This is a genomic window from Burkholderia sp. Ac-20344 (genome assembly GCF_017104975.1).
GTDB lineage: Bacteria > Pseudomonadota > Gammaproteobacteria > Burkholderiales > Burkholderiaceae > Burkholderia.
The window spans coordinates 1-43,537 of sequence record NZ_JAAGPP010000072.1 but is presented as its reverse complement, the minus strand read 5'-3'; the positions used below and the strand labels follow the sequence as shown (position 1 = coordinate 43,537).

The window sequence follows — 43,537 nt, the reverse complement described above, 5'->3', positions numbered from 1 at the left end:
CGAAGGATATCCCAGCTCGCGAATAGTTGCCGCTGCGCTCCTGCCGTACTTGATGTAGAGCTGAACCGCTCGAACGCGGTCTTCGTATGAATACATGAACTACCTCCAAGGTAGTCCAAGATTTTGTTCGCACCCCCAAAGCGGACATTTCAATCTAGCTACTACAAGGTCGAAATGCGATCATACATATTATGTTAAATGAGATTAATGTCGTAACAAACAATAGCTGCCGGCTCATAGCCACATCGGTACAAACGCCATAATCCCGAACCCCGCCCGTTACCCGTGCGACCGCCAGCCTCATCTCGCACCTTGGCGCCAGCAACTCGTTATATTCTCGTCAAAGGTAGCGCACAGCACGTCGTATGTGCAGAAGACGTCCGCCATCCCCGCATTTCCCGACGCGCTTTTTCACCCGGAGAGAACGAGAAAAATGGACCACGCGCAGTACTTCAACCAAAGCTCGATTCAGGCCGCAAATCTTCGTTTGCACTATCTGTCGCAGTTGCTGCGTGAGCAGACTGGCTCGGTTGTCCAATACGGCATCCTTCGCGGGTATCCCGTCGGCGTCAGTCAATGGGCAGAGGTCGCGGTCGGCGGCTATCTGCTCGGCACCTACGAGATCGCCATTTGCGCGATTCTCGAAGCACTCGGATCACCCGAAAAGGTGCTGGTCGACCTGGGTGCGGCCGACGGGATTTTCGGCATTGGCCTGGTCCGGAACAACGTCTTCGCGCGCAGCCTGTGTTTCGAAATGGACGAGCAGCGGCGCCAGGCGATCCAGCATCGGGCCGCGGAAATGGGGCTGGCGGACCGGGTTACCGTCTACGGCCAGGCCGATCGCAACCTGCCGGCGGTCCTGTCGGAGCACGGCGGAGATCCGGCGGAACGGGTCATCCTGTGCGATATCGAAGGCGCGGAGTTCGAGCTGTTCGACAATGCGCTGCTGGAACAGCTCTCCGGCAGCCACGTCATCATCGAAATTCACGATTTCCTGCATCCCGACCCGGAGCAAGCCGCACGCGCGTTCGATGAATTGAGCCAGCGCGCCGGCGAGCATTTCCACGTGTACGAGATTCGCGACGGGTTGCGGGACATTCGCAACATCCCGTTGCTGCGCCACTGGTCGGACTGGGACGCATGGCTGATGTGCGTCGAGGCGCGTTACCGGATGATGCGATGGCTCTGGCTCGAGCCGAAGAGCCAGCCGCGACGCTCCAGCCACGACATCGATCGCCTGATCCTCGACTACCAGCGCCGGATCTTCGCCTCCTGACGAACCCGGGCCGGCGTGCGCCGGCCCACTGCGCGCCCGGTTGGCGCAACGTCACACACCCCGGACGACGATATCCCACGCGGTATGACACGCCTGCCCCGGCAGCGTGAGCGCGCTGAGCGTGATCCGGTCGCCCTGTTGTGTCGCAACGCTGAGTTTGTGAGGCGCCTGGAGCGACACGCTTTCGCCGTTGCGCGCCAGTCGGGCGCAGGGTGCCGACGGCTGGCCGCTCAGGTAGGACAGCGAGACGTCCAGCACCATGCGTTCGCGTGTCACCTCGAATTCGACCTTGTGCGACGCCCAGGCATTGAGCGCACTGCCCTGTGGATTTCGGAACGACGTCCCCGCGGCAAGACGCGGGACGTTCGGCAGCACGTCCTCGTGCGCGGCAACGAGTGACAGCCCGCTGGCGGCGAGGCGTTCGAGCTGAAGCGTGTCGAGGTCGGCCGGCTGTTCCCGCATGCCGGGTTCGGGTGCCAGCGCGAACGCCTGCCCGTGTCCGATCGCATGCTCGACATCACGAGCCAGATATCGCCAGTGATTCAGGAATCGCACGTCGCCTGTCATGTGCAGGCCACGGATCGGTTTACCCCGATGCTCGAGCAGGATCCGGACCGCATCGAAATCGTGCCGCTCGTGAAGCCCCCATTTCGTGACGAAGTTCTGTTCACAGCCGACGAGTCGAACCTGTCCCAGGCCGCCCCACAAATGCAGGAACGTGGTATCGAGTCCGTGGACCGCGGCAAAGTCCTGGCCGACCCGTCCAGCCTGCTCGCGGACGTACTGCGCAAACCGCGCCCAAGGCGCACGGCCGCCCACGACGAGCCCCGCCTGAAGCGGATGCCCGACCCGATCCAGCACGTCCTGGACGCACTGACGGATCAGCGCGTCCTTCCGCTCGCCGATGATCGGGGACATCACGAATGCGCAGAAATGGGCGTCGGGCGCGACGTGAAGGAGCCCGTCGTCCGGTACGACGTCGAAGATATCGAACTGCGGCCCGGGGAACCAGATATCGGCGTCGTAGAGGGCGAGCGTCTGCAATTCCGGATCGGTGTCGAAGACCGCGGCCGCGGAGATGTAGCGATCCCAGGCAAGGTCGCCGACGCCTGCCCCGACGTAGACTTCGATGCCGTTGTCACGCAGCCGCTGCTGCTTTTCTTCAGACAAGCCATAGCCGATGACGCCGATGCGCCCCCGGTAGTCCGTCGCGCGCAGCGATACGATGAACGGAATGACCATCTCGTACCAGGCTTGCCTGTTGTCGTCGATCGCGAAGGCGACGAGATGGCGGCGGTTGGTCTCGTTGTTGTCGGACGTGCTCATGCGTGTGGGAGGAATGGGTAGTCCGCGTTTGGTATAGATCAGGCTGCAGTCTTTTACGCGCGAGGCCGATTGTCGGGAAGCAATCGGGTGTCTATTTCCGCCATGCGAGAGCGGGAAGAATCAATTCAATGGCTTTTGTATCAGAGCATCGGTTCGTTGAGAAATCGACGCCCGATTGTAATTCAATGAATTCCGGCAGGCCAACCGGGGGCCGTAACGTTCTGTTCGCTCATGTTCGAGTGGATGGGTGACGCTTCGCCATTGTCATCGGTTCAATCCATCCGGTGCCCCGTTCCGGAGCAAGCCCCGTAGATTTGGAACCGACTATGGTCATATTTCGCGCCGGCACGGCAATGCTGTACGCGCTGCCTCCACGCATGCCAACACCGACAAGGTGCCCGATTATTACCACGGCACAATACCCCGCTGCAGCATCAAAATGCGTCGTTACGCCGGACATTTGTCAAATAGCTTGAATGACCGCCAACAGGCCGATGATTTGCCGTACTATCATTCGCCACTCACACGGGCGTCTTCTCATTGCCCTAGATCACGTCGACGCCACAAGCGCATTGAACGACGTATCCCAAAGCGGCGCGACATTGGCCGGCCCATCCAGCACACCGATCCGCGCGAACACATCCGCGACCTGCTGATGCTGCGCCACCACGTCGGGCGTCACCGGCAGCAGCGCATAGTCCTCGCTGCGCTGGTCGAACATCGCGACGAGATCGGCAACCGGCACGCGCGTCTCGCGGTTCTGCACGAGCGCATAGTCGCGGAAATGCCCGTTCGCCCACGCATACGCGCGTCGAAATCGCAGCAGCAGATCGCCCGTCGCCGCACGGCGACGCGCATCGTCGAGCGTGCGCGGGTTCGCATAGACCGGGAAATTGCCCGACAGATAGCCCTTCCCCGTCTTCAACACGCGCGCACCGTAGCGATTGCGCGCGAGCTGGCCGTTGTAGCCGTAGATCGCCCATGCGTCGATGTCGCCGCGGTCGTATGCGGACAATCCGTCGGTCGGCGACAGGTTGATCGGCTGGATGTCGTCGAAGCTCAGGCCCGCCTCCGCGAGCTGGCGATACAGGAAGTAGTGCGACGTCGTCGCACGCACGTACCCGACGCGCTTGCCCTTGAGATCCGCGATGCTGCGGATCGACGTGTCCTTGCGCGCGAGCGTGACCTGGTTGTTCAGGTCTTCGCGCACACGGGTGATGAGCCGCACGTTGGCCTTCTGGCGCGCGGCGAACACGGCCGGAATTTCGCTACCCGAACCAATGTCGAGCGCATCCGCATTGAGCGCCTCGATGTGCAGCACGCCGTTGTTCAGCTCGCGCCAGTCGATCCGGTATGGCGTGTCGGCGAGCCCGGCCGCCTGCAGCAGCGCGGGCCAGCCGCCCTTGTAGGTCGCGACACGCAACGTGGTGCCGGCGAGATCGGCGTTGACGTCGGGCGCCGCGAACGCCGCCTTCGCGGCCCATGGGGCGGCCACGACCGCGGCGCCGGCAAGCAGCAAACGGCGGCGTGCCGCCGAAATTGACGACATCGGATGCTCCTGTGGGTCGATCAAATGGGATGTGAAAACCGCTGCGTCAATGCAGCACCGGAAATCCGTGGCGTTCGGCCAGCAGTTCGAGGATGCGGCGCGCGTCGGTGACGAAACGCACGTCGCCGAGCGTCTGCGCGTCGTCCGGCGCCGGCTGGTCGCGGCCGAGCACGAGGACCGGCAGCCCCTGGTGCGCATCGTCGAGCGCGTCGATTACCGCGTGCCGCGGCCGCTCGAAGCCGACGCGTTTCACGTCGATTCGCTCCGCGCGATCGGGCGCGCTCGCCAGCAGCCCCTCGATCGACAGTCCATGCGGACAGACGAAGCGCCGGCCCGGATGCTTCGGATCGGCAAAGCCCGGTTCAAGCAGAAACAGTACATCGCGACTCATGTCAAACGGCTCCCGTGTTCGTGATTCAGCCGGGACGAACGCGCGCTTGCGCGCCCTTCCGTTCCCGGAGCAGGCCGGCCCGAAGGCGGATGCCCGACTCTACCGTCACCCGTCGCACGGCCCTACCAACGTTTTGCGGAATCGATATGCGGGCGCACGTAGCGCATCGACCGTCCGCTGCACAGCGGACGTTGCGTAAAAACATCGCATGCCGGGATGCATGTCATGCGCACATCGAACGATTTCATCGATCGATATGATGCCGCCCGCCCGTTTCCAGTCCGCGACGTTCGCCGTTCGCGCGATGCGTTCGCCGCAGCATGGGTATCGGACGCGATCGCGACGCAGATGGCTGGTTTGCGGCAACGCACATTGCAAATCGGCCGCGCAGCGATTTGCAAACCACGGATCGACCGTTCGCCGGCGCGACCGTCGTCAATAGCATCGTGATCCTCGCAGAGGTACTCATAAAAACAGAGGATAGTCATGATCAAAAAATCGGTAGTCCTGGGTTTGGTTTCGATCGGTTCGGTCAGCGCGCATGCGCAGAGTTCGGTCACGTTGTACGGTGTCGTCGATGCTGGTTTCGCTTATACGAACAACCAGGGCGGCGCGAGCAACATCCAGCAGACGAGCGGCAAGCTGAGCGGCAGCCGCTGGGGCCTGAAAGGCGTGGAAGATCTCGGCGGCGGCCTGCAGGCGGTCTTCACGCTCGAAAGCGGGTTCCGGCCGAGCGACGGCGGGCTCGGCCAGGGCGGCCGCCTGTTCGGCCGCTCCGCGTACGTGGGCCTCGCCAGCAAGGGGCTCGGCACGCTGACCTTCGGCCGTCAGTACGAACCGATCACCGACCTCGTCGCGCAGTACTCGGGATCCGGCTTCTGGTCGCCGGCCACGCACGTGGGCGACAACGACAACATGAACCAGAGCTTCCGGCTGAACAATGCGGTGAAGCTCCGCAGCGACACGATCGCCGGTTTCACGGCCGACCTGCTCTATGCGTTCAGCAACCAGGCCAACGGCGGCGCAGGCACCGGGTTCTCGAACAACAACGCATGGGGCGCGTCGGCGAACTACGTGAATGGACCGTTGTCGGTGGGCGCCGGCTATGTGCGCTTCAATCATCCGAATGCGACGTCGAATACGAGCGGTGCGGTAGGCGGCGCGACCTCGACCACCGGCAACGACTACAGCGGTGCGTTCTTCTACGGTCTGAACGGCGGCGTGCTCAAGCAGCAGATCGGCGTGGTGGGCGCGAACTACGCGCTCGGCCGTGCGACACTCGGCTTCGCGTGGAGCCACACGCAGCTCGACTATCTCGACGGCTCGTCGCGCAAGTTCAACAACTACGACGTGAATGCGCGTTACCAGATCACGCCGGCGGCCACGCTGATCGGTGTCTATACGTTCACCGACGGCCGTGCGAGCGGCCTGCCGGGCACCAGCGGCCAGACGCTGAAGCCGCGCTGGCACCAGTTCACGCTCGGGTTCGACTACGCGCTGTCGAAGCGCACCGACCTCTACCTGTCCGGCATCTACCAGCTCGCGGCCGGCGACGCGAGTACGGCAACGTCGGGCGGCTATCGCAAGATCGCGGCGATCTCGAACATCGGCAGCGCGTCGTCGACGAACCGCCAGGTCGCGCTCGTCAGCGGGCTGCGCGTGAAGTTCTGACGGCACGCGCATCGGGCGCGGCGCAACGGGGTGCGATAAGCAAAGCGGGAATCGTTGTTTGCCGCACCGTGCCCGGTTGCCGAGAATGTGCGTTTCCCCGCGCGCTGCCCCGGCGCGCGATACGCGTTCGACCATGACCGACTCCCGTTTCCCTCCCCGTCCACCGCGCAGCGGCCGGCGCGCGGCACTGCGCCAGCTCGCCGGCGGATGGGCGGCAGCGATGCTGCCTGCCGGCGGCGCGCTGGCGAGCCAGCCGCTCTCCCCGCTCGACGTGCCGCCGTGGACACGTGCGCCGGGCGCGCCGCTGCTGTCGCCACCCTACGGCGTGCCGGGGCCGCACGAACGCGACGTGATCCGCCGCAGCGCCCGCACACCGGCATTGCCCGGCTCCGGCTCGTCGATGACGCCGCTCGCCGACCTGTTCGGCGACATCACGCCGAACGGCCTCGTCTACGAGCGTCATCACGCCGGCGTGCCCGAGATCGATGCGCAGCGTCATCGCGTCGTCGTGCACGGCCTCGTGCGCGAGCCGCGCGTGTTCACGATCGACGACCTGCTGCGCTTTCCGTCCGAATCGCGGATCCACTTCCTCGAATGCTCGGGCAACACCGGCAGCGAATGGAACGGCCCGAGCGGGCTGCCCGTTCAGTTCACGCACGGGCTGCTGTCGTGCTGCGAATGGACGGGCGTGCGGCTGTCGACGCTGCTCGACGAATCCGGCATCGCTCCGGACGCACGCTGGCTGCTCGCCGAAGGCGCCGACGGCGCGGCGATGACGCGCAGCCTGCCGCTCGACCGGATCCTCGAGCGCGCGCTCGTCGTCTATGCGCAGAACGGCGAACGGCTGCGCCCCGAGAACGGCTATCCGGTGCGGCTGATCGTGCCGGGTTTCGAAGGCAACACGAACATCAAGTGGCTGCGGCGGCTGAAGCTGGTGCGCGCGCCGGAGATGACGCGCGAGGAGACGTCGAAATACACGAACCTGCTGCCCGGCGGCTGCGCGCGCCAATTCGTGTTCGAGATGGATGCGAAGTCGGTCATCACGCGGCCGTCGGCCGGCCATCGGCTCGCCGCGCACGGCTATCACCCGATCAGCGGCTACGCGTGGTCGGGGCGCGGCCGGATTCGCGCGGTCGACGTCTCGACCGACGCCGGCCGCACGTGGCGGCCTGCGCGACTCGCGGGCGACGTGCGCGATCGCGCGCTGACGCGCTTCGAAGCCGACTGGATCTGGAACGGCGAGCCGGCCGACCTGCAAAGCCGCGCCACCGACGACACCGGCTATGTGCAGCCCACCCGCGAGGCGCTCGTCGCCGCGCGCGGCGTCAACTCGCAGTACCACTACAACGGCATCCAGAACTGGCGCGTCGGCGTGGACGGCGAGGTGCGCAATGCGTAAACCGCTTGCCTGCCTGCTCGCCGCATCCGTGATCGTCCCGAGCGCGTTCGGCGCAGGCTACGGTCTCGGCCAGCCGGTCGACCGTGCGGCGCTGGCCGCGTGGGACATCGACGTCGCGCCCGACGGCAGCGGCCTGCCGCCTGGCGCGGGCACGGTCGCGCGCGGTGCTCACGTGTTCGCGGACAAATGCGCGATGTGCCACGGCCAAGGCGGCGAAGGCGGCGTCGGCGATCCGCTCGTCGGCGGCATCGGCTCGCTCGCGAGCGCCAAACCGAAAAAGACGGTCGGCAGCTACTGGCCGTACGCGACGACGCTGTTCGACTACATTCGCCGCGCGATGCCGTACAACGCACCGCAATCGCTGAGCGCGGACGAAGTCTATGCGGTCACCGCGTATGTCCTCCATCTGAACGGCATCGTGCCCGGCGATGCACGGCTCGACGCGCGCACGCTGCCACGCGTGCGGATGCCGAACCGCGAAGGCTTCGTGCCCGATCCGAGGCCCGGCAAGCTATGACTCGGCCTGATCCGGGCGCCGGCGCATCGGGCACCGCAACCGGGCGATTCGCCGCCGCACGTGCCTGCCGTTGTCGTCCGGTACGTGCCCAACTCGCAAGGAAGCCATCATGAGCGACACCTCCCTCGCCACGCCGGTCGCGCCGTCGCCTTTCGTCGACGTTCGCTCGCCGGCGGATTTCCCCGACAGCCCGGTGTCGCGCGTCCTCGCGCAGCCGCTGATGCTCGGGCTGTTCCTGCCGATCCAGGCCGGCGGCTGGAGCGCGTCGACGCTGCCGCGCACGACCGACTGGACCTTCGACTACAACGCCGACCTGGTCGCGCGCGCGGAGGCGCTTGGCTTCGATCTCGTGTTCGCGTTGTCGCAGTGGCTGCCGAAAGGCGGCTACGGCGGCGTGTTCGACGGCCACGCGCTCGACTCGTTCATGACGCTGGCCGCGCTGACCGCGCGTACCGAGCGAATCATCCTCGTCGCGACGAGCCACGTGCTCTACGGGCCCTGGCATCCGCTGCATTTCGCGAAGTTCACCGCGACGCTCGATCACATTTCGCGCGGGCGCTGGGGCATCAACGTCGTGACCGGCCACCGCGCGATCGAGCACGAGATGTTCGGCTGGAACCGGATCGAACACGACCGGCGCTACGAAATGGCCGCCGAGTTCCTCGATGCAGTCCAGCAATTGTGGGCGCAGCCGGACAATTTCAGCTACACGCCCGCGCTGTCGAGCTGGCGGCTGGGCGGCGCATTCGTGACGCCGAAGCCGCGCTATGGCCGCCCGCTGCTGATCAACGCGACAGGCTCCGATGCGGGCATCGACTTCGCGGCACGCTATTCGGACATCGTGTTCGTCACGAGCCCGGCCGGCCCGGATGCCGAACGCGCGATCGGTGCACTGCCCGCGCATATCGCGCGCGTGAAGGCGGCTGCCGCGGCGCGCGGCCGGACGATCCGCACGCTGCTCAACCCGCTCGTGATCTGCCGCGAAACGGCGGCTGAAGCGCGCGCGTACCGCGACGCGATCGTCGCGCATGCGGACGAAGGCAGCTTCCACCGTTTCGACAGCGACGCACATGCGTGGCGCGGCGGTTTCGAACAGCGCTCGCAGGCGGCCGCGCGCGCGATCGGCGGGAATATTTCGATCACGGGTTCGCCGGACGAAGTCGCCGATACCATCGTGCGGCTCCACCGCGCGGGCATCGACGGCATCCAGCTGAGCTTCTATGACTTCAAGCCTGACCTCGACTTCTTCGGCGAGCGCGTGCTGCCGCTGCTGCGCGACGCCGGCTTGCGGCGCTGACGCCAGGCGGCGGATGCCGCGTGTGCCGCGTCACGCGCCGATTCGCCACGTCCGGGTCAGAACACGCGGCCTTCGGTCAGATGCGTCGTCACGCCGTTCAGCGCGTAGTCGCCGATCACACGTGCCTTGTGCAGCAACGGGTTGTGGCTGAAGATCGTGCGCAGGTTGCGCCAGTGCCGGTCGAGGTTGTGTTCGCGCGCCGTCGCCGATGCCCCGCCGACTTCGAACAACCGCTCCGCCGCGTGCAGCGCGAGCTTGCTGACGATGAGCTGCGTGCGTGCCGTTGCGAGCGCGCTGTCGAGTACAAGTGCATGCGCATCGGCGTCGCCGGCTTCGATCGCTTCGGCGGAACGGTCGAGCGCCCGCGCGTTTTCACGGACGAGCGCATCGATTGCATGGCTGTGCGCGGACAGATCGCCGACGACCTGCTGGATGAAATGATCGTCGCGGGCGGTCGGTGCCGGGCTGTGCAGCACCGGGCGGCCGTGCGCGAGCACGTAGCGGCGCGCATCGGCAACCACGTTGCGCACGATGCCCGCGCCTGTTGCGACGAGATGCAGCTGCCGCAGCGCGCCGCAATGGCGGCCGACGAGCGTCGAGCCGTCGCGCGCGGCCACTTCATCCGCGAATACCTGCACGTCGTTCAGCAGCAGGCTGCCGCTCGCGGTCATGCGCTGGCCCATGCCGTCCCAGTCGTCGAGCACCTGCACGCCGTCGCGCGCGACGGGAATGATCACGGCGACTGCGTCGCCCTCCTCGTTCTCCACATTGATACGTGCGAAATCGGCAAACGCGGTGCCGGTCGAATAGTATTTGCGGCCCGTCACGCGGTAGTGATCACCGTCCCGGCGCAGCACGGTGGTGTTCTCGCCGGGCCGCGACGTGCCGCGCTCGGTCGACGCGCCGCCGAAGATCGCGCCGGCCCGCACACGTTCGAGCTGCACGTCGTTGAACGCGGTGCGCGGCGACAGCCGCAGCGTTTCGGTCTGGTCGTAGTGGATCCGCAGCGCGTGCGCGAGATTCGAATCGGCGGCGGCCAGCGTCGCGATCGTGTCGAACAGATCGACCAGCGTGCCGCCAAGGCCGCCGCGCGCTACCGGAATCCGCAGCACGCCCAGCGCCGAACGACGGAAGATCGCGAAACCCTCGAACGGCAATTCGCGACGCGCTTCGCGTTGCGCGGCATCCTGCCCGATGGCATTCGCGAGATCGGGTAGCGCGGCAAGCGCGTCGCGCAACGCGTCGCGCGGATCGACGGCATCACGGGTAGTCATTCGGCAGGTCCTTGTTCGAGAAGATCAGGCGCTGCGTCGTGCGATCGCGGCATTTGCGAACCGCCACATGCGCAGCATCGCAAAGTATAGGGACGCACCCGGCGCGCGTGAAAAACCGATTTCGGCTTACGTTATGCCCGCGCCGGGATTGATCGCGTGCGGGTATCTCAATGCTGGATGCCCCAGCGCCGCACGGTCACGCGTTCGAGCGTGTCGAACACGAGGTTCTCGACGAGCAGGCCGATCACGATGACGGCCGCGAGGCCCGCGAACACGCGATCCGTATACAGCTCGTTGCGGTTCTGGAAGATGTACCAGCCGAGCCCGCCCTGGCCCGCGCTCGCGCCGAACACGAGCTCGGCCGCGATCAGCGTGCGCCACGCGAATGCCCAGCCGACGCGCAGGCCAGACAGGATCGACGGCAATGCCGCCGGCACGAGGATCAGCGCGATCTGGCGCAAGCCCGTGAGGCCGTAGTTGCGCCCGGCCATCTTCAGCGTGGCCGGCACGCCCGCAAAGCCCGTGTACATGCTGAGCGCGAGCGGCCACAGCACCGCGTGCACGAGCACGAACAGCAGGCTGCCGGTGCCGAGCCCGAACCACAGCAGTGCAATCGGCAGCAACGCGATCGACGGCAGCGGATTGAACATCGACGTCAGCATCGTCAGCAGGTCGCGGCCGATGCGCGTCGATACCGCAAGCGACGTCAGCGCAAAAGCGAAGAACACGCCCAGCGCATAACCGCGCAGCAGCACCGACATCGAGATGCCCGTCTTCACCAGCAGTTCGCCCGACTCGATGCCCTGCACGAACGCAGCCAGTGTCGCGCCGAAGGTCGGCACGAGCAGATCGTTCGCGACGATACGCGCGACGATCTCCCATGCGGCGATCAACACGAGCGCAATGACGCTGCGCCGAAACCATCCGGCGCCGACGACGCGGCGCCACAGCGGGGCCGGCGCCGCGCGTTCGGCATCAGGCGGCGTGTCGAGCGTGCGCTCGTACTCGGCGCGCACGGGCGGCAGCGGCGGCAGGACCGGATCGATCGTGCTCATGATGCGGCTTCCTCCGTATCCGGTACGTTCGTCGCATCCGTGTCGAACAGCAGGCGATGGATCCGCGCGACGTTGTCGCGGAAGTCGCCGGTGTCGACGCTGTCGAGCGAATGTTCGTGGCTGTTGAGTTCCGCCCGCACGCGGCCCGGATGGGGCGACAGCAGCAGAATCCGGTTGCCGACCACCAGCGCTTCCTCGATCGAATGCGTGACGAACAGCAGCGTGAAGCGGAACTCGTCCCACAGGCGCAGCAGTTCCTCCTGCATCTTGCGGCGCGTCAGCGCGTCGAGTGCGGCGAACGGTTCGTCCATCAGCAGCACGCGCGGCTGCATCGCCAGTGCGCGCGCGATCGCGACGCGCTGCTTCATGCCGCCCGACAGCGTGTGCGGATAGGCGTCCGCGAACGCGCTCAGCCCGACCTTGTCGAGATAATGCAGCGCGCGCTCACGTGCTTCGGCGCGCGACAGCTTCGCGGCGGCGCGCAACGGAAACGCGACGTTCTCGACGACCGTCTTCCACGGCGGCAACTGGTCGAATTCCTGGAACACCACGACACGATCGGGCCCCGGCCCGCGCACCGGCTGGCCGTCGAGCGCGATCGAACCCGATACGGGCTCGATGAAGCCGGCAATCGCCTTCAGCAGCGTCGACTTTCCGCACCCCGACGGGCCCAGCAGCACGAAGCGGTCGCTGCCATACACGTCGAAGCTCACCTGGTGGGTGGCGCGCACGATCCGCGCGCCGCTCCGGTATTCGAGGCTGACGCGGTCGATGGCCAGCAGGCGTTCGCTGTGCGCGCCGGCCTGCGCGGCATGAACCGCAGGCCGACCGGCCGCACGTGTGTCGGACGCGGCAGGCGACGCGCCGCCGCGTGCCGCATACGGCGGCAGCCAGGTTCGGGGAGAAGTGGCGTTCACGATCGAGTCTCTTGCGGATAAAGCGTCAGCATGCGGCCGGACTCCGTGCCGACCAACCATCGATTCCACATATCGAAACCGCGCCGACGCATAAGCGTCGATCGCGGCGTCGAAACGGCGGCGCCGCTCAACTGCCGCCGGCCGTCGCGGGATCGTCGAAGAAGTAGTCGCGCCACGACTTCGGTTCATTGCGGATCGCACCGGTGCGATGCATGAACTGCGCGAGCGCGAGCGTGTTCTGCGGCGCGGTCTTGAACTGCACCTGCGGATTGCGCAGGATCTTCAGCAGCAGCGCGCGATCGATCTTCGATGCGTTCACGCGGATATAGGTATCGGCCGCGCGCTCGGGATCGGCCGCGATCTGCCGCGCGGCATCGGCCAGCGCGGCAACGAATGCGCGGTAGGTCTTCGGGTTGTCGTCGCGGAATTTCTCGGTGGCATACAGCACCGTCGCGGAGCTCGGGCCGCCGAGCACGTCATAGGAATTCAGCACGATGTGCGCATTCGGGTTGCCGGCGAGTTCCTGCTCCTGGAACGGCGGATTACCGAAGTGGCCGGTAATCACGCTGCTGTTCGCGAGCATCGCGGCCGTCGCATCCGGATGCGGAATCGCCTGCGTGAACGCGTCGAGCTTGTCGAACTGCTTGTCGCCCCACTGCTTCGCGGCCGCGTACTGCAGCACGCGCGACTGCACCGACACGCCGACTGCCGGCACCGCGATGCGGTCCTTCGCGCTCAGGTCGGCGATCGTCTTCACGTTCGGGTTGCTGCTGACGAGGTAGTACGGGAAATTGCCGAGCGATGCGACGCCCTTCACGTTCTGCCGGCCGCGCGTGCGATCCCACACGGTCAGCAGCGGCCCGACACCTGCGCCGGCGATATCCACCGCGCCGGACAGCAGCGCGTCGTTCACGGCTGCGCCGCCCGACAGCCGCACCCAGTCGACCTTGATGTCGAGGCCGGCCTTGCGCCCTTCCTTTTCGATCAGTTGCTGGTCGCGCGCGACGTTCAGCATCAGGTAGACGACGCCGAACTGCTCGGCGATGCGGATGCGGCCTTCCGCGTGCGCGGCTTGCGGGGCGAGCGCGCCCGCAAAAGCGAGCGCGGCGGTGAGCGTGGCCGCCAGCGCGCGGCGCGCCGGCAAAAACGAAAGCGACATCGGAACTCCGGTCAGGATGGGGCAAGGAAATGACGCGGCACGCGGCTCAGAAAGGCGCGTCGCCTTCGATCGTCGTGCGATACAGCTTGCGGCGCAGGTGGTCGGGCGTGCCGGCCGCGAGATGCATCAGCGAACGGTTGTCCCAGAACACGAGATCGTGCTCGCGCCAGTGGTGCCGGTACAGGTGCTCGGCGCGCACGCTGTGCGCGAATAGCGCGTCGAGCAGCGCGCGGCTTTCGTCGTCGGGCAGCCCGACGACGCGCGTCGTGAAATGCTCGCTGACGAACAGCGCCTTGCGGCCCGTTTCCGGATGCGTGCGCACGACCGGCTGCTCGACTGCGTCGACCTGCGCGATCTGCTCGGGCGACAGGTTCGGCCGCCACGGGCTGCGCGCCTGCAGTTCCGCATAGCGCGCGAGGTACGTGTGCTCGGCGCGACGCCCTTCGACCGCACGGCGCAGGTGCGCCGGCAGCGTGTCCCACGCGAGATGCATGTTCGCGAACAGCGTGTCGCCACCCTCCGCCGGCAGCTCCTGCGCGTGCAGCAACGAACCGAGGCTCGGCTTTGCCTTGTACGACAGGTCGGAGTGCCAGAAATGGCCCGCGTCGCCGAGCCCGATCGGCTTGCCGTTCTCGACGATGTTCGACACGATCAGCACCTCCGGGTGGCCGGCAAGCGCGAACTGGTGCAGCACGTGGATTTGAAGCGGGCCGAAGCGGCGGCTGAACGCGATGTGCTCGTCCGGCGTGATGCGCTGGTCGCGAAACACCAGTACGTGATGATCGAGATGCGCGCGATGGATGCGAGCGAAGTCGCTGGCATCGAGCGGTTGCGACAGGTCGAGGCCGACCACTTCGGCACCGAGCGGCGCATCGAACGGCACGATGTCGAAGTGCTGCGCCCCACGGCCCGGCCGCGATGCGAGCGGATGCCCGGCGAAAAGCGATGCGGCGTCGCGGATGGCGGTAGTCGTCACGGTGCAGCCCCCGATTCGGTCAAAACGCGAATCTACGAGTGCGTGCCGGACGGCGTCAACGAAGCAATTCGGATACGTTTATCTGCTGCGGTCATAAAGATCGCTGCTCGGGCATACGGTGCGACGGCAGGCGGTTGCGCGGGGCGCAAAGCCTGCCGATTACGGCCGATCACTGCCGCCGCGGTTCCGTCGACGGGGCGGCGATATGCACGGCGCCTTGCGGAAATGGACGGCCGTGCCGCGTTCGTTCCAGCCACGTCGACGCGCGCCGCAGGCACCGGACGCACTCGCCAGCATCTCGGCGCGCGACGCCGAGGACTCCATCTGCGGCCCGTTCCGTTCGCGCGAATCCGGCACGATGCGCTCAACGGAGATGAACAAGTCCCGCCGGGTCAAGCCGCAAGCAACAAACGCCGGGTTACTCGCGACCTCTCCGATTACGCCGCGCTTAAACGTCCGCGACTCGATATCGAACAGACGCGATTGTTTGCGCGGATCAAACCGATCGAGTTATGCATTTCCGCCGGAGCGCTCCGCCTCGACCAGCGCGATCAACGTATCCGCGCTAATAGCGAGGTGAGCCGTGTTCCCGTCGACACGAGCAACAAGCTCAGCATCAATTTCATGATGGTGCTTTTTATGTTTTCCGAATCCTGCAGAACTGGCCAACTTGATCCGAGTTCCCTCTACACGGTCGATGGTACCGACAAGGACGCCGTCCGAACCGACCACATTCATACCTTCATGTACACGATAAGATGACATATTTTTCATGCTCCACACGAAATGACGACTCAATTGCGCAATAATAAATAGGCAATAAGTTTAATATTAGCAATCTGAAACTTGATTGGATTATCAGATTGATCACTTTGCTCGGGGAGCAAACTCTCTAACGTGGTTTCCCGCTCCCTTTTCTAGCATGCTGGTGGGCTCGCGAGTTCTTGATCAATTAATGCTCACTGACCTCCAACGTCAATATAAATCTGAGCAGCGCAAATTTCTTGCGCCCTACCCACTCAAACAGACACGCTCGGCAACGTGCGATCCATACAGAACATTCTACGGCGTCGCGATCGTCCAAAGTAGCAGCACAGAGTGCCAAATTTTCGCATGCTGATGGATGCGTCGAGAAAAGAGAGCACAATTTACATCCGGCAAGACAAGTACAGAATCGACAGTGCTGCAACAGTTGTGTGGGGATCGGTCAGAAGGTCGATTCTTATTGCTACTATGCGACACAGGTGTACGGCGTTTCACCATGAAAATTTCGCGAATCGAGTAATAATCGAGCAACTCCTGAGTGCGCCCATCGACGAAAGCCGAAAGTTTCGATTTAAGCAAACAACGCTTTATATTTTTATGACTATCTTTGTGGCTTACCGAGACCATACGCCACCGAGCCGAACCACACCGCATCCTGGTCGATGCGCGGTGGTGAAAATATGGATTTCGACTTAAGTTGTTCAATGTGAATTGATTGGAATTCCGGCACCCATACGCGCATATTGTGCGACCCACTGGTCTCCATGCATTGCCGGCGTGCAGGAATACGTGGCGAGCTAGCTTCTGAAAGTGCACGGCAACCTCTCTCGGAGTCTTCATGCCCCAAAGCACATGCCCCATTACTGCCTCGGAACGCGCTCTCGATATCGCTCCCCAGGACATTAGCGCACCGATGTCGGCCGCTGCCGCATTCCTCGTCCTCGTTGTCAAGGACGACAGCAAGTCAATCTCGACAGCACGCTCTGTAGTCGCAAATACCGCAGACCTCATCAAAAACGTTCAGGTCCGAGCCAACCGAAGCCTGTTTACCTGCAACGTCGGAATATCGCATCGAATCTGGGGGCCGTTGACGCAAAAACCTCTACCGCATGAACTCGCGCCATTCAAGGAAGTTCGTGGGGCAAAGCATATTGCCGTTTCCACGGCAGGCGACCTTCTTTATCACATTCGTGCCGAGTCAAGAGATATGATCGTCGAGTTTGAAAAGATCCTTCTCGCCGCCTTTGGCGACTCCGTAACAGCAGTAGATGATGTGGCGGGGTTCCGCTACCTCGATGGGAGGGATCTGTTGGGATTTGTCGACGGCACCGCGAACCCTTGCGGTCTCGACTTGCCCGTCGCGACGATTGTTGGCAATGAAGATGCCGCGTATGCCGGCGGAAGCTACGTTGTGATTCAAAAGTATTTACACGACCTGTCGGGATGGAGTGCGCAATCGGTGGAAGCCCAGGAGGCGATTATCGGCCGAACCAAATTCGACAACGTCGAGCTGCCGGATGCAACGGAAGGACAACAATCGCATAAGACGCTCTGTACGATTCAAGACGCCGAGGGCGAGCATGACATCTTGCGAGACAACATGCCTTTTGCCTCACCGGGCCGTGGTGAGTACGGGACCTATTTCATTGGCTATTCACGTCACCTTTGGGTCATCGAGAAGATGCTGGAACGAATGTTCATCGGTAACCCACCCCCACTTCATGACCGAATTCTGGATTTTTCCAAAGCTGTTGCGGGTGTTACGTTCTTCGCGCCGGCACGCAATTTCCTGAGCAGCTTGGCAGATTGATTGTGCAGGGGTATACGCGATAACCTTGTTGCTTCAGTCCGTCCGTTCCGTGCCACGCGGCCGTTCGATCCCGTATGCCTCCATCCGGCGATAGAACATCGCTCGCGATATACCAAGTTCACGTGCAGCCGCATTCACACGCCAACACGTACGCAGCAGTGCGTGCTCGATCGCTTCGCGTTCGATCGATTGACGAATCTCCGTGACGGACGCAGGCGCCAGTTCGATGTCCTTGCCTCGCGAGCGCAGCGGCGGTTGGTCGACGCTTATCACGCAGAGCCGGTGAAACAGGTCCGTACGAAAACGCCCCCTTTTCCATCGCGTTGGCCAGATCAACGTGCGTCGCCGACACGATTCGCGCGTCGACCAACAGCAGCGTGCTGCTGCCAAGCCTCCGGATCGCACGTTCCTGCGGGAACCGCAGCAGGCTCGCCTGGCTCTCATGGGGCATGTCGCCGATCTCGTCGACCCACCTGGACAGCGGCGAGATACAGCGCGCTCGGCATCCGGGAAGCGCGTATCCGACCGGATACGAACAAGCGACCGATCATGATTTCGCCACATTTCGTTTCCGGGCGGGAACGAGATCGCCATTTCATGGTCGGCACGGCATTTTCGTTTCCATACGGATACGAACAGATGCTCGCGCCCGCGAGTTGTGCAATACTGTTCCCGCTCAGATACGAAGCATGGAGAACGTCATGCCGGAGACCCGGTCCGTCGACACGATCGGCGCCCTCGCCAACCTGATCCGCGCAGCTCGGCTCCAGCAGGGGTTCACGCGGGACGAGCTCGCGAACGCGACGGGGCTTTCGCCGAAGTTCATCAGCCAGGTGGAAGCCGGGAAGCCGACCGCGCAAATCGGCAAGGTGCTGCTGCTGCTCGGCGAACTGGGACTCAGCCTGTTCGCGCAATCGTCGATCGAGATATCGGCGGAAAACGTGCTGAAGGCCGCGCAACGCCGCAGGAGCCGCTATGGCGAATAGAACGCTGATTGCGTCCGCGAACGGGCTGCGCATGGGGACGCTGGCCGACGACAAAGGCGTCTGGTCGTTCACGTACGACGCGCAGTGGCTGGCATCGCCACGCGCGTACCCGCTGTCGCCCGCTTTCCCGCTGCGTGCCGACACCTTCACCGACAGCTCGACCGATCGCCCGGTCCAGTGGTTCTTCGACAACCTGCTGCCCGAAGAAGGCATGCGGACGTCGCTTGCGCGCGAGGCCAGGGTCGACGCCGCCGACGCCTGGGGCCTGCTGGCCTACTTCGGGCGCGAATCGGCCGGCGCGCTCACGCTGCTGGCGGAAGGTGAACGGGAAGCAGCGGGCAGCATGCAGCCGCTCCCGCTCGATGAACTCGAACGCCGCATCCAGGCGATGCCCGAGCGCGCGCTGACGGCGACCGCACCCAAGCGCATGTCGGCGGCCGGCGCGCAGCAGAAACTGCTGCTGATCCTGCGCGGCGACGCGCCGGACTACACGCTGTTCGAACCGGTCGGCAGCGAACCGTCGATGCATCTGCTGAAGCCGGACATGCGCGCCGCCGGCTATCCGCATTCGGCGATCAACGAGTTCTTCTGCATGACGCTCGCGAAGCGGATGGGCCTCGACGTTCCCGGCGTGCACTTCCTGCGCGCGCCGTCCGCGTGCTACGTGATCGACCGTTTCGACCGCGATACCGCGGCGGAGCCGGCCGGACGCCTGCATACGATCGATGCGATGCAGTTGCTGAACTACGATCGCGGCTTCAAGTACCAGCGCGCGAACGCGGAGGAACTCGGCCGCGCGATCGGGCAGACCAGCACGCGCGCGCTGGCACGCCTGTCGGTGTTTCGCTGGACGATCTTCAACGTCGTGGTGGGCAATGCCGACGCGCACCTGAAAAACCTGTCGTTCTTCGTCGACGCGCGCGGCTACCGGCTTGCGCCGTTCTACGACATCGTCAGCACGGTCGTGTATCACACGCCCACGCACCGGCCCGACCATCGCGGCGACCATTGGCCTCACTGCGAGCTGACGATGCCGCTCGGCACGGCGACGCGCTTCTCCGACATCGACACGGGCGCGCTGATCGCATTCGGCACCGCGCTCGGGTTCAGGGAGAAGGCAGCCGAAAGCGAGCTTCAGCGCTTTCTCGAACCGCTCGAGCGCAGCGTCGCGCAGACGCTCGATGAAGTGCACGAGGTTGCGCATCCCGATGCCGGGGAAATCCGCCTGCTGAACTCGATTGCCGCGATGCCGATCGCGGAGATGAGCCGCGCGCTTCGCGCGACGCGCTGATAAGCGGCCGCGCGCGGATCTCGCACCGCCCGGCATGCCCCTCCCTGTCTCCACCGGTGCCCGTGCGTTCCGCCGTGAGCGCTCGAACGTCAGCGGTGCGTCGCGAAGGCATCGATTCCGGTCAGCTGCGCGGACCACGCCCACAGACGCGCCGCCTCCTCCGGATCGATCGCATGCGGCCGCACGCCCGATTCCTCGTTTCCCTGCGTGACGACCGCGACGTCGCAATCCTCGCAATAGACACCGCCGATCCGTGCGAGGCGCGGCGATGTTGCCGCCCATACCTGGGTTGCCGCGCCCTGGGCAGGCGTCTTGAAGGTCGGATCGACCGGCACGCCGTGCGCGTCCACCCAGCCCTGCGCCATCATCTCTTCGCGTGTCAGATGACGCTGCAGCGGCGTCGCGATCTTGCCCGGATGCAGCGAATAGGCGCGCACGCCAAACGGAGCGCCGAGCAGGTCGAGCTGCACCGCGAACAGCGCGTTGGCGGTCTTCGACTGCCCGTACGCCAGCCATTTGTCGTAGCCGTGTGCGAACTGGACGTCATCCCAGCGAATCGGCGACAGCCGGTGCCCGAGCGACGACACCGCGACCACGCGGGCGCCGCCGCCATGCACGAGCACGGGCCACAGCCCGTTGACGAGCGCGTAATGGCCGAGATGATTGACGGCCATCTGCGCTTCCCGGCCGTCGCCGACGCGCGTCTCCGGACACGCCATGATGCCCGCGCTGTTGATGACGATGCCCACGTCGCGCCGCGCATCGACGAATCGCGCCGCGAATGCGGCCACGCTCGCGAGATCGGCGAGGTCGAGCGCCGCAATCTCCACACCGTCGATGCCGCGCGTTGCTTCGCGCGCGGCGTCGACGCTCCGTGCACCGACGACGACGGTCGCACCGGCCTGCGCCAGCGCGCGCGTCGTTTCCAGCCCGAGACCCGAATGGCCGCCCGTGACGATGGCAGTCTTGCCGCGAAGGTCGAGGTCGGCCAGTACGTCGCTCGCCGTCGATGCGGCGCCGAATCCGGAATGAAGGGGGTGTTGCCTGCTCGTCATCGAAAGCTCCTGGAACGATGCGTGAAGCACGCGCCCGCCTGTCGGCCGCGTCACTGCACGAGGTCATTCTCCGGCGACGCCCCCGGACTGTGAATGCAATAGAATCCGGCTTTTCGTCGAGATCGTCCGGAGCTTGAGCATGGATCCCCTATCGGAAGTGCTGTCGCTGCTGGAAACGCGCGACTCGTATTTCACCGGCCTGAGAGCAGGCGGCGAGTGGGCGGTTGCCATTCCACCGCCCGAGGGAATCAAGTTCAATGCGGTCGTCGAAGGAAGTTGCTGGCTGACCGTCGACGGCGCCGGTCCGCCCATCCGGCTGCGCACGGGAGACTGCTTCCTGCTCGCATCGCCGCGGGCATTTTCGCTGGCGAGCGATCCGTCGGTCACGCCGGTGCCTGCCGCCGACGTGTACCGGAACATCGAACGCGGTATCGCGCACTATGGCGAACCGGTGAACTGCTTTCTGATCGGCGGCCGCTTCTCGTACGAGGAAGGCATGCCGCTGCTGCTGGGCAGCCTGCCACCCGTGGTCGTCGTGAGCGGCGACTCCGAGCAGGCGGCGGTGTTGCGCTGGGCGCTGCAGCGGCTCGCGCATGAATTCGGCAAGCCGTCGCCGGGGGCGTCGTTGATGGTTCGGCATCTCGGCCACATGATGCTGGTCGAGATCCTGCGGCGCTACGTGGACGACGGCGCGAACAGCGATGTCGGATGGCTCGCCGGGTTCGCGGATTCGCGGGTGAGCACGGCGCTCGTCGCCATTCATGCGGAGCCCGCGCGACGCTGGACGGTCGACGAACTCGCGACCTGCTGCCACGTATCGCGTTCGACGTTCGCACTGCATTTCAAGCGACGGCTGGGATTCGGGCCGCTCGAGTACGTACTGCGCTGGCGCGTGCAGCTCGCGATGCGGGAATTGCGGCGCTCGAACGCATCGATATCGGCGATTGCGCAGATGCTCGGCTACGACTCGGATAGCGCGTTCGGACATGCATTCAAGCGCATCGCGGGTTGCTCTCCCCGCGCCTATCGCCATGACATCGCGAGCGGACCGGGCGGTTAGCAGGCCGTTAAATACCTCTCGGTCGGATGCATGCCCGATCCCGCGTTTCGCGACGATCACCGCGAGACTCTCGATTTCAGTTCGATTGCCGCATTCGGGCACGTATCAATGGCGTTGGGCGTCTGAGGGCGCCCATTTCAATGCATTACGCGCCCGGCGGACGCAATGCGGCCAACGATCTCAAACCAGTAAAGGAAATTATCTCGGCGGAGCCCGCAATAACATCGACGTCGACGCGTCGTAAAAACGAGCTTCAACGCGCCGGTCGGAAATTTACGGATCGCTTGTCGCCGCAGATTTCGTGAAGCGTGATGACAACATCAGATCGAGAATCGATCGATATTGGGAGCAGGTGCAGACCGTTGGTCAACGGTCTGCACTGAACGGATGTGCCGTCTAATGGAAAAGTGGGCGGCCCTCGGAATATGGCGCTATTGGAACAAAAGTCCGTGCCGTTGATAACTGTCAATATTGACAGGGATGGCTCCAATTTGAGTTGCTACCAAGTCGACGACAGCACCGCCTAGCCTATCTTTTCCGTTTGGAGATAGGCGGATGATCTCTTACGCGTGACGCCATTTTGCCAACGTGGTCAGTTCGCGCTCGGTGGCCGTATCATCCAGACGGCTCCAGCTATAAGACGTGCCGTGCCATCCCGGAACGGGTAGCGGGGCCGCGCAGCGAATGTCCGCGAGGCCCGGCCGATAGGCCTGAAATGGCCAGAATAGCGGCATGATGCGGCGCGCTTCCATGCCTTGGCACAATTCGGCCGGCCCGCCCGCGTCGGACACGATATCGCAGTGGAACGACCAGTCCTGTTCGTTCCAGGCGAGAAATACACTTGGCGCGCCGACGGCATCGAACATCAGCACCGCGTCCTGAATGGGGCGCCAGTAGTATTCGACGATGCCTTCCCGCGCGGCCACCTCATCGATCAGTTTGACGATCCGTGGATCCCGGTAGGTCGCCCCCGCTTCATGCAGGCTGATGTGCCCGCGGGCCGCGCAGCACTTGCGTTTCGCGTTGTCCAGCGCGGTTGCCAGCTTGCGCGCCATCTCGACGTCGGTTTTCTTCAGATAGCAATCGATCAGTCCCGCGTTGAACGCGGCCACCGCCTCGCGCTCATCGGCGACGCCGGTGAGCAGGATTTTCATGCAGTTCGCGTTGCGGATGGAGGTCAGAAACTGGACGCCGTCGACCCCCGGCATCGAATAGTCCACGACCACCGCACCCACCGCCTCGAATCGGGCGGGATCGGCAAGCGCATCCTCGCCGATCGCATTCCCGCCTGTTTTCTCCGCACCGAAATAGTCCGCAGCCATGGGTGGCATCTCCGCGTCTCGCGACGACACGAAGTCGAGCGCCGCCTGGGGCTGCGTAAAAAAGCGGTTCAGGCGTTCGTCCGGAAATGCGCCCCGCAGCGCCAACAGGAAATCCGGATTGTCGTCGACAAACACCACGGACACGGGATAGAGCACCGGCTGCCTAACGAAGGGTTGCATACGAGTCTCGATAAATCAGCAGAAGAAGATGCGGTACCGGAGACGCATTACCGCGAATAACGATCGCGCTGCACGACCGCGGCAATTATCCGGCGAAAGTGGGACGCACATCAACTGCTCCTCATTCGTGAATTCGGCACGTTTCGACTGCGCCGTTCAGCAGAATTGCACAGGGAGAATCGGGCCATTCCTTCTCGTTGAAGGAATGCGCAGCTACCGCCAGTAGCGACTCAAGGAGTTATCCATGTTGACGCGAGACGCGATTCTTCACGTCCTTTCCAACGAAACGGCACATCTGTCCGAGAAAACCTTCCACCACGTGGTCGACATTTACCTAAAGGATTCCAATGCCTTCATGAACACCTATTTCGCACGCTACTTCGAATGGCAGGGCGTGTGCCGTGAACGCTGGTTTCACGAATGCATCCACAACAACCTGTTGGGGGCCGGCGGTGCGTTCGTGACGAAGCGTGCGCATCAGGAATACGTCCATGAGACGTTTCCGTTCCAACGTGTCGATTGCTTTCTCAATACGTTCGAGGTTCGGCAATGTTCGGCCTATCTGCTGTTTCGCTTCTACGTTGACGGACGACAGGTGTCGCTGGGGTATCAGCAGATCGTGTTTGCCGGTTCCGACAAGCGGATCCGCCGGTTTCCGCCGGGCATCATCGAGCGGGTCAAGGCGTATGAACTGATCCTGCCGTCCGCCGCGAACTGAATGTGAGACCGCCTTACCCGATGCGATAGCGCCGGGGGGCCGCCGGCGGATCGCGCAACGCTTGGTCCGCCGGCGAACCGGGCTCCGGCAGCCGAATCGTGAACGTGGTCCGGACGCCGGGGACGGATTCACACGTGATGGTGCCACCGAGCGCTTCGCATACGCGGCGGCAAAAACTCAAGCCCATGCCGGCGCCGCGACCGTGCGACTTGGTTGAGAAGAAGGCGTCGAAGATTTGAGGAAGCACATCGGGGGCGATACCCGGGCCCGTATCGCTGAAACGCACCACGCAGTCACCGTTGCTGCGATGAGCCTCGATCTCGATCTGCCCACGGCCGCTTGCGTGGATCGCGTACAGGGCGTTTTTCAGCAGATTGAAGATGACGAAGATCACGAGCGAGTCGGATCCGGAAAACTGAATGTCCGTATCGATCGCGTCGACCGATACGCGGTCTCGCTCCCCCGGTCGGAAGGGAAAGCGATCCACTGCGGCGTCGACACAGGCCCGTATCGGATAGGCCGCGAAGCTGTGGCGATCGAGTCGGTCGAGCGTAAAGGACGCCAGGGACATCTCGACCACAGTACTCGTAGTGTCGACCTGACGCCGGATCGACGACGCGAGCGCCGGCAACCGCTCCAGCTGCCCAGGATACAAACCGTCGGCGCACAACCGGTGCTCCACCGCTAGCCGATACCCGCGCAGCAGCACCGGCAGGACGTTGCGCAGCTCGTCCGCGTGCAGGCCGATCGCCGCCAGCGGCGTGGCCACTTCGTGCGCGACCGTCGCGGCCAGGAGATAGGGGCCCATCAGCCCATAGCGGACGATCGACGTCGCGAGAATCCCGAGACTGATCGCGATAAACAGCGCCCCCACCGGATAGAACTCGGCTCCGTAGTTCACCGCATAGTCGGTCGCCGCGAGCGAGTAGAGGCCCAGGCTGACGAGACATTGAGTGAGCAGCTGCCGGACATCTCGCGCTCGCTCCTGCCGTCTAGCCTCGATCAGGAGCCAACCGCTGCGGCCGACCAGGAATACCGTTTGCACGACGTGCAACGGGTGCAGTGGGCCCGCCTTGGGATACGGGCCAAAGAAATGCAGGCGGCATCCATCGACGACCACATCGCTCGTGACCAGCAGCCCAGCCAGCAGGGCGCAGAGTCCATAGGATGCGAATATGATCGGCCGCTCGTCCCGACGCGACACGATCTCCGTCACGAAATGATAGAAGGTCGTCGGCAGAAAAAGGATGAACAAATAGCCTGCCTTGACCAACAAGTTGGCGACGTCCGCCTCGGTCGTCTGGAACAGGAAGGCCCACGTTCCCTGCCAGACGAAGGTCGTCGCGCACATCAAGGCGAACGGGACGGATACCCGCGTGAAACCCTTGGTGGCCAGCACGTAGAGGCCAAACCCGAGAAACAACGCAGATACAAACGCGGGCAAGATCGAGTACATATGCGTGAATCCACAATGTTCACTGGTCGCGCACCACTGAACTGTCTTGGCCGGTGCCGTTTGCGAGAGTAGCACGCCGCGGTAGGCGAGCGAGCACGGCGGGGTTGTCCACGGGGCCTCCGCGCATCACGATTGTCGATTGCGCAGTGCTGGGCAGCGTAGACCGAAATGAACTTGTCACAGTTTGCGAAGCAAGGTTGTCACTTCGCCGGTCGATGCTGGCCGGAAGGTGCGAAATCCTCGTGAATTCTTGAGGTTGCACGTCGCGAATGCAGGTTGTCACGGGCCGCGGCCTTGCGAAGACCCGTGTCAACTCCCCTGCGGTGCCGTTGCAGCGTTGGCAGTCTCTGTCGCGCGTTGTGCGAAACCTGATTTTGAATCACGCAATCATTCCATAACGATAAGTTTTCTTATCACAATAGCTCGATTAGAAACCAAAACTTGCATTTGCGCGAACGCCCCGCATGCAACGGGGCGTCCGTCGTTCAGCGCCCGATCGGCAGCCCCGTCGGTTCGATCCAGCCCAGCTTGTAAGCGATCAGCAGCGACAGGAACAGCGTGACCGACAGCCCGACGCGTGCCGCGAGCGACCATGCCATCCGCTTGGACTTGCCGCGATCGTGATTCATGAAATACAGCGCGAAGATCAGGCTTGCGATGATCATCGCGAATGCCACGGAAACCAGCAGAGTTTTCATTGGTGATGCCCTTGAAGATCGGAATCGGCCTGAATCAGTTCGGCCAGTTTTTGTCGCTCGTCGGCGAGCTCGCCGACGCCCGACGCCGGCCAGTCCAGCGCGACGCCATTGCCCAGCGAATCGCGCACGAGCGCCTGGTAGCGCCGGTCGTTGATCCGGCCGTGGTCCATCGTTTCCGAGATCTCGCGCCGGAACGGCAGCGGGAAACTCGCGTACGCGCGCGACAGCGCCGCATATTGTCTCGCATCGATCTCTTTCGACGATGGTATGACAGTCCAGATCACCACGGCCACGATGGCCGTGAACGGGATCGCCGTATAGCGAAGAATGAACTTGATCGGGGTCATGAAACGGTAGGCAGAAGTGATCGCGAATGCGCGCGGTGCGGCCCTGCGGCAGCGAAGCAGTAGTCAGGCCGCGCCGCATGACATTGTACTGAAAGCCCCATGCTGCTAACAGAGTATGATAATGTCATTATCATGTTCGTCACATAATTAGAGAAGCCCGGTGCGTGCGCGCAGGCGGCGTGCCCGCCCTGCCGTCCGGCGCCGGTCTTCAGGTCCGTGCCCGCGATCCGCGGCGATTGAGCGAAACCCTTATGCCAGCGCAGTACTTTCGAAACCTGACGGGAAAACACCGCAGCGCGACCGCGAACCGTCAGCTCGGGTTTTCGCTGGCGTTCGTCGCCGGCGCGGCCAATGCCGGCGGCTTCCTCGCGGTCAAGCAATACACGTCGCACATGAGCGGCATCGTGTCGGCGATCGCCGACCAGACGGCGCTCGGCGACGTGCGGCTCGCGCTGGCCGGCATTAGCTCGCTGGGCTCGTTCCTGATCGGCGCCAGCTGCTCGGCGATCCTCGTCAACTGGGGCCGCCGCCGCGGCCTGCACAGCCAGTTCATGCTGCCGCTGCTGGTCGAGGCCGCGCTGCTGCTCCTGTTCGGGCTGCTCGGCAGCCACCTCGCGCTGTGGGAAACCTTCTTCGTGCCGGTGACCGTGACGCTGCTGTGCTTCATCATGGGGCTGCAGAACGCGACGATCACGAAGCTGTCGGGCGCGGAGATCCGCACGACGCACATGACCGGCATCGTGACCGACCTCGGCATCGAGCTCGGCAAGCTGTTCTACTGGAACCGGTCGGCGATCGACGTCGACGCGCATGCAGTCGTCGCCAACCGCTCGAAGCTGCGGATTCACGCAACGATGCTCGCGTCGTTCTTCATCGGCGGCCTGGCCGGCGCGATCGGCTTCAAGCACGTCGGCTACGTATCGACCGTGCCGCTCGCCGCGGTGCTCGTCACGCTCGCGATCGTGCCGGTCATCGACGACCTGCTCGCGCTGGTCCGCAGCAGGCGCTGATTGCACACCCGCGCAGCATTTCCGGCGGCGGGGCCGAAAGCGGATCGATTATAATTTGATTAACATACTGACCACCCTCGCTGCGCAATGGAAACGAAAACCGCCCGCCTGACCGTCCTGATCGACCCCGCGAAGAAGGAAGCCTTCGAGATGCTCTGCGCCGAGCAGGATCTCACGCCTTCGCAAGTCGTGCGGCAACTGATCCGCGAGTATCTCGACCGCCACGGCGTGACGTACAAGACCAAGAGCGCGCTCGGCAAGCGCGTGAAGTAAGCGCGGCCGTACAGGCCGCACCCGCGGCGCCGGTTGCGTACCGTCTACGTGCGGGCTACGTGCCGATTTCCCATCGTCCGTGCGGCTGTGCACGCAGCATCAGCCGCTGCGGGTCGACATTCTCCCCGGCCTTCATGCGCCTCGCCGTGGCCGCCAGCTTGAGCTCGCCGGCCCGTTCGCATGCGAGTGCGCGTTCGAGCAGGATGCGCAGCGACGGCAGCCGGTTGTCGCCCTTCCACGCGAACGCGATGAAGTTGTTGTCGTCGCCGCACGGCACCAGCGCATACGACGCACCGAACACCGCTCGCAGCTGCCCGAGATGCTGCGGCAGCGCCGGATCGTCGTCCATGAAGTTGATCGCCAGCACGCCGGTTTCGCTCAGGCGCTCGCGGCATGCAGCGAGGAATCCGGCACCCGTACACCGGCCCCGCATGCCGTCGGCGACGAACGCGTCGTGCAGGATCACGTCCGTCCTGACATCCGCCCGTTCCAGATGATCCGCGCCGTCGGCGCATACCACCGCGAACCGGCCGTCATCAGCAGGAATCCTGAATACGTCTCGCAGCGCGATCACGTCCGGGTTGATCTCGACCGCGTCGATCGCCGTGCCAGGCAGGTGCCGGTAGCAGTACTTCGCCAGCGAACCGCCGCCGAGCCCGAGCATGCAGATGTGCGCGGGCTCGGGCTGCAGCAGCAGAAAGCCCATCATCACGCGCGTATAGCCGAGCTCGAGACGGCCGGGATCCCGGAGCGACATGAAGCTCTGCGTGCCGAAATGGTCGAAGTGCAGCGAAAGCGTGTGCTTCGTCTCCAGCACGAACGGCCGGCCGTCGTTCAGCGGCGTCGCCAGGAATCTGACGAACGCGTCGTAGGAAAATCGATCCTCGGCCATGAGCGGGCTGTCGATTGCAATCGGTCGATTGGCGCGGGTGCGCTCAGACTTTCTTCAGGTAGCAGGCCTTCAGCATGAAGCCGCCCATGTCGGTCTTGCAGTCGACCTCGTGATCGCCGCCGACGAGCCGGATGCTCTTGACCTTGGTGCCCATCTTCAGCGTGATCGACGAGCCCTTCACGCGCAAGTCCTTGATCAGCACGACCGAGTCGCCATCCGACAGCACGTTGCCGTTCGCGTCCTTGACGACGTCGCCCGCGGGTTCGTCGCCCGCTTCGGCGCCGGCGCCGGCCGACCATTCATGGCCGCAGTCCGCGCATACGGTCAGCGTGCCGTCGGGGTAAGTGTTTTCCATCGCGCATTGCGGGCAGGCGGGGGCGGCGTTCATTGCAGCTTCCATTCAGGGGGAGTCGGGTCGTCAAAAAAATGCCGGGCGACACGCGCCGACGGATCGGCGGGCCGCCGTCGGCGCACACGGCATTATAATGCAATACACATATCTTGACCGCTGTATTATAATCGCTGCTTTCGCGCCATTCGCCGGACTTGCGACCTGTTTCACCGAGAATGCCGGCACATCCAAGCAGGATGTGCACACCCCGGCTGCGCTGCCGGCTTCCCTGAGTCGTGCGGGAAAGCGCGTTTCACGCGTGCCTTGCACACTACCGGCCCGGCGCCGCACACCGATTCCGACGTTCCTGTCCAGAGGCTTTCCGACATCGTGGCAACCGTTGTGTACGTTGAAATCGGCCCCGCGTGGAACCGCAGCCGCGGCGGCGCCGCACGAGAAGCCGCCGTCGACGCGGCGCGCGGCTTCGAAAGCAACATCCTGCTGATCGCGAACGGGATCAGCAGCAACGCGAAAGACCGTGCTGCCGTCGCAGCGCTGCAGGTGCACGGCGGCACGTCCGCACAAGTACTGGCCACCGGCCCCGACGAAGAGGCGGCGCTGCAGGCATTGCTGCCCTTGCTTCAAGCGCGCTGACCCGAGCACCACCCGATGTCACGGCATCCCGCCCACCCCGAATCCCCTTTCCACGAGGAAGCGATGAGCGACAACTTCACGCCCAACACCCCGAACCTGTCGGCCTCCGCCATCTGGGCGCTCGAACGCCTCGCCGATGTCCGCTACGGGCGCGACGCGCCCGCGCTCGGCTGGTCGATTGCACGGGAGCTCGTCAGTGCGGGCTTCGTCAGCCATTCCGCACACGGCCGCTCGGGCGCGTCGATCACGGCCGAAGGGCGGACCTTCCTGAAAAGCCGGAAGTAGATCGCCAGCGGCGGCGAATCGCTTTGATCCTTTTGAGCATCAGATTGGCGATTTTGCGCCTTATGAGGATCGACCTGAGCTTCTAAAGTGGCGTCACCCCGAACGAACGGGCGTCAACTTTCCGATCAAGGAGCCAGTCATGAGCCGCATCGCCATCCCCGCCATCGAAACCGCTACCGGCGCAACCGCCGCCGTGTACGCACAAGTCCGCAAGGTCGCCGGCGGCACCGTCCCCAACCTGTTCGCCGCCGTCGGCCATCTCGCGCCGAACGCGCTCGCGGCCGTGCTCAACGCCGAAGGCGTGCTCGCCGGCGGCACGCTGAGCAAGCAGGATCTCGAGACGATCAAGCTGCTCGTCAGCGCCGACACCGGCTGTGACTACTGCGTGGCCGCGCACAACCTGCTCGGCAAGATGACCGGCCTGTCGGCCGACGCACTGCGCGCGATCCGGTCGAGCGAGCCGACTACCGGCGACGCGAAGCGCGACGCGCTGATCCGTTTCGTGCTGAACCTGCAACGGACGAGCGGCACGATCACCGACGACGCATTCGCGGCGATCCGCGAAGCCGGCTACACGGACACGCAACTCGCGGAAATCTCGCTCGCGATCGCGCTGACGATCTTCACCAACACGTTCAACCGCATCAACGACACCGTCGTCGATTTTCCGCCCGTGAAGTAAGTGCCGCGGCCGTGCCGGCGCCCGTCCCTGCTTCGAATGCGCCCGTCGCCGGCCCCGTTGCCGCGACGGGCGTTCCGCGTGGATCACGGCCGCGGCGCCGCTCGGAAAGACCGGACGGCACGACGCGCCGGCGGCTGCCGCGCGCTCCATCGCGTTGGACAACCGTAGCGACGGAGCAGGCGTCGAACTGTTCGCGGACAACGGGCTGACCTGCATATGACGAATGGAACCCGAGCCGGAACCGCCGCCGCCTTCGCACCTACTCCTCTTCGCCGGCCAAGCCGTCGTCCGATGCGTCCGCGTCGCGCGGCGGGCCGCCGATCGACTGGCGCCGCCAGTCGCCGGGCGTCATGCCCGCCCAGCGCGTGAACACGCGGCGAAATGCAGCCACCGACTGATAACCGACGTCGGCCGACACGGCCTCCGCGCTGGCCGACGGCTGGCGCAGCGCATTCGCGGCGACGCTCATCCGGATGTCCGTCAGCAGGTCGGCAGCCGAGTGCCCGAGTTTCGACTGGAAATGACGCATGAAGGTCGCGCGGGACATGCTGCACAGCGCGGCCAGTTCGGGCAGCGTCCACGGCCTCGCCGGATCGTCGAGCATCGCGACGATCGCGGGCGCGAGGCGCGGCTGGCCGGCCAGCGCCAGCAGGCCGGTCGGTGCCTGCCCCGATTCGCTGATCGCGCGCAGCGCGAGCGCGAACAGCGCCGCCGACAGTGCGTTCAGGATCGCGAGGCCGCCGAGTTGCTGCTCGAGCGATTCCGCGCGCATCAGTTCCACGAGGGCGGTCAGCCGCGCGGTGGCGGCCAGCGCGTCCGGCGTACGGCTGTCCGTCGCCGCGCGCACGACGAGATCGGGCGGCAGGTGGCGCCGGATCAGCCGGTCGTGCGGCGGCGCGACCACGAAGCGCCCGCACAGCATGTCCAGCCGCTCGCCGGTGCCCGCGTTCTCGCCGATGAAGACGTGACCGCCGGGCCGCTTGACCGCCGGCACCGGCGGCAGCCCGCTGCCGTCGTGCAGCACGTGCGGGGAACCGTGCGGCAACAGCACGAGATCGCCGCCGCCGAGCTCGCGCACCGTGCCGTCGTCGGGATTCTCGAGGATCGCGCGGCCGCGCAGCACCACGTGATACGGAATCTCGCACGCAGGCGATCGTTCATACGTGACCGCCCACGGCGCGCCGAACGTGCAGCGGATTTCGAGCTTCCCGGCGACCGTGACGAGCGCCATGAAACGGCTCAGCCAATCGGATTCGAGCGTCATGTTGAAGGGTGAAGGCACATCGGACGTGCGGCGCGCACCGCATGAAGTTCCGATTATCGCGCGGGAAGCCGGTGCAATCGCGCACGCTGGCTGTTCGACGTCGTCGTTGTGGCGGGGCCACTTCCGTCCGCCCGCCGCGTCGCCAACCCCGGCAAGGGTTTTGCTATCATTCCGGCTCCCTGTCTTGCCGAAATGGACATGCCCGCTCGCAGCGTGCCGCCGTCGCGTGCCGTCGATCGCACGCCGCCGCTCGCCGAGACACATCGCCGCCCGATCTGCCCGCGGGTGCGTGAACGGGACCCGACCAGCGCGGCATCGACGTGCTGACGGCCTGGCCGCCCCCTGCTCCCCTTCTTTTCCGGAAACCACGATGCCGCCCGTCTCCTCCCCGCCCGTTCTCGACACGCCGCGCCTCATCCTCGAAGGCCATCCGCTCGGCGACTTCGACGCGCTCGCCACGATGTGGGCCGAGCCGGCCGTCGTCGAGCACATCTTCAACGGCGAGCCGTCCGCGCCGCGCGACTCGTGGATGCGCATGCTCGCGTATCGCGGGCTATGGCCGCTGCTCGGCTATGGCTACTGGGCGATTCGCGAGAAGGCGTCGGGCCGCTATGTCGGCGATCTCGGCTTCGCCGATTTCCACCGGCTCATCGAGCCGTCGATTCGCGGCGTGCCGGAAGCCGGCTGGGCACTGGCGACATGGGCGCACGGCAAGGGCTACGCGACCGAGGCGCTCGCGGCCGCGCTTGCATGGCTCGACGGGCAGCAGCGGTTCGAGCGCAGCGTGTGCGTGATCGCGCCGACCAACGTCGCGTCGATCCGCGTGGCGGAGAAAGCCGGTTATGGCGAGCCGGCCCGGATCCGGTTCAACGACGCCGAGTCATTGCTGTTTTCGCGCGCGAGCCGGTAGGCTCGATGGCGTACCGGTTGTCCCGAGGGTGCCGCATGAGCGTGCGGCGCCGGCGCGCCCTCGCTGCTTACTCCACCGCCGGTTCATAAAGGCTGGTAAAGAGCCCGTCGTCCATCGGCCAACAGTTGCCGCGCGCATCGAGCAAGATCCAGTCACCCGGCTTCACCGGACGCCAGCCCTCCGGCGTGGCGACCGCCCGTCCGCCGTCACGGGTTTCCACCCGATCATGGTCGCCATCGACGAACCATCGTGTTGCATCGACATAACTGATGCGTTTTCGAAATCGCATACCGCCACCGAAACGTTGAGACCTGGCAGGCCCGTCCAAAGACCTGTCCGCGTATTGAGCATGTGCGTCGCGAGGGGCCTTGAAACTCACGAGAGCCACGAAGGGGATCGGGCGGCGATCGCATCCGCCCCGGGCAACAGCGGCTGCGCCGCCAACGCCTTCGTCGCCAGCCGGGTTTCGTGCAACGCCTTCCGGCCCTCGGTGACGAGGGCTTCCAGCGTTTCGCGTGCGGCGATGGAAATCCGGATATCGGTCTCCCGCATTTTCCCGATCGCCGCATGAACCTCGTCGGGTTGATCGGGCTCGAGCGTCATCAGGAACGTCGAACGTGTTTCCGCGGCGCGGACGGCCTCGCTCCAGTCGGCGCGGGCGACCGCGACTTCGATCGCGTTCGTGAGTGAATCGAGACTCCGGATGATTTGAAGCGGCATCATTTCGCATTCCTATCAGAACATCGTACCGGCCGCACGTTTGCGCCTGGATGGCCAGGGCGACGCCGACACCGATCCGCACGCGTTGAGCACCGGCAGTGGCTCGCCGAAGGTACGCAACCAAGGGCGCAACGGCACGCCATCGGTCGCCGCCTTCGCATCTGCATGCTCTTTGGCAACCGACCGGAAGACGATGGACGCGATGCTCGCCACTGAATTGCCACGATTGTAAGGAGCCGCACCTCATCCGGTTCGTAATATTTTGTAATGATATGTCGAGCAATCTTTACCGGGCGCTGGCCTGACGAGCGTGCGGGACGTGCTCACACGCAACCATTTCGCAAACGTTTTCGCCCGAACGACATCTCGCCGGGTATCCCTGCCGGTTGCGCGCCGGATATCGCTTCGAACCCGTTCACCCGCACATCGCGTCGTTCGACGACGACACGACTCCGTACCTTCACCCATTCGCATTTTTGCGTGGCGGCGATGCCTTGCAGGCGAGCAGGTTCACCGAGCGATGCAGATTTCGCCACATTCCTCCGAAATGTTTCTCAGTATCATTCGCCTCTCTTCGGCTACCCCATGATCGGACCGGGCCTGAGCGCTCGCCATCTTCCCGTTTCACCCCCCTCGTTTAGCGATGCCCATCCGAATCCTGCTCGTCGAAGACGACGTCCATCTGTCCGCGCTGATCGCAGACTATCTGCGCTCGCATCAGTTCGAGGTGGACACGCTGTTCGACGGCACCGACGCCGTGTCCGCGATCGTCACGCGTCGCCCCGACCTGGTGCTCCTCGACATCAACCTGCCGGGCAAGGACGGCTTCGAGATTTGCCGCGAGGCACGCATGCAGTACGACGGCATCGTCATCATGATGACGGCCCGCGACGAACAGTTCGACGAGTTGCTCGGCCTGGAATTCGGCGCGGACGACTTCCTCCACAAGCCGATCGAGCCGCGCATCCTGCTCGCGCGGATCAAGGCCCACCTGAGACGGATTCGCATGCGCCCGGCCGACGTCGCGCCGGCATCGCCTCATCGATTCGAGTTCGGCAAGTTTTCGATCGACCGGGCGGACCGCAAGGTTCGCCTGCCCGACGGTAGCGCGCCTCGCCTGACTTCCACCGAATTCGACCTGCTGTGGGCGCTTGTCTGCCGCGCCGGCGAGGTGGTCAGCCGGGAAGACCTGACGCAACTGCTGCGCGGCATCGAGTTCGACGGCTTCGACCGCTCGATCGACGGCCGCATCTCGAAGCTGCGCCGCAAGCTGCGTGATGACCTGACGGAACCGAAGCGCATCAAGACGATCCGCTGCAAGGGCTATCAGTTCAGCAAGCACGCGTGGGATTGACGCGGCATGCGCGGTGACGCGCTGCATCGCGTGCGGCCCGTCGTGGCGTATGACCGCACACATTGCAAATGCAGGAATCCATGCCGGTGCAGGCTGCCGAGCAGATGCTCGAGCGCGTCGTGCGCACCGGGTTCCACGGGGGGAGGCGTCGTGTCGGGGGATTGAGGTTCGGTCATCGGCTTTCTCCGGTTGGGACGCCACGTGGCCGTCGCGACGGCGGCCACACGCGCCGGTTGCGTGTCGTTCGTCTGACACCGTCCGCCCGGCAGCAGCGGCCTTGCCGGTACGCGCCGACCGGCCGCTGCCCTACCGCATGTTTCCCGTATTCGTGAAGCGGTCGCCCTCGACGACGTATACACCGTCCGCCATCAAGTCGGCGACATAGCGCACCTTGCCGTCCGGCGACACGCCGATGTCCTGCGGCATCGCCTTCCGGTCGAGTTCGAGGTAGCCGAGCACCTTGCGATTCACCAGATCGAGACGGGAAAAGCGGATGTGACGGCGAAAGCGAGGGCGGCGAAGATGGCGCGTGGCAGGCATTTCATCGCGGATTCTCGACGGAAGGAAACAAACGACGCTGCGTTTCCTCGCACCATCAACGCACTCGCGCGACTTGTCGCTGGCCGCGGTGCAACGATTCACGCCGAAGGTCGCGAGAAAACCATTCGTCAGGATTGCGCCGTGCATCGCGAAGTCGCGCGCACCATTTCTGCACGCGACAAGTTGAGTCGATTCGATGCGTGGACCGCAACCCCGCGCGCGAACACGCCGTCGACGCGGATCACGCTCGCAACACGGCCACCGCCTTGATCTCGACGATATAGCCGGGCGCGCCGCCCAGCATGTGCGCACCGACCGCCGTCCACGCCGGCTTCGGGTGTGCATCGAGGTAGCGGTCGCGCACCTGCATGAACAACGGCAGGTCGCGCATGTCGGTATGGAAGGTCGTCAGGTCGACCACGTCGTTGAACGATGCGCCGGCAGCCTCCAGCACCTGCTTCAGGTTCTCGAACGCCTGCACGATCTGCGCTTCACGGCCTTCGACGAGCTGCATCGCCGCATCGCGGCCGATCTGGCCGGATACGTACAGCGTATCGCCGACCGTCAGGCCGGGCGCGTAGCCGATCTTCTCGTACACCGCTTCCATTCCCGCCGGAACGATGGCTTTGCGATCACGCATGGAGGTCTCCGTGGCCGGCGTCTTCGCGCCGGCCGGTTGGTTGTCGATCAACACGTTGAACACTTGCAGGCGGCGTCACGACGCGCCGCTCAACCCGTATCGCCGCCTGCGACCGGCAGCACCGTGCCGGTGATGTAGCTCGCTTCGTCGGACGCGAGGAACAGGATCGGCGCGATCTGTTCGTCGAGGCTGCCGTAGCGCTTGAAGAACGTCGATTCCGTGACCTGACGCACGGCTTCGCCCATCCATGCCTGTTCCTGTTCGCTGTCGCCGGCCGCGTTGCGCGGCACGCGGCGCGGCGGCGCGCTGGTGCCGCCCGGCGCGGTGGCCACGACCCGGATGTTGTGCTCCGCGTATTCCATCGCGAGTGCCGCCGTCAGCGCATTGACGCCGCCTTTCGCCGCCGAATACGGCACGCGGCGGATGCCGCGCGTCGCGTTCGACGAGATGTTGACGATCGTGCCGCTGCCGCGCGCGAGCAGGTGCGGCAGCACCGCGTGGCAGGTATAGAGCGTCGGCATCAGCGAACGGCGGATTTCCGCATCGATCTGCGCCGGCTCGAATTCGGCGAACGGACGCATGCGAATCGCGCCGCCGACCCCGTTGATCAGGATGTCGACGCCGCCGAACGTCTGCACGGCGTGCGCGATCGCCGCGTGCGCACCTTCGTACGTTTCGAGATCGGCAACGAATCCGGCCGTCGCGCAACCCGTCGCTTCGGCCGCGACCTCGGCGACGAAATCCGCGCGATCGACGAACAGCACCCTGCCGCCCTCCGCCGCCGCGCGCAGCGCGACGCCGCGTCCGATGCCCTGCGCGGCGCCCGTGACGACGATGACCTTGCCAGAGAATCGTTGCATGATCACGCCGCCTTTGCCGTGACGTTGGGGGTGAACTTCTCGTAGTGGAAGCTGTTCGGCTTCACGCCCTCGTCGTCGAAGTACTTGCGCACCGCGTCGACCATCGGCGGCGGACCGCACAGGTACACGTCGACGTCGCCGTCGTTCAGCGCATCGGCCGGGATGTGCTGCGTGACCCAGCCCTTGCGCGGATGGCTCGACGCCGCATCCGCGATGACCGTCGCGAAGCTGAAGTTCGGCAACTGCGCCGCGTAGGCTTCGATCGCGTCGACCAGCACGAGGTCGAGATCGCGCGTCACGCCGTAGATCAGGTGCACCTTCTGCTGCGAGCCGCTGCGCACCAGCACCTCGAGCATCGACAGGAACGGCGCAAGCCCGGTGCCGCCCGCGAGGAACAGCAGCGGCCGCTGCACGTCGCGCAGGTAGAAGCTGCCGAGCGGCCCGTGCAGTTCCAGCGTGTCGCCGGGCTGCGCCGATTCGAGCCATGTGCTCATCACGCCGCCGGGAATCTTCTTGATCAGGAAGCTGACCTTCGCGTCAGCCGGTGCCGACGAGAACGAATAGGAACGATGTTGCCCGCTCGCGGGCACGTCGATGTTCACGTACTGGCCCGGCAGGAAGACAGGCGCGGCCGCGCCGACGTCGAGTTCGAGCACGACGGCCGCATCGTTGTGCTGCTCGACCTTGGTCACCGTCGCGGCAAACCCGCTCTGGCCCGTCTTGCACGCGACCGACGACGTCGGCACCGCGATCACGCAATCGCTTTGCGGCACCATCTGGCAGGTCAGCACGAGGCCGCCGTCCTTTTCGTCCTCGGTGAGCGCGTCGTCGATGTAGTCGTCGCCGAGGTCGTAATTCCCGCTTTCGGCGCGGCACTTGCAGGTGCCGCACACGCCGTCGGAGCAATCCATCGGCAGGTTGATCTTCGCGCGGAAGGCCGCGTCGAGAACCTTCTCGCCGGCCTTGCAGTCGATGAAGCGGGTTACCCCGTCCTCGAAATTCAGTGCAATCTTGTAGCTGGACATGGCGTCGTCTCCACTTCCTTGTCTTTTATGACGAAACAACGGGCGTCAGACGTGATAGACGTCGAGCACCTGCCGGATGTAGTCGTTCTTCAGCACGATCTTCTTGTACGAGATCAGCAGTTCGTCGCCCACCTGGCGCAACGTGACGAACATCGTGCCGAAGAAGTGATCGGTCACGCGGTAGCGGTGGTTCAGCGTGTGAAAGTTGTAGCGCACGTCCACCTCGTCGTCGCGTTCGGCCAGCACCTCGACGTTCGTCACGTTGTGGCTGGTGCGCGGCTCGGGCGTCGATGCGCCGCTGCGCTCGGTCTTGATCCGGAACACGCGATCCTCGAGGCCGCCGCGGTCCGGGTAGTACATCAGCGAGATCTGGCTCTGGTGATCGTCGGTCGGCCGGTCGTCGTCGTCCCACGCGGGCATCCAGTACGTGACGTCCTCGGTGTAGCAGGTCAGCCACGCGTCCCACTGGCGATCGTCGAGCAGGCGCGCTTCGCGATACAGCGCCGCGCAAATGGTCCCGTAATCGAAGCTCATGCCGCCACCTCCCCGCGTTCCTTCTTCAGCGCATCGCGCATCACATGCACCCAGTGTTCGTGCTGGCACACGAACAGCCCTTCGTCCTCGCTGCGCTCGCCGGAAATGCGCGGGTTCAGCCCCATCTTCTTCGCGTTCTCGTCGGGCCCGTCGACCCACAGCGGCGCGCCGCGCGACAGGTCGTTCCACATCGCCGTGATGCCCGCGTAGCCGGCCTGGCATGCACGAAACTCTTCGAGATCGTCGGCCGTGCCCATGCCCGTCACGTTGAAGAAGTCCTCGTACTGGCGGATCCGAACCGTGCGGTCGGCTTCGCTCTCGCCCTTCGGCGCGAAACAGAAGATCGTGACTTCCGTCTTGTCGACGCCGAGCGGCCGCACCACGCGGATCTGCGTGCTGAACTGGTCCATCAGGAACACGTTCGGGTACACGCACAGGTTGCGCGTCTGGTTGACGATGAAGTCGGCCTGCACGTCGCCGACGCGCGCCTTGATCTCGTCACGGTGCTGATACACCGGCCGCACTTCCGGGTTCATCGTCTGCGTCCACAGCAGGATGTGGCCGTTGTCGAAGCCGTACACGCCCGCGACCGACTTGCTCCAGCTGTTCGCATCGACGGCCTTGGTGCCGTCTTCCTTGCGGCGGCCCATCGTCGCCGCGTAGTTCCAGTGCACGGTGCTGACGTGGTAGCCGTCGCAGCCGTTCTCCATCTGCATCTTCCAGTTGCCTTCGTAGATGTAGGACGAGTTGCCGCGCAGCACTTCGAGCCCGTTCGGCGCCTGGTCGACGATCTGGTCGATGATCACGCGCGCTTCGCCGAGATACGCCTCGAGCGGCAGCACGTCGGCGCTGAGGCTGCCGAACAGGAAGCCGCGATAGTTCGCGAAGCGCGCGACCTGCTTCAGGTCGTGCGAGCCGTGCGTGTTGAACTGCACCGGATACTCGGTCGTCTTCTCGTCCTTCACCTTCAGCAGCTTGCCGGTGTTCGAGAACGTCCAGCCGTGGAACGGGCATGTGAAGCTGCCCTTGTTGCCGTGCTTGCGGCGGCACAGCATCGCGCCCTTGTGTGCGCAGGCATTGATCACCGCGTGCAGCTCGCCGGTCTTGTCGCGCGTGATCACGATCGGCTGGCGGCCGATCCACGTCGTGTAGTAATCGTTGTTGGCCGGGATCTGGCTTTCGTGCGCCAGGTACACCCAGTTGCTCTCGAAGATGTGCTTCATCTCGAGCTCGTACAGCTCGGCGTTCGTGAAGATGTCGCGGCGGCAGCGGAATACGCCGGCCTCCTTGTCGTCCTGCACGGCGGTGGCGAGCAGGTGATCCAGGTCGTTGGCTTGGTCGATCGTGGCGGACATGTTGGCTCCTCCCATGCGCGTGCCGCGTCCTGCAAGCACGCTCGCATCGGTATTGGTTGAATCTCGCGGGAACCCGGCCGGCGGCGGCGCACGCGCGCCGCCGTGCCGTCGGGCGGTTATGCCGTGGCGGAAGCGCGCAGGCGTTCGACGATCTGGTTGTCCTTGCCCTCGACGCGCGGCGTCAGCACGAAATTGAACTCGATGTCCTGGTACGCGTCGGCCTTCAACCCGAGCGCGGCGCCGCCTGTCTTAGCGGTGACGGGCGGAATCAGCTCCTCGCGCGTCGCATACGCGAAGTCGTCCCAGATCAGCGGGTCGCCGTCGATGTTGAACTGCGTCGTCAGCTTGCGGTGACCGTCGCTGGTCACGAAGAAGTGCACGTGCGCCGGGCGGTTGCCGTGACGGCCGAGGCGATCCAGCAGTTGCTGCGTCGCGCCCTGCGGCGGGCAGCCGTAGCCGACCGGCATCAGCGTGCGGAATTCGTACTTGCCGTCGGCGCCCGTCTTCACCGCGCCGCGCAGGTTGAAGTCGCTCTGCTTGCCGGTCGGGTCGAAGTGCGAATAGAAGCCGTGCGAGTTCGCGTGCCAGCATTCGACCACCGCGCCGGCCACCGGCTTGCCGTCGAGGCCCGTGACCGTGCCGTGGATCACGAGCGGGCCCGCGCCGTCGTCCGCGTCGAGGTCGATCTTCGACACGCCGTCGCGCACCGGCGCGCCCGCAACATACAGCGGCCCTTCGATCGTGCGCGGCGTGCCGCCGTCGAGGCCGACCGCCTTGTCCGCGGCATCCATCCGGATGTCGAGATACTTCTCGAGGCCGAGGCCGGCCGCGAGCAGCGCCGCTTCACCGTCCTGGCCGAGCTTGTTCAGGTAGTTGACGCCGGCCCACACTTCGTCGGGCGTGATGTCGAGATCGTCGATCGCCTTGAACAGGTCGCCGAGCAGCCGCAGCACGACCTGCTGCGTACGCGCGTTGCCGACCTTCGTGCCGTTCGCGCCCGCGTTCGACGCGGCCTTCAGCAGATCCTGCACTTCCCGGGTATCGAAAACTTTGACGCTCATGATGGTGTCTCCATGTGTATTAGGGGGAACGACGGCCTTTGCCTGGCTCGGGTTATCGCTCGACTTTCGTCAGTCCGTCGCGGGTGAAACGCCTGACCTTGTCCTCGTCGAGTTCGATGCCGAGGCCAGGGCCGTCCGGCACGGTCAGTTCGAAGTCGCTGTAATCGAGCGGCTGCGTCAGGATCTCTTCGGTGATCAGCAGCGGCCCGAACAGTTCGGTGCCCCACTGCAGGTTCGCGAAACTCGCGAACAGGTGCGCGGAGGCCACCGTGCTGAACGCGCCTTCGAGCATCGTGCCGCCGTACAGCTCGATGCTGGCGGCATCTGCGATCGCGGCGACGCGCTGCGCGGCGAACAGGCCGCCGCTCTGTTCGATCTTGATCGCGAACACGTCCGCGCCGTGATGCTTCGCGATGTCGAATGCGCTGTCGGGGCCCTGCAGGATTTCATCGGCCATCAGCGCGACCGGAAAGCGGCGCATCAGGCGCGCCAGCGCCGCGGCCGAAGCCACCGGCTGCTCGACCAGTTCGCAGCCGGCATCGGCCAGCGCCGGAATCGCGCGCGCGGCCTGCGTTTCGCTCCACGCCATGTTCACGTCGACACGCACCGATGCGCGCTCGCCGACGGCCTGCTTGATCTCGGCCACGTGGCGGATATCCGTATCGAGCGCTTTCGCGCCGATCTTCAGCTTGAACACGTTGTGGCGGCGCAGGTCGAGCATCCGCTCGGCTTCGGCGATGTCGGTGGCCGTGTCGCCCGATGCGAGCGTCCACGCGACCGGCAGGCGGTCACGGCGGCGGCCGCCGAGCAGTTCGCTCACCGGCACGCCAAGCCGCTTGCCGTGTGCGTCGAGCAGCGCGGTTTCGAGCGCGCTCTTCGCGAAATGGTTGACCTTCGCGAGCTTGCCGAGGAACGCCATCAGCGTCTGGATCCGCGTCGCGTCCTTGCCGACGATCGCCGGTGCGAGATACGTATCGATCGCGAGCTTCATTGCTTCAGGGCTTTCCGGGCCGTACGCCATGCCGGCGATCGTCGTGCCTTCGCCGAGGCCCGTCACGCCGTCGCTGCAGCACACCTTCACGAGCATCAGCGTCTGGCCGTGCATCGTGGCCACCGACAGCTTGTGCGGGCGGATCGTCGGCAGGTCGACGAGGCGGGTTTCGATGCGTTCGATGGTGACGGTGGACATGGGGCACGCCGTGGGGGTGAAGTTCTTGAGGCGATTTATACGTCTCGGCCGGATCGAGCGTCCAATACTTTTAGGCGGCCATTTCAATACCTGTCAGGTATTGAAATTCGGGAATATTCGCCAGATGTCAGGATTTACCATACCTTCCATGACAGGCAATACGGTCTGGAAGCCATGCTGGATCGGGGAAAGCGGCCACCCGGGACGCGGGCGGCCAGAGACGGGAACGGCATCGGTCGCCGCGCGCGCAGCGACGCAAAAAAGCGGCCTTGGCGGGCCGGTTTCAGGGTTTTCCTGATGCGGTGCCCGGGAGGCTCACGGGCAAGTTTCGCGACATGCGCAGTCGGCGACCGGCTTCGCGGTCGCTTGATTCGACCCGTCGTCCGCGCAAGCCCATGTGACGCCGACAGGATTCCCGGTAGCGGTACTTGCGCACCGGGTCGAGCATGCTCAGGGTTCGGCGTCAGGGCAATCCGCCGGACGTGCATGCCGGCCATGGCGAGCGCCGCGCGCTCCGGCGATTCAGCCGCCGCACCGCCCCCGGCGCGGCGGCACGGCGTCACGGCGTACCATCGACGCCCGGGTAACCGCCCAGCCTGCCCTCCACCCCAAATCCGTCGTCCGGCGCCGGCAGCCGCCCGAGCACCCGCTCGACCTCCAGCGCGACCGCGATGAGTTCGCGATCGGTGCCGGCCGCGCCATCCAGGGCGAGGCCGACCGGCAGCCCGGCCGCCGTCAGGCCGGCCGGGACGGTCATGCCCGGTACGCCGGCATTGCTGCCCGGCTCGGTATTCCGGATGTAGGTCGAGAACACCGAAGCGGTCTGGCCGTTGAGCATCATCGTGTCGCCCGCCGGGATCGGGCATGCGGTGGCGATCGTGGTCGGAAAGACCAGCGCATCGGCACCGCTGTCGGCGAGACACTGCCGATACGCGGCACGTGACCGGGTACGCCGGTCGAGCGCGGTGCGGTACGCCGCTTCGCCGATACCGTCGGGGCCGGTGATATGCCGGGCGATCTTCGCGACGTCCGGGCTCCCCACGTTTGCGACGATGTCGTCGACCGACAGGTCGTAGCCGTTCTCGACCAGATACGCGTGCATCGACGAACGGAATTCGAACATCGCGATGACGGCCGGCTCGTCGTCGAAGAACCCCGGATAGTCGTTCAGGTCGATATCGACGCACTCGAATCCCGCCTGCGCCAGCTTCGCCACCGCGGCATTCGCCACCGCGTCGACATCCGGCGCAAGGCCGCACCAGAACGTCGTGCGCGGGACCGCTAGGCGCACCGGGCGCGTCGCGCTGCGCGCCGGCATCGACGTCGGCGCGCGCGCGATCGCGACCGGCAACATCGACCTGTCGCAGCGTACCGAGGAGCAGGCCGCGTCGCTGCAGGAAACCGCATCGAGCATGGAGCAGCTGACGGGCACCGTGCGGCAGAACGCGGAGAACGCGCGGCAG

Annotated in this window: 45 protein-coding genes and 3 pseudogenes; 17 read left to right on the top strand and 31 right to left on the bottom strand. The window is 64.9% G+C overall.

The annotated features are described in order from the left end of the window. Window positions 1-433 precede the first annotated feature (433 nt). Window positions 434-1,276 carry a hypothetical protein gene (locus G3N64_RS22020; protein WP_205785806.1) on the top strand — a complete coding sequence of 281 codons (843 nt, stop codon included), beginning with the start codon at window positions 434-436 and terminating at the stop codon, window positions 1,274-1,276. Between the two features lie 51 nt (window positions 1,277-1,327). On the opposite strand, the gene G3N64_RS22015 is transcribed toward G3N64_RS22020, so the two are convergent. The 4 genes from G3N64_RS22015 to G3N64_RS22000 form a co-directional block, all read right to left on the bottom strand. Continuing rightward, window positions 1,328-2,602, bottom strand: coding sequence for a hypothetical protein (locus G3N64_RS22015; protein ID WP_205785805.1), 1,275 nt, complete (start codon window positions 2,600-2,602; stop codon window positions 1,328-1,330). A 550-nt stretch (window positions 2,603-3,152) separates the two neighbouring features. Beyond that, window positions 3,153-4,151 (bottom strand): ABC transporter substrate-binding protein, encoded by a 999-nt coding sequence (locus G3N64_RS22010; protein WP_205785804.1) that lies wholly within the window; start codon window positions 4,149-4,151, stop codon window positions 3,153-3,155. Window positions 4,152-4,197: 46 nt separating this feature from the next. Beyond that, on the bottom strand, window positions 4,198-4,542 hold the full coding sequence (locus G3N64_RS22005; protein ID WP_205785803.1) for a DUF3088 domain-containing protein: 345 nt from the start codon (window positions 4,540-4,542) through the stop codon (window positions 4,198-4,200). Between the two features lie 122 nt (window positions 4,543-4,664). Continuing rightward, window positions 4,665-5,030: a hypothetical protein gene (locus tag G3N64_RS22000; protein WP_205785802.1), complete on the bottom strand. Its 366-nt coding sequence runs from the start codon at window positions 5,028-5,030 to the stop codon at window positions 4,665-4,667. On the opposite strand from G3N64_RS22000, the gene G3N64_RS21995 reads away from it, so the two are divergent. The 4 genes from G3N64_RS21995 (at window position 5,029) to G3N64_RS21980 (ending at window position 9,426) form a co-directional block, all read left to right on the top strand. Further along, on the top strand, window positions 5,029-6,213 hold the full coding sequence (locus G3N64_RS21995) for a porin (RefSeq protein WP_205785801.1): 1,185 nt from the start codon (window positions 5,029-5,031) through the stop codon (window positions 6,211-6,213). The genes G3N64_RS22000 and G3N64_RS21995 overlap by 2 nt on opposite strands. A gap of 133 nt (window positions 6,214-6,346) precedes the next feature. Further along, window positions 6,347-7,612 (top strand): sulfite dehydrogenase, encoded by a 1,266-nt coding sequence (gene soxC, locus G3N64_RS21990; RefSeq protein WP_205785800.1) that lies wholly within the window; start codon window positions 6,347-6,349, stop codon window positions 7,610-7,612. After that, window positions 7,605-8,129, top strand: a complete 525-nt coding sequence (locus G3N64_RS21985; RefSeq protein WP_205785799.1) for a cytochrome c — start codon at window positions 7,605-7,607, stop codon at window positions 8,127-8,129. Before soxC ends, G3N64_RS21985 begins: the two co-directional genes overlap by 8 nt. A gap of 109 nt (window positions 8,130-8,238) precedes the next feature. Then, the gene (locus G3N64_RS21980) at window positions 8,239-9,426 is read left to right on the top strand and encodes an LLM class flavin-dependent oxidoreductase (protein ID WP_205785798.1); all 1,188 of its coding nucleotides are present in this window, start codon (window positions 8,239-8,241) and stop codon (window positions 9,424-9,426) included. 56 nt (window positions 9,427-9,482) lie between these two features. Here G3N64_RS21980 and G3N64_RS21975 read toward each other — a convergent pair whose 3' ends face one another. The 6 genes from G3N64_RS21975 to G3N64_RS21950 form a co-directional block, all read right to left on the bottom strand. Further along, on the bottom strand, window positions 9,483-10,700 hold the full coding sequence (locus G3N64_RS21975; protein ID WP_205785797.1) for an acyl-CoA dehydrogenase family protein: 1,218 nt from the start codon (window positions 10,698-10,700) through the stop codon (window positions 9,483-9,485). A gap of 167 nt (window positions 10,701-10,867) precedes the next feature. Beyond that, window positions 10,868-11,755: an ABC transporter permease gene (locus tag G3N64_RS21970; protein WP_205785796.1), complete on the bottom strand. Its 888-nt coding sequence runs from the start codon at window positions 11,753-11,755 to the stop codon at window positions 10,868-10,870. After that, window positions 11,752-12,732 (bottom strand): ABC transporter ATP-binding protein, encoded by a 981-nt coding sequence (locus tag G3N64_RS21965; RefSeq protein WP_205785795.1) that lies wholly within the window; start codon window positions 12,730-12,732, stop codon window positions 11,752-11,754. Before G3N64_RS21965 ends, G3N64_RS21970 begins: the two co-directional genes overlap by 4 nt. A gap of 67 nt (window positions 12,733-12,799) precedes the next feature. Continuing rightward, on the bottom strand, window positions 12,800-13,831 hold the full coding sequence (locus tag G3N64_RS21960; protein ID WP_205785794.1) for an ABC transporter substrate-binding protein: 1,032 nt from the start codon (window positions 13,829-13,831) through the stop codon (window positions 12,800-12,802). Between the two features lie 46 nt (window positions 13,832-13,877). Next, a complete protein-coding gene (locus G3N64_RS21955) occupies window positions 13,878-14,807 on the bottom strand; it encodes a TauD/TfdA family dioxygenase (protein WP_205785793.1) in 930 nt (309 codons plus the stop codon). A 510-nt stretch (window positions 14,808-15,317) separates the two neighbouring features. Continuing rightward, window positions 15,318-15,545: a DUF2171 domain-containing protein gene (locus G3N64_RS21950; protein ID WP_241021145.1), complete on the bottom strand. Its 228-nt coding sequence runs from the start codon at window positions 15,543-15,545 to the stop codon at window positions 15,318-15,320. An 865-nt stretch (window positions 15,546-16,410) separates the two neighbouring features. On the opposite strand from G3N64_RS21950, the gene G3N64_RS21945 reads away from it, so the two are divergent. Then, window positions 16,411-17,382: a Dyp-type peroxidase gene (locus G3N64_RS21945; RefSeq protein WP_205785792.1), complete on the top strand. Its 972-nt coding sequence runs from the start codon at window positions 16,411-16,413 to the stop codon at window positions 17,380-17,382. 33 nt (window positions 17,383-17,415) lie between these two features. On the opposite strand, the pseudogene G3N64_RS21940 reads toward G3N64_RS21945, so the two are convergent. Further along, window positions 17,416-17,851, bottom strand: a pseudogene (locus G3N64_RS21940) (sigma 54-interacting transcriptional regulator); the annotation flags it as partial. Between the two features lie 232 nt (window positions 17,852-18,083). Between G3N64_RS21940 and G3N64_RS21935 the strand changes: the two are divergent. Both G3N64_RS21935 and G3N64_RS21930 read left to right on the top strand, forming a co-directional pair. Continuing rightward, window positions 18,084-18,368, top strand: coding sequence for a helix-turn-helix domain-containing protein (locus G3N64_RS21935; protein ID WP_205785791.1), 285 nt, complete (start codon window positions 18,084-18,086; stop codon window positions 18,366-18,368). Continuing rightward, window positions 18,358-19,659, top strand: a complete 1,302-nt coding sequence (locus G3N64_RS21930) for a HipA domain-containing protein (protein WP_205785790.1) — start codon at window positions 18,358-18,360, stop codon at window positions 19,657-19,659. The genes G3N64_RS21935 and G3N64_RS21930 overlap by 11 nt, the downstream gene beginning before the upstream one ends. Before the next feature lie 89 nt (window positions 19,660-19,748). Here G3N64_RS21930 and G3N64_RS21925 read toward each other — a convergent pair whose 3' ends face one another. Continuing rightward, window positions 19,749-20,714 (bottom strand): SDR family NAD(P)-dependent oxidoreductase, encoded by a 966-nt coding sequence (locus tag G3N64_RS21925; protein ID WP_205785789.1) that lies wholly within the window; start codon window positions 20,712-20,714, stop codon window positions 19,749-19,751. A 139-nt stretch (window positions 20,715-20,853) separates the two neighbouring features. Here G3N64_RS21925 and G3N64_RS21920 point away from each other — a divergent pair, with 139 nt between their 5' ends. After that, the gene (locus G3N64_RS21920; RefSeq protein WP_205785788.1) at window positions 20,854-21,774 is read left to right on the top strand and encodes an AraC family transcriptional regulator; all 921 of its coding nucleotides are present in this window, start codon (window positions 20,854-20,856) and stop codon (window positions 21,772-21,774) included. Window positions 21,775-22,337: 563 nt separating this feature from the next. On the opposite strand, the gene G3N64_RS21915 is transcribed toward G3N64_RS21920, so the two are convergent. Then, window positions 22,338-23,276, bottom strand: coding sequence for a response regulator (locus G3N64_RS21915; protein WP_205785787.1), 939 nt, complete (start codon window positions 23,274-23,276; stop codon window positions 22,338-22,340). A 244-nt stretch (window positions 23,277-23,520) separates the two neighbouring features. On the opposite strand from G3N64_RS21915, the gene G3N64_RS21910 reads away from it, so the two are divergent. Beyond that, window positions 23,521-23,994, top strand: a complete 474-nt coding sequence (locus G3N64_RS21910) for a thioesterase family protein (RefSeq protein ID WP_205785786.1) — start codon at window positions 23,521-23,523, stop codon at window positions 23,992-23,994. 13 nt (window positions 23,995-24,007) lie between these two features. Here the strand turns inward: G3N64_RS21910 and G3N64_RS21905 are convergent, their stop codons facing one another. From G3N64_RS21905 to G3N64_RS21895, 3 genes are all read right to left on the bottom strand, one after another. Next, window positions 24,008-25,450, bottom strand: a complete 1,443-nt coding sequence (locus tag G3N64_RS21905; protein WP_205785785.1) for a sensor histidine kinase — start codon at window positions 25,448-25,450, stop codon at window positions 24,008-24,010. 485 nt (window positions 25,451-25,935) lie between these two features. Beyond that, window positions 25,936-26,148 (bottom strand): twin transmembrane helix small protein, encoded by a 213-nt coding sequence (locus G3N64_RS21900; protein ID WP_006489184.1) that lies wholly within the window; start codon window positions 26,146-26,148, stop codon window positions 25,936-25,938. Then, window positions 26,145-26,495, bottom strand: a complete 351-nt coding sequence (locus G3N64_RS21895) for a hypothetical protein (RefSeq protein WP_041492597.1) — start codon at window positions 26,493-26,495, stop codon at window positions 26,145-26,147. The genes G3N64_RS21900 and G3N64_RS21895 overlap by 4 nt, the downstream gene beginning before the upstream one ends. Before the next feature lie 251 nt (window positions 26,496-26,746). Between G3N64_RS21895 and G3N64_RS21890 the strand changes: the two genes are divergently transcribed. Together G3N64_RS21890 and G3N64_RS21885 are read left to right on the top strand one after the other, a co-directional pair. Continuing rightward, window positions 26,747-27,505, top strand: a complete 759-nt coding sequence (locus tag G3N64_RS21890) for a YoaK family protein (protein ID WP_205785784.1) — start codon at window positions 26,747-26,749, stop codon at window positions 27,503-27,505. An 87-nt stretch (window positions 27,506-27,592) separates the two neighbouring features. Then, window positions 27,593-27,778: a ribbon-helix-helix protein, CopG family gene (locus G3N64_RS21885; protein ID WP_021158209.1), complete on the top strand. Its 186-nt coding sequence runs from the start codon at window positions 27,593-27,595 to the stop codon at window positions 27,776-27,778. Window positions 27,779-27,833: 55 nt separating this feature from the next. On the opposite strand, the gene G3N64_RS21880 is transcribed toward G3N64_RS21885, so the two are convergent. Continuing rightward, window positions 27,834-28,670: a spermidine synthase gene (locus G3N64_RS21880; protein ID WP_205785783.1), complete on the bottom strand. Its 837-nt coding sequence runs from the start codon at window positions 28,668-28,670 to the stop codon at window positions 27,834-27,836. A 43-nt stretch (window positions 28,671-28,713) separates the two neighbouring features. Further along, window positions 28,714-29,058, bottom strand: coding sequence for a zinc ribbon domain-containing protein YjdM (locus G3N64_RS21875; RefSeq protein ID WP_031401187.1), 345 nt, complete (start codon window positions 29,056-29,058; stop codon window positions 28,714-28,716). 333 nt (window positions 29,059-29,391) lie between these two features. On the opposite strand from G3N64_RS21875, the gene G3N64_RS21870 reads away from it, so the two are divergent. The 3 genes from G3N64_RS21870 to G3N64_RS21860 all read left to right on the top strand — a co-directional run bounded on the left by G3N64_RS21870 (window position 29,392) and on the right by G3N64_RS21860 (window position 30,622). After that, window positions 29,392-29,655: an HPr family phosphocarrier protein gene (locus tag G3N64_RS21870; protein WP_346778833.1), complete on the top strand. Its 264-nt coding sequence runs from the start codon at window positions 29,392-29,394 to the stop codon at window positions 29,653-29,655. Window positions 29,656-29,718: 63 nt separating this feature from the next. Continuing rightward, window positions 29,719-29,940 (top strand): hypothetical protein, encoded by a 222-nt coding sequence (locus G3N64_RS21865; protein ID WP_175952135.1) that lies wholly within the window; start codon window positions 29,719-29,721, stop codon window positions 29,938-29,940. Between the two features lie 139 nt (window positions 29,941-30,079). After that, a complete protein-coding gene (locus G3N64_RS21860) occupies window positions 30,080-30,622 on the top strand; it encodes a carboxymuconolactone decarboxylase family protein (RefSeq protein ID WP_205785782.1) in 543 nt (180 codons plus the stop codon). A 259-nt stretch (window positions 30,623-30,881) separates the two neighbouring features. On the opposite strand, the gene G3N64_RS21855 is transcribed toward G3N64_RS21860, so the two are convergent. Beyond that, entirely contained in the window at window positions 30,882-31,886 is a 1,005-nt protein-coding gene (locus G3N64_RS21855) for an AraC family transcriptional regulator (protein ID WP_205785781.1), read from the bottom strand. Between the two features lie 370 nt (window positions 31,887-32,256). On the opposite strand from G3N64_RS21855, the gene G3N64_RS21850 reads away from it, so the two are divergent. After that, complete coding sequence (locus G3N64_RS21850; protein WP_205785780.1) at window positions 32,257-32,796, top strand: GNAT family N-acetyltransferase; 540 nt, start codon at window positions 32,257-32,259, stop codon at window positions 32,794-32,796. Window positions 32,797-32,863: 67 nt separating this feature from the next. Here the strand turns inward: G3N64_RS21850 and G3N64_RS21845 are convergent, their stop codons facing one another. Continuing rightward, complete coding sequence (locus G3N64_RS21845) at window positions 32,864-33,085, bottom strand: hypothetical protein (RefSeq protein WP_205785779.1); 222 nt, start codon at window positions 33,083-33,085, stop codon at window positions 32,864-32,866. An 86-nt stretch (window positions 33,086-33,171) separates the two neighbouring features. Beyond that, window positions 33,172-33,519: a hypothetical protein gene (locus G3N64_RS21840; protein ID WP_205785778.1), complete on the bottom strand. Its 348-nt coding sequence runs from the start codon at window positions 33,517-33,519 to the stop codon at window positions 33,172-33,174. Window positions 33,520-34,159: 640 nt separating this feature from the next. Between G3N64_RS21840 and G3N64_RS21835 the strand changes: the two genes are divergently transcribed. After that, window positions 34,160-34,870 carry a response regulator gene (locus G3N64_RS21835; protein WP_205785777.1) on the top strand — a complete coding sequence of 237 codons (711 nt, stop codon included), beginning with the start codon at window positions 34,160-34,162 and terminating at the stop codon, window positions 34,868-34,870. A gap of 71 nt (window positions 34,871-34,941) precedes the next feature. Here G3N64_RS21835 and G3N64_RS39855 read toward each other — a convergent pair. The 10 genes and pseudogenes from G3N64_RS39855 to G3N64_RS21790 form a co-directional block, all read right to left on the bottom strand. Further along, window positions 34,942-35,046, bottom strand: a pseudogene (locus G3N64_RS39855) (DUF1641 domain-containing protein); the annotation flags it as partial. Between the two features lie 130 nt (window positions 35,047-35,176). Further along, on the bottom strand, window positions 35,177-35,410 hold the full coding sequence (locus G3N64_RS21830; RefSeq protein ID WP_205785809.1) for a hypothetical protein: 234 nt from the start codon (window positions 35,408-35,410) through the stop codon (window positions 35,177-35,179). Between the two features lie 241 nt (window positions 35,411-35,651). Then, the gene (locus tag G3N64_RS21825) at window positions 35,652-36,050 is read right to left on the bottom strand and encodes a RidA family protein (RefSeq protein ID WP_205785776.1); all 399 of its coding nucleotides are present in this window, start codon (window positions 36,048-36,050) and stop codon (window positions 35,652-35,654) included. Between the two features lie 89 nt (window positions 36,051-36,139). Next, on the bottom strand, window positions 36,140-36,910 hold the full coding sequence (gene benD / locus G3N64_RS21820) for a benzoate diol dehydrogenase BenD (protein ID WP_205785775.1): 771 nt from the start codon (window positions 36,908-36,910) through the stop codon (window positions 36,140-36,142). 2 nt (window positions 36,911-36,912) lie between these two features. Continuing rightward, on the bottom strand, window positions 36,913-37,935 hold the full coding sequence (benC, locus tag G3N64_RS21815; protein WP_205785774.1) for a benzoate 1,2-dioxygenase electron transfer component BenC: 1,023 nt from the start codon (window positions 37,933-37,935) through the stop codon (window positions 36,913-36,915). 45 nt (window positions 37,936-37,980) lie between these two features. Further along, window positions 37,981-38,469, bottom strand: a complete 489-nt coding sequence (gene benB, locus G3N64_RS21810; RefSeq protein ID WP_205785773.1) for a benzoate 1,2-dioxygenase small subunit — start codon at window positions 38,467-38,469, stop codon at window positions 37,981-37,983. Next, a complete protein-coding gene (locus tag G3N64_RS21805) occupies window positions 38,466-39,824 on the bottom strand; it encodes a Rieske 2Fe-2S domain-containing protein (protein ID WP_205785772.1) in 1,359 nt (452 codons plus the stop codon). Before G3N64_RS21805 ends, benB begins: the two co-directional genes overlap by 4 nt. A 116-nt stretch (window positions 39,825-39,940) precedes the next feature. After that, window positions 39,941-40,885: a catechol 1,2-dioxygenase gene (gene catA, locus G3N64_RS21800; protein WP_205785771.1), complete on the bottom strand. Its 945-nt coding sequence runs from the start codon at window positions 40,883-40,885 to the stop codon at window positions 39,941-39,943. A 52-nt stretch (window positions 40,886-40,937) separates the two neighbouring features. Next, window positions 40,938-42,074: a muconate/chloromuconate family cycloisomerase gene (locus G3N64_RS21795; RefSeq protein ID WP_205785770.1), complete on the bottom strand. Its 1,137-nt coding sequence runs from the start codon at window positions 42,072-42,074 to the stop codon at window positions 40,938-40,940. Between the two features lie 559 nt (window positions 42,075-42,633). Next, window positions 42,634-43,440 (bottom strand): annotated as a pseudogene (locus G3N64_RS21790) (amidase family protein); the annotation flags it as partial. Between the last annotated feature and the right edge of the window lie 97 nt (window positions 43,441-43,537).

Coding starts and splice junctions, on each gene's coding strand:
- G3N64_RS22020 (WP_205785806.1), top strand. CDS start 434: ATGGACCACGCGCAGTACTTCAACCAAAGCTCGATTCAGGCCGCAAAT.
- G3N64_RS22015 (WP_205785805.1), bottom strand. CDS start 2,602: ATGAGCACGTCCGACAACAACGAGACCAACCGCCGCCATCTCGTCGCC.
- G3N64_RS22010 (WP_205785804.1), bottom strand. CDS start 4,151: ATGTCGTCAATTTCGGCGGCACGCCGCCGTTTGCTGCTTGCCGGCGCC.
- G3N64_RS22005 (WP_205785803.1), bottom strand. CDS start 4,542: ATGAGTCGCGATGTACTGTTTCTGCTTGAACCGGGCTTTGCCGATCCG.
- G3N64_RS21995 (WP_205785801.1), top strand. CDS start 5,029: ATGATCAAAAAATCGGTAGTCCTGGGTTTGGTTTCGATCGGTTCGGTC.
- G3N64_RS22000 (WP_205785802.1), bottom strand. CDS start 5,030: ATGACTATCCTCTGTTTTTATGAGTACCTCTGCGAGGATCACGATGCT.
- soxC (WP_205785800.1), top strand. CDS start 6,347: ATGACCGACTCCCGTTTCCCTCCCCGTCCACCGCGCAGCGGCCGGCGC.
- G3N64_RS21985 (WP_205785799.1), top strand. CDS start 7,605: ATGCGTAAACCGCTTGCCTGCCTGCTCGCCGCATCCGTGATCGTCCCG.
- G3N64_RS21980 (WP_205785798.1), top strand. CDS start 8,239: ATGAGCGACACCTCCCTCGCCACGCCGGTCGCGCCGTCGCCTTTCGTC.
- G3N64_RS21975 (WP_205785797.1), bottom strand. CDS start 10,700: ATGACTACCCGTGATGCCGTCGATCCGCGCGACGCGTTGCGCGACGCG.
- G3N64_RS21970 (WP_205785796.1), bottom strand. CDS start 11,755: ATGAGCACGATCGATCCGGTCCTGCCGCCGCTGCCGCCCGTGCGCGCC.
- G3N64_RS21965 (WP_205785795.1), bottom strand. CDS start 12,732: ATGGTTGGTCGGCACGGAGTCCGGCCGCATGCTGACGCTTTATCCGCA.
- G3N64_RS21960 (WP_205785794.1), bottom strand. CDS start 13,831: ATGTCGCTTTCGTTTTTGCCGGCGCGCCGCGCGCTGGCGGCCACGCTC.
- G3N64_RS21950 (WP_241021145.1), bottom strand. CDS start 15,545: ATGAATGTGGTCGGTTCGGACGGCGTCCTTGTCGGTACCATCGACCGT.
- G3N64_RS21945 (WP_205785792.1), top strand. CDS start 16,411: ATGCCCCAAAGCACATGCCCCATTACTGCCTCGGAACGCGCTCTCGAT.
- G3N64_RS21935 (WP_205785791.1), top strand. CDS start 18,084: ATGCCGGAGACCCGGTCCGTCGACACGATCGGCGCCCTCGCCAACCTG.
- G3N64_RS21930 (WP_205785790.1), top strand. CDS start 18,358: ATGGCGAATAGAACGCTGATTGCGTCCGCGAACGGGCTGCGCATGGGG.
- G3N64_RS21925 (WP_205785789.1), bottom strand. CDS start 20,714: ATGACGAGCAGGCAACACCCCCTTCATTCCGGATTCGGCGCCGCATCG.
- G3N64_RS21920 (WP_205785788.1), top strand. CDS start 20,854: ATGGATCCCCTATCGGAAGTGCTGTCGCTGCTGGAAACGCGCGACTCG.
- G3N64_RS21915 (WP_205785787.1), bottom strand. CDS start 23,276: ATGCAACCCTTCGTTAGGCAGCCGGTGCTCTATCCCGTGTCCGTGGTG.
- G3N64_RS21910 (WP_205785786.1), top strand. CDS start 23,521: ATGTTGACGCGAGACGCGATTCTTCACGTCCTTTCCAACGAAACGGCA.
- G3N64_RS21905 (WP_205785785.1), bottom strand. CDS start 25,450: ATGTACTCGATCTTGCCCGCGTTTGTATCTGCGTTGTTTCTCGGGTTT.
- G3N64_RS21900 (WP_006489184.1), bottom strand. CDS start 26,148: ATGAAAACTCTGCTGGTTTCCGTGGCATTCGCGATGATCATCGCAAGC.
- G3N64_RS21895 (WP_041492597.1), bottom strand. CDS start 26,495: ATGACCCCGATCAAGTTCATTCTTCGCTATACGGCGATCCCGTTCACG.
- G3N64_RS21890 (WP_205785784.1), top strand. CDS start 26,747: ATGCCAGCGCAGTACTTTCGAAACCTGACGGGAAAACACCGCAGCGCG.
- G3N64_RS21885 (WP_021158209.1), top strand. CDS start 27,593: ATGGAAACGAAAACCGCCCGCCTGACCGTCCTGATCGACCCCGCGAAG.
- G3N64_RS21880 (WP_205785783.1), bottom strand. CDS start 28,670: ATGGCCGAGGATCGATTTTCCTACGACGCGTTCGTCAGATTCCTGGCG.
- G3N64_RS21875 (WP_031401187.1), bottom strand. CDS start 29,058: ATGAACGCCGCCCCCGCCTGCCCGCAATGCGCGATGGAAAACACTTAC.
- G3N64_RS21865 (WP_175952135.1), top strand. CDS start 29,719: ATGAGCGACAACTTCACGCCCAACACCCCGAACCTGTCGGCCTCCGCC.
- G3N64_RS21860 (WP_205785782.1), top strand. CDS start 30,080: ATGAGCCGCATCGCCATCCCCGCCATCGAAACCGCTACCGGCGCAACC.
- G3N64_RS21855 (WP_205785781.1), bottom strand. CDS start 31,886: ATGACGCTCGAATCCGATTGGCTGAGCCGTTTCATGGCGCTCGTCACG.
- G3N64_RS21850 (WP_205785780.1), top strand. CDS start 32,257: ATGCCGCCCGTCTCCTCCCCGCCCGTTCTCGACACGCCGCGCCTCATC.
- G3N64_RS21845 (WP_205785779.1), bottom strand. CDS start 33,085: ATGCGATTTCGAAAACGCATCAGTTATGTCGATGCAACACGATGGTTC.
- G3N64_RS21840 (WP_205785778.1), bottom strand. CDS start 33,519: ATGATGCCGCTTCAAATCATCCGGAGTCTCGATTCACTCACGAACGCG.
- G3N64_RS21835 (WP_205785777.1), top strand. CDS start 34,160: ATGCCCATCCGAATCCTGCTCGTCGAAGACGACGTCCATCTGTCCGCG.
- G3N64_RS21830 (WP_205785809.1), bottom strand. CDS start 35,410: ATGCCTGCCACGCGCCATCTTCGCCGCCCTCGCTTTCGCCGTCACATC.
- G3N64_RS21825 (WP_205785776.1), bottom strand. CDS start 36,050: ATGCGTGATCGCAAAGCCATCGTTCCGGCGGGAATGGAAGCGGTGTAC.
- benD (WP_205785775.1), bottom strand. CDS start 36,910: ATGCAACGATTCTCTGGCAAGGTCATCGTCGTCACGGGCGCCGCGCAG.
- benC (WP_205785774.1), bottom strand. CDS start 37,935: ATGTCCAGCTACAAGATTGCACTGAATTTCGAGGACGGGGTAACCCGC.
- benB (WP_205785773.1), bottom strand. CDS start 38,469: ATGAGCTTCGATTACGGGACCATTTGCGCGGCGCTGTATCGCGAAGCG.
- G3N64_RS21805 (WP_205785772.1), bottom strand. CDS start 39,824: ATGTCCGCCACGATCGACCAAGCCAACGACCTGGATCACCTGCTCGCC.
- catA (WP_205785771.1), bottom strand. CDS start 40,885: ATGAGCGTCAAAGTTTTCGATACCCGGGAAGTGCAGGATCTGCTGAAG.
- G3N64_RS21795 (WP_205785770.1), bottom strand. CDS start 42,074: ATGTCCACCGTCACCATCGAACGCATCGAAACCCGCCTCGTCGACCTG.